Genomic DNA, 49,084 nt, shown 5'->3' with positions numbered 1-49,084 from the left:
GGGCTATAGTGTAATTGGCAACACGAGAGTTTCTGGTTCTCTTATTCTAGGTTCGAGTCCTGGTAGCCCAGCGCAGTACCGCAGTAACAGCTAGCCCCCGTTGTGTAGCGGCCTAGCACGCCGCCCTCTCAAGGCGGTAGCGCCGGTTCGAATCCGGTCGGGGGTACGCACAGAAGAGGCCCTCCGCGTTCATCGCGGAGGGCCTCTTCGCCGTTTCCGGACCGATCCGGACGTAGTACGGGCCCGGCGGCGCGTGTGTGGACGTGTGCGGCGTCTCACGCGCCCCCGGGCCCGGGGGTAGTGGTGGTGGGGGTCTGCGACCGGGGAGGTGCTCAGCTGGAGCGGCGCAGGGCCTCGGTCAGTCGGGCGGCCGCGTCGATGACGGCCTGGGCGTGCATGCGTCCCGGGTGGCGGGTCAGGCGCTCGATCGGCCCGGAGACCGATACGGAGGCCACCACGCGGTTCGACGGCCCGCGCACGGGCGCCGAGACGGAGGCCACGCCGGGCTCGCGCTCGCCGATCGACTGCGCCCAGCCGCGACGCCGTACGCCCGAGAGCGCCGTCGCCGTGAAGCGCGCGCCCTGCAGGCCGCGGTGGAGCCGCTCGGGCTCCTCCCAGGCCATCAGGATCTGCGCGGCCGAGCCGGCCTTCATCGGGAGCGTGGAGCCCACCGGGACGGTGTCCCGCAGGCCCGACAGCCGCTCGGCGGCCGCTACGCAGATGCGCATGTCGCCCTGACGCCGGTAGAGCTGCGCGCTCTCTCCCGTAACGTCCCGGAGGTGGGTGAGCACCGGTCCGGCCGTGGCCAGCAGGCGGTCCTCGCCGGCCGCGGCGGCGAGCTCCGCCAGCCGCGGTCCGAGGATGAACCGGCCCTGCATGTCCCTCGCCACCATCCGGTGGTGTTCCAGTGCCACGGCAAGGCGATGTGCCGTGGGTCGTGCGAGCCCTGTCGCCGCGACCAGCCCGGCGAGGGTGGCCGGACCGGACTCCAGTGCGCTCAATACCAGAGCTGCCTTGTCGAGAACGCCGACGCCGCTAGAGTTGTCCATGAAACGATATTCGCGTCTCACACTGTGAAACGCAAGTTCAATTTTTCCAAGAACGAGCGAGTCTGTATGTGCGGGTCCACGAACCACTGGGTCCGAGCCGTCGTCCGGGACGTGGGGTACGGGCGATCAGGCGCACAAGATCTCTATCAAGCGCCGGCACAACCGGCCGGCCGGAGGGAAAGCGATGGGTAGGACACTCGCGGAGAAGGTCTGGGACGACCATGTCGTCCGGCGCGCCGAGGGCGAGCCCGATCTCCTCTTCATCGATCTTCACCTGCTGCACGAGGTGACCAGCCCCCAGGCCTTCGAGGGCCTGCGGCAGGCCGGCCGCAAGGTCCGGCGCCTGGACCTCACCATCGCGACCGAGGACCACAACACCCCCACGATCGACATCGACAAGCCGATCGCGGACCCGGTCTCCCGGGCCCAGCTGGAGACGCTGCGGTCGAACTGCGCCGAGTTCGGAGTGCGCCTGCACTCCCTGGGTGACGTCGAGCAGGGTGTCGTCCACGTCGTGGGACCGCAGCTGGGTCTGACCCAGCCGGGCACCACCGTGGTCTGTGGCGACTCGCACACCTCCACGCACGGCGCCTTCGGTGCGCTGGCGTTCGGCATCGGCACCAGCCAGGTCGAGCACGTGCTGGCGACCCAGACGCTGCCGCTGGCCCGCCCCAAGACGATGGCGATCACCGTCACCGGCGCGCTGGCCGAGGGCGTCACCGCCAAGGACCTGATCCTGGCGATCATCGCCAAGATCGGCACCGGCGGCGGCCAGGGCTACATCCTGGAGTACCGCGGCGAGGCCATCGAGCAGCTCTCGATGGAAGCCCGCATGACCATCTGCAACATGTCGATCGAGGCCGGCGCCCGCGCGGGCATGATCGCCCCCGACCAGACCACCTTCGACTACCTCCAGGGCCGCGACCACGCCCCCGTGGGCGAGGACTGGGACGCGGCGGTCGCGTACTGGAAGACCCTGCGCACCGACGACGACGCCGTCTTCGACGCCGAGGTGGTCATCGACGGCACCACGCTGTCGCCGTTCGTCACCTGGGGCACCAACCCCGGCCAGGGCGCGCCCCTGTCGGCGAACGTCCCCGACCCGGCTTCGTACGAGGACGCTTCGGAGCGCCACGCCGCCGAAAAGGCCCTGGAGTACATGGGGTTGACCGCCGGGCAGCCGCTGCGCGACATCAAGGTCGACACCGTCTTCGTAGGTTCCTGCACCAACGGCCGCATCGAGGACCTGCGCGCCGTCGCCGGGATCATCGAGGGCCGCAAAGTCGCCGAGGGCGTACGCATGCTGGTCGTCCCGGGCTCGGTCCGCGTCGCCCTGCAGGCCGTGGAAGAGGGCCTGGACAAGGTCTTCAAGGAGGCCGGCGCCGAATGGCGGCACGCGGGCTGCTCGATGTGTCTGGGCATGAACCCCGACCAACTGGCCCCCGGTGAGCGCTCCGCGTCCACCTCCAACCGCAACTTCGAGGGCCGGCAGGGCAAGGGCGGGCGCACCCACCTGGTGTCCCCGCAGGTGGCCGCCGCCACCGCGGTGCTGGGCCACCTGGCCTCGCCCGCCGACCTGGCTGGGTCGTCCGTCGCTACCGCGCCCGCAGGAGTCTGAGAACGATGGAAGCCTTCACCACCCACACCGGCCGGGCCGTCCCGCTGCGCCGCAGCAACGTCGACACCGACCAGATCATCCCGGCCCACTGGCTGAAGAAGATCACCCGCGACGGTTTCGAGGACGGGCTCTTCGAGGCCTGGCGCAAGGACCCGGAGTTCATCACCAACCGCCCCGAGCGCGCCGGCGCGACCGTCCTGGTCGCCGGTCCCGACTTCGGTACCGGTTCCTCGCGCGAGCACGCCGTCTGGGCCCTGCAGAACTTCGGCTTCAAGACGGTCATCTCCTCCCGCTTCGCCGACATCTTCCGCGGCAACTCGCTGAAGAACGGCCTGCTGACCGTGGTCCTGCCGCAGGAGACCGTCGAGCAGCTGTGGAAGCTGACCGAGGCCGACCCCACCGCCGAGATCACGGTCGACCTGGTCGACCGCCAGGTCCGAGCCGAAGGCGTCGTCGCGGAGTTCGAACTCGACGACAACGCCCGCTGGCGGCTCCTGGAGGGGCTGGACGACATCTCGCTCACCCTTCAGAACGAAGCGGACATCGCCACCTACGAAAGCGTCCGGCCGGCCTTCAAGCCGCGCACGATTCAGGCGTGATTCCAGCCTGATCAGCGCTTATTCGCCTTAGGGTGATCACATAGGCAACACTGTGCCCCCTGCCATCCGGCAGGGGGCACAGTCGTGTGTTGAGGCCCCGTGAGGCGACAACTCGCCCCAGATGGCACAATCTGTGCATGGAACGCGACAGTCAACTTGAGCTCTACGGACTTGTCGCCGACCGATTGAAAGAAGCACACACAAGGGTGCGCACACTGCAAGTCCCGGAGGGCGTAAGGATGGCGCTGTCCCGGAAGCTGTTGGTCGTCACGGCCGTGGCGAAGCATGATCTCGCCGACGCGGCAAGGCGCCTGGACAGGTTGATGAAGGACCTCGACGAGGGTCGATTCCCTGAAGGCGACTGATGCGAAGGAACTCCGTAACGGCCTACAACGTTGCGGCACTAGGGTGATAAGCCCGTTTCGTGTTTGATTTGCGGTATATATCCGCCTAACGTGCGAAATAAGCTTGAACACATTCGTTCTGGCGAAGTCTCCGAAGGGGAAGACGTTGAACAAGGCGCAGCTCGTAGAAGCGATTGCCGACAAGCTGGGCGGCCGTCAGCAGGCCGCGGACGCCGTCGACGCGGTACTGGACGCCATCGTCCGCGCGACCGTCGGGGGCGACCGGGTCTCGGTCACGGGCTTCGGCTCGTTCGAGAAGGTCGACCGCCCGGCCCGCTACGCCCGCAACCCCCAGACGGGTGAGCGCGTCCGGGTCAAGAAGACCTCTGTTCCCCGCTTCCGAGCGGGCCAGGGCTTCAAGGACCTGGTCAGCGGCACCAAGAAGCTGCCCAAGGGCGGCGAGGTATCGGTGAAGAAGGCGCCCAAGGGCAGCCTCACCGGTGGCGCTTCGGCGACGGTCAAGAAGGCCGCCGCGAAGAAGGCCGCACCCGCCAAGAAGGCGGCTGCCGCGGCCAAGACCACGGTCGCGAAGAAGACCACGGCCAAGAAGGTCACCGCCACCGCCAAGAAGACGGCTCCCAAGACCGCCGTGGCGAAGAAGGCCGCCCCCGCGGCCAAGAAGGCCACGGTCAAGAAGGCCGCGGCGACGGCGAAGAAGACCACCGCCACCGCGAAGAAGACCGCCCCGGCGGCCAAGAAGGCCACCGCCGCGACGAAGGCGCCCGCCAAGAAGACGGCGACGCGCAAGGCCACCGCGAAGAAGACCACCGCCCGCAAGACCAAGTAGGGCAACGAGTCACACACGCCGGGCCGGTTTCCCCACGGCGGGGAAGCCGGCCCGCGGTGCGCCGGAGGTCAGAAGGTCTGCAGGGTGACCAGGGTGATCCGCAGGCCCGCGCCCTCGCCGTCCGTCTCGATCCGGACCCGCTGCCCGGGACGCAGCAGCCGCAGGCCGCCCGCGTCGAACGCCGGGGCCTCGAAGGGCACCGGGGTGCCGTCGTCCAGCAGCACACTGCCGCTGCGGGTCTGGGAGTCGTACGTGTACGCGGTCGCCTGCATACGGGCACTGTATCGGGCCGTATGGCGCCCCACGCCGAGGGCCAGGGCCGTACGCAGATCCGCCCCCGTGTCCACGTCCCGCCGGATGCTCTCGACGTCGGAGAGGGCCAATTCCACCGCGCCCGAGGCCGAATGCCGGGCCCGTGAGGGGCCGCCGAACGAGGGCGCCAATTCCACGTCCGGAGCAGCGGAAAGCAGGGTCGTCCCGATTCCCGCCGCATCCGCCAGAAATGCCCGGGGAAATACCGAAGCGGCATCGAGCACGCGTAGCAATTCGGGTGGCCGCAGCGCCGGCAGGTCCGCGTTCATGGCGGCCACCGCCGCCCCGGGCCTGCCCGCCCGTATCTCCCGCGCCCCGTGGGCCAGTGCCGCGTTGAGGCCGGCCGCCGGGGAGTCCGGCACGATCCGGGCCCCCAGCCGCGCCAGTTCCGCACCGGCCGCCGGATCGTCCGTGACGACCACCACATCCGCGACCGCGGTGCAGGCCAGCGCCCCCGCGACGGTGTCCAGCGCGAACGCCAGGGCGAGCCCCGGCCGGGAGGCTCCCACGGCCACCGCGAGGCGGCTCTTGGCCACGGCGAGCGGCTTCAGCGGGACCACCAGACTCCAGACGGCGTTCGTGACGGACCCCTTCCCTCCGGCACGCTCGCGCGCCGCTCAGACCATGTGCGGGTCATGGCCAGGTCATGCGGAGCCCCATTGTCACCTCATGCCGGGCGACCCGGGGTCTGGTCCGGGTGTCCGGGGCGTACGGTGTTCTCGACAGAGACCGGACGCGGGGCCACACTTGTCCGGCCCCGAGGCGCCCAAGCCGCGCACCGGTCCTAGAGGAAGGTGTCCGAGTGTCCCGCCGCAGAATCGGCTTCTGGTACCGCCTTGCGGCGGCCATCGCGAAACCGCCGCTGGTAGTGCTCTTCAGGCGGGACTGGCGGGGAATGGAACACATTCCGACCGAGGGCGGATTTATCACCGCCGTCAATCACAACTCGTATCTGGACCCGCTGTCCTACGCGCACTTCCAGTACAACACCGGCCGGGTGCCCCGATTGCTCGGCAAGGCGGCCCTCTTCGAGGTCCCCATTGTCGGAGCGATCCTGCGCGGCTCCGGCCAGATCCCCGTCTACCGGGAGTCCACCAACGCCCTGGACGCATTCCGGGCCGCCGTGGACGCCATCGAGCGCGGCGAATGCGTGGCCTTTTACCCGGAAGGCACCCTCACCCGGGACCCGGACATGTGGCCCATGGCCGGCAAGACCGGCGCCGCGCGCGTGGCGCTGATGACCAGGGCCCCCGTCATTCCGGTGGCCCAGTGGGGCGCGAATCTCGCGATGCCGCCCTACGCCAAGGAGAACAAGGTCAGCTTGTTCCCGCGCAAAACCCTCCAGGTCCTCGCCGGGCCGCCCGTGGACCTCTCCGCGTACTACGACCGGGAACCCACCCCGGAGGTACTCAGGGAGGTCACCGAAGTCATCATGGCGGCCGTCACCGGGCTGCTGGAGGAACTGCGGGGCGAGAGTGCGCCCGCGCAGCCGTACGACCATCGCAACGCCAGGGCGCAGCAGCGGCGCAAGGCCGCAGGGGAGGGCAACAAGTGACACGTCCCGTGAAGGCAGCCGTATTCGGAACCGGCTCCTGGGGCACGGCCTTCGCCATGGTCCTCGCCGACGCCGGCTGCGAGGTGGTCCTGTGGGGCCGCAGGCGCGAGCTCGTCGACGCCATCAACAGCGGCCGGACCAACCCGGACTATTTCCCCGACATCGAACTCCCCGCGAACATCCGCGCCACCAACGACCCCGCCGAGGCCGCGGCCGGCGCCGACTTCACGGTCCTCGCCGTCCCCTCGCAGACCCTGCGCGGCAACCTCGCCGCCTGGGCCCCGCTGCTGGCCCCCGAGACCGTGCTCGTCTCCCTGATGAAGGGCGTCGAACTCGGCACCGCCAAGCGGATGAGCGAGGTCATCGAAGAGGTGGCCAAGGTCCCCGCCGACCGCGTCGCCGTCGTCACCGGCCCCAACCTGGCCCGTGAGATCGCCGCCCGGCAGCCCGCCGCCTCCGTGGTCGCCTGCACCGACGAAGCCGTCGCCCGCCGCCTCCAGGCCGCCTGCCACACCCCGTACTTCCGTCCGTACACGAGCACCGACGTCATCGGCTGCGAGCTCGGCGGCGCCGTCAAGAACGTCATCGGCCTCGCCGTCGGCATCGCGGACGGCATGGGCCTCGGCGACAACACCAAGGGCTCGCTCATCACCCGCGGCCTCGCCGAAGCCACCCGCCTGGGCCTGGCGATGGGCGCCGATCCGCTCACCTTCTCCGGCCTCGCGGGCCTCGGCGACCTCGTCGCCACCTGCTCCTCGCCGCTCTCCCGGAACCACACCTTCGGCACCAACCTCGGCCGCGGGATGACCCTGGAGGAGACCATCGCGGTCACCAAGCAGACCGCCGAGGGCGTCAAGTCCTGCCAGTCCGTGGCCGATCTGGCCCGCCGCCACGGAGTGGACATGCCGATCACCGACACGGTCGTCGACATCGTCCACCACGGCAAGCCCACCCTGGTCGCGCTCAAGGAACTCATGGGGCGCAGCGCCAAACCGGAACGGCGCTGACTGCTTTCCGGACGCATGAGCGGGTACCCTCGTGGCGATATGAGCAGCGAGAACCTCCCCCAGACCCCTGAGCAGCAGGGCCGCAAGCCCCGCGTGGCCGTCGTGTTCGGCGGCCGCAGCTCGGAACACGCCATCTCGGTCGTCACCGCGGGCGCCGTCCTGCGCTCCATCGACCGCTCCAAGTACGAGGTGCTGCCCATCGGCATCACCACGGACGGCCGGTGGGCACTGACCGCCGACGAGCCCGCCCGGATGGCCATCTCCGGCGGCGAGCTCCCCAACGTGGGGCAGCTCGCCGAATCCGAGGACGGCGCCGTCGTGCTCTCCGTCGACCCGGCCAGCCGCGAGGTCCTCTACACCGAGCCGGGAGCCGTCCCCAAGGCGCTGGGCGAGGTCGACGTGGTCTTCCCCGTCCTGCACGGCCCGTACGGCGAGGACGGCACGCTCCAGGGCCTCCTGGAGCTCTCCGGCATCCCGTACGTCGGCTCCGGCGTCCTCGCCTCGGCCGTCGGCCAGGACAAGGACTACATGAAGCGGGTCTTTACGTCCTTCGGGCTGCGCGTCGGCCCGTACGTGACGATCCGCCCCCGCGAGTGGGAGAACGACCGCGAGGGCGCCCTCGCCCGCATCGCGGAGTTCGCCGGCGAGCACGGCTGGCCGCTGTTCATCAAGCCCGCCCGCGCCGGATCCTCGATCGGCATCACCAAGGTCGACGAGCCCGCCGGACTGGACGCCGCGATCCGCGAGGCCCGCCGCCACGACCCGAAGATCATCGTGGAGGCGCTGCTGCGCGGCCGCGAGATCGAGTGCGGGGTCCTGGAGTTCGAGGACGGTCCGCGCGCGAGCGTGCCCGCCGAGATCCCGCCGGTCTCCAGCCACGACTTCTACGACTTCGAGGCCAAGTACATCGACTCCGCCTCCGGACTCGTGCCCGCCCCGCTCACCCCGGAGCAGACCGCCGAGGTCCAGAAGCTCGCGATCGAGGCCTTCGACGCCGCGTCCTGCGAGGGCCTGGTGCGCGCCGACTTCTTCCTCACCGAAGACGGCACGTTCGTCATCAACGAGATCAACACCATGCCGGGCTTCACGCCGATCTCCATGTACCCGCGCATGTGGCAGGAGTCGGGCATCGAGTACCCGGAGCTGGTGGACCGCCTGATCCAAGCTGCCCTGCGCCGCTCCACCGGACTGCGCTAACCCCGTATCGAGCCCCGCCACGAAGCTCCGTACGCGGACGAGGACCGCCCGCCGCCCCTCGCAGGAGGAGGGCGGCGGGCGGTCCTCGTCCGCACGGGCGGGGCCGGGAGGGGCCGAGAGGGGCCGGGCGGGTCAGGAAGACGAGATGCCCACCGGAACGGTCTCGGCGATCGCGGCGGACAGGCCCACCAGCATCCCCGCATCCGTGGCATGCTCCTTGTCGACCAGGACCTCCGTGTACGCCACCCGCAGCCCGGTGGTGAACCGGACCCCGCCGTCGTCCAGCCGCTCCACGAGCCAGCCGACACCGTTCACCTCGATGCCGTCCTGCTTCGGATCCAGCATCTTCACGGGCCTGCCGACACCGCACCGCAGTACGATCGCCGAGCCGCCCCACGCGGCGGTCAGGTCGGACTCCGGTACGGCCTGGGCACGGTCCAGCCGCGCCACCGTCTGGGGGAGCTTCTTGTGCAGCGCCGCACAGGGACCCGCGACATCGGCGGGCGGAGCGGACGGCGGTTCCACCCGCGCCTCGGACTCACCCGGGGAACACCCCGCGAGGGCCGCCGAGGCGGCCAGCGCGGTCAGTGCGGCGAGCAGAGAGAAGGGCCGGCGGTGTCGTGACATCACCGGCCAAGAGTAGACGGGGGCTACAGATGGACGACCGGGCAGGTCAAGGTGCGGGTGATCCCCTCCACCTGCTGGACCTTGGCCACGACCATGCGGCCGAGATCGTCCACGGTGTCGGCCTGGGCGCGCACGATCACGTCGTACGGGCCGGTCACGTCCTCGGCCTGGATCACCCCCGCGATCTGCGCGATGGACTCGGCGACGAACGACGCCTTGCCCACCTCGGTCTGGATGAGGATGTACGCCTGTACCACGGAACCTCCAGGGCGGCCACGAGGATCATTTCCCCTACCCTTCGGGTGGGCCCGGGGATGACGGGTGGGCCCGGGGAAGAAGGGACGCCACGGTACCGCGTCGCCGAGCGCCGCGGGGAGACCCGCGGGTCCGGCCGCGCGCAGGGCGGGGCGTACGGAGAGCAGAAGTTGACGTATCTGTTGACGGTACCCAGAGCTGTGACGGCTCGCGACCGCAAGCGGACTGGGCAAGAAGGGGCACAGCGATGAAGGGCACTGTGGGCGAGCTGGGGGAGTTCGGGCTCATTCGGGAGCTCACCTCACGGCTCACCACCACCCCGGCGGTCCGGGTCGGACCGGGCGACGACGCCGCGGTGGTGTCGGCCCCCGACCGGCGGGTCGTGGCGAGCACGGACATCCTGCTGGAGGGCAGGCACTTCCGGCGCGACTGGTCCACGGCCTACGACGTCGGCCGCAAGGCCGCCGCGCAGAACCTCGCCGACATCGCCGCCATGGGCGCGGTGCCGACCGCGCTGCTCCTCGGCCTGGTCGTCCCGGCCGAGCTGCCGGCCACCTGGCCCACCGAGCTGATGGACGGCATCCGCGACGAATGCCAGGTCGCCGGCGCGGCCGTGGTCGGCGGCGACGTGGTCCGCGGCGATGTCATCACCGTGGCCATCACCGCGCTGGGCGACCTGCGCAACCACGAACCCGTGCTGCGCTCCGGCGCCCAGCCCGGCGACGTCGTGGCCGTGACCGGCTGGCTCGGCTGGTCCGCGGCCGGCTTCGCGGTGCTCTCGCGCGGCTTCCGCTCGCCGCGGGCCTTCGTCGAAGCCCACCGCCGCCCCGAGCCGCCGTACCACGCGGGCCCCGCGGCCGCCGGTCTCGGCGCCACCGCCATGACCGACGTCAGCGACGGCCTGATCGCGGACCTCGGACACATCGCCGAGGCCAGCAAGGTACGGATCGACCTGCGCTCGGCGGCCGTCGACATCCCGACTCAGATGCACGACATCGGGCAGGCCGTCGGCGTGGACCCGCTCCAGTGGGTCCTCACCGGGGGAGAGGACCACGCGATCGTCGCCACCTTCCCGCCGGACGTGAAGCTCCCGGCCCGCTGGAAGGTCATCGGCGAGGTCCAGAACCGCTCCGCGCTGCCCCAGGTGACCGTCGACGGCGCACCCTGGGCCTCCACCGGCGGCTGGGACCACTTCGGCGGCGACACGGCCGCGGAGGACACCCCGCGATGAGCGGATCCCCCATGGCCGCTCGCCCGCGCATGGCCCGCCCGCACCCGCCGCTGTGTCTGACCGTCGCCGGATCCGATTCCGGCGGCGGCGCGGGCATCCAGGCCGACCTGAAGACGATGCTGGCGCTCGGGGTCCACGGGATGAGCGTGGTGACCGCTGTGACCGCGCAGAACTCGCTGGGCGTCAAAGGCGTCTGGGAACTGCCCGCGGAGGCCGTCAAGGGCCAGTACAGGGCCGTGGTGGACGACATCGGCGTCCAGGCCGTGAAGACGGGGATGCTGTCGTCCGCCGCCCTCGTGGAGGCCGTGGCCGAGTTGCTCGCCGCGACCGCCGCCCCGGCCGTCGTGGACCCGGTCGGCGTCTCCAAGCACGGGGACGCGCTCCTCGCCGCCACCGCGCTGGACGCCGTACGGCACGAACTGCTGCCCCGGGCCACCGTGGCCACGCCGAACCTGGACGAGGTGACCCAGCTCACCGGAGTCGTCGTGGAGACCGAGGACGACATGCGCCGGGCCGCCGACGCGGTCCTCGCGTACGGGCCCGCATGGGCGCTGATCAAGGGCGGCCACCTCGCCGCCCACGGGAACGAGGCGGTGGACCTCCTGACGGACGGCTCAGACGAACTCTGGCTGCGGGCCCCGCGCCACGACAACCGGCACACCCACGGCACCGGCTGCACGCTCGCCAGCGCGATCGCCGCGGGCCTGGCCAAAGGCCGGACCGTCCCGGAGGCCGTCACCGGGGCCAAGGAGTACGTCACCGGCGCCATCGCCGCCGGGTTCGCGCTGGGCGGGGGCATCGGACCGGTGGACCACGCGTGGCAGTGGCGCTGCTGAACCGTCTGCACTGAAATGCCTGTAGGGCCTGCTCCACCCCGAGGTTTCACGGGGTGGAGCAGGCCCTACAGGTTTGATCATGTTCGATCAGGCAAAGCAAGAGGCCGGTCCACCAGGTGGACCGGCCTTCTCAGCAACCGGAAAGGGCTGCGCTACGACGGAAGGCGTCAGCGCGAGACCTTGCCGGCCTTGATGCACGAGGTGCAGGCGTTGAGGCGCTTCGGCGTCCCATTGACCACGGCACGGACACGCTGGATGTTCGGGTTCCAGCGACGCGAGGTGCGGCGGTGCGAGTGGGAAATGCTGTTGCCGAAGCTCGGCCCCTTGGCGCAAACGTCGCAGTTGGCAGCCACAGGTCACTCCAAAGACTTCAGATGCACTTACAGTGAATCCCGGCGCACCGGTATCAGGGATCTGAAGTGGTTTGCCGGGGGGAATGGCCCGACTCTCATCGGGCAACCGGAGCAGCATACAACGACTGCCTCGGTCCAAGAAAACTACCATGTCCACGGCCGCCCCCGCCCCGGGGTCCCGCCGGCCCGGCAGTCCTTCGTTACCCTGCGGTGAACCCTGGCCCGCACAAGGAGGAACGCCCGGTGGCGCACCAGCCTCAGCCGTACCCCCTGAACGCCGAAGCGGTACGCACCTGGAGCTCGCTGGCCCTGGCCGCACTGGGCCGGGCCCGCGAGGACATCGACGCGATCAACGTCTTTCCCGTCGCCGACGCGGACACCGGCACCAACCTCTACCTGACCGCCGAATCGGCCGACCGCGAGCTCGCGGACCTCCTCGCCGCAGTGACGGACGGCACAGCCGCGCCCTCCCTCCCCGAGGCCGTACGGGCCTTCGCGCACGGCGCCCTGATAGGCGCCCGGGGCAACTCCGGGACGATCCTCGCGCAGCTGCTGCGCGGAGTGGCCGACGTACTCGGCGACGAGCCCGCCGACCGTGATCCCGCCGACCGTGATCCCGCGCGGCTGCTCGCGCAGGCGCTGACCCGGGCCGCCGAGGAGGCGTACCGGGCCGTCGCGCACCCGGTGGAGGGCACCATGCTCACCGTCGCCGCCGCCGCCGCCCGGGCCGCCGAGGCCGCGGCCAGGGCCGCCGGGACCGCTGGCGACGTGGCCGGGGCCGCCTACGACGGAGCCCGCGCGGCCCTCGCCGAAACCCCGGGGCAACTGGCCGTGCTGGGGCGGGCCGGGGTGGTCGACGCCGGGGGCTGCGGACTCGTCGCCGTACTCGGGGCCCTGTGGCAGACGCTGTCCGGGAGGGAGCCGGCCCCCGAACCGGTACGCGGCCGGGCCGTGCCCGTAACGGGACCGCAGGAGCCCTGCGCCGAGGAGCACGGCGGACCCGCCTACGAGGTGATCTACCTGCTGGAGGCCGCCGAGACCGAGGTCGACCGGCTGCGCACCCGGCTCGACGCCCTCGGCGACTCCCTGGTGGTGGTCGGCGGCGACGGGCTGTGGAACGTCCACGTCCACGTCGACGACCCCGGCGCGGCCGTGGAGGCCGGGGTGGTCGCCGGGCGGCCGTACCGGATCCGCATCACGCACTTCGGCGACGAACGCCGCCGGGCCCGCGGCGAGCGCTCCCAGCGCGCGGTCGTCGCCGTGGTCCAGGGCGAGGGGCTGGCCGGACTGTGCGGAGAGGCGGGCGCCACCACCGTCCTCGCCCGGCCCGGGGAGCCGCCGGCCGTCGCCGAACTGGCCGACGCCATCCGCGAGGCGCACGCCCGCGAGGTCGTCCTGCTCCCCAACGGCGCCGAACTGCGGGCGGTCGCGGCGGCCGCCGCCCAGCAGGCGCGCGCCGAAGGCGTACGGGTCGCCGTGATCCCCACCCGCTCCGAGGTCCAGGGCCTGGCCGCGCTCGCCGTGCACGACCCGGACGGCACCTTCGACGAGGACGTGGTCGCCATGACGGCGGCCGCCGGAGCCACCCGCTACGGCGAACTCGCCGTCGCCGAACGCCAGTCCTTCACCTCGGCCGGCATCTGCCAGGCCGGCGACGTGCTCGGGCTCATCGACGGCGACGTGGCCGTCATCGGCACCGGCCTGGCCGAAACCGCCGAGGCCGTCCTGGCCCGCATGCTCGGATCCGGCGGCGAACTCGTCACCCTGGTCCTGGGCCCCGAGGTGCCGGACGCGCTGGCCGAGCGCCTGGAGGCGTACGTCCAGCACGGCCACCTCGCCGTCGACACCGTCACCTACCAGGGCGGCCGCTGGTCCGCGCCGCTGCTCATCGGGGTGGAATAGCCGGGTTGTCGGCGTCATGGTGTGCAATGAACACGTGCCCGCGCTCGACGAAGACCTCAAGAAGACCCTCGGCCCCGCCACCGCCAAGGTGCTGGCCGAGCAGCTCGGCCTGCACACGGCCCTGGACCTGCTCCACCACTACCCCCGGCGGTACGCGGAGCGCGGCGAGCTGACCTCGCTGGCCGAACTCGCCGACCAGATCGACGAACACGTCACGGTGGTCGCGCAGGTCGCCGACGCACGCCTGCTGACGTACCAGGGCAGCCGGGGCGGCGGAAAGCGCCTCGAAGTCACCATCACCGACGGCAGCGGACGCCTCCAGCTCGTCTTCTTCGGGTCGGGCGTCCACAAACCACACAAGGAACTGCTGCCCGGCAGCCGCGCGATGTTCGCGGGCAAGGTCGGGATGTTCAACCACAAGCTCCAGCTCGCCCACCCCGCCTACGAGCCGCTCGGCGCGGACGCCTCCGACCGGGACGCGGCCACCGCCTTCGCGAGCCAGCTCATCCCGATCTACCCGGCCTGCGCGAAGCTGGAGTCCTGGAAGATCGCCAAGTGCGTGGACGCGGTGCTCCCCAGGGCCCAGGAGGTCGTCGACCCGCTGCCCGGCGCCCTGCGCGAGGACCGCGGGCTGGTCCCGCTCACCGAAGCCCTGCTGAAGATCCACCGCCCGGTCACCAAGGCAGACATCGAGGACGCCCGCGGGCGCCTGAAGTGGGACGAGGCCTTCGTCCTCCAGGTCGCCCTGGCCCGCCGCCGGCACGCCGACTCCCAGCTCCCGGCCGTACCCCGCCGCCCCACCCCCGGCGGCCTCCTCGAATCCTTCGACGCCAAGCTGCCCTTCACCCTGACCGAAGGCCAGCGAGGCGTCTCGAAGGAGATCTTCGACGACCTCGCCACCGAGCACCCCATGCACCGCCTCCTCCAGGGCGAAGTGGGCTCGGGCAAGGCTCAGCCGCTCGACGCCCAAGTCCTGACACCCACGGGGTTCCGGCCGATGGGCCGGATCGAGGTCGGGGACGAGGTGGTGGTGCCGACCGGCGAGATCGCCGTCGTCGGAGGCGTCTTCCCGCAGGGGGAGCGCGAGGTGTGGCGGGTGGTGCTCTCGGACGGCAGCGCGGTCGAGTGCGACGACGAACACTTGTGGATCGTCGGCACCAGCTGTGGATGGGACCGGGGCCAGGAACCCAAGGTGATGACCACGCGGGAGATCCGTTCGGACCTGCACGAGGCCAATGGATCTTCCAAGTGGTACCTGCCGGTAGCCGTACCCGTGGACCTCACGAGCGGCGACGTCCCACCACTTGATCCGTACCTGATGGGTGTACTCCTCGGTGACGGGTCGTTCCGGCATGACCTGCGGCTGTCCACCGCGGACGCGGAGATCCTGGACGCGGTCGCGGCGGAGGTGGCGCCGGACTGCGAGATGGCCGTCGTTCCCGGATCCCGGTGCGACTACACGATCCGGATGAGCGGGCCGAAGGGCGGCGCCCGACGCAATCCCGTCATCCAGGCGCTTCGAGACCTCGGACTGTGGGGTCTGACCTCCCACCACACGTTCGTCCCGGACGTCTACAAGAACGCACCGGTCAAGGAACGCCTGGCGGTCCTTCAAGGCCTCATGGACACGGACGGGACGCTTCACGCGGACGGCATGAGCATGTCGTTCTGCTCTGCCTCGCGCCGACTGGCGCAGGACGTGGCCTGGCTCGTGCGGTCTCTCGGCGGACGTGCCCGGGTGCTGCCCGAAGAGGCGGCCTTCAACGTCTCAGTCGCCCTGCCCGAGGAGTTCGAGCCGTTCAGGCTGTCGCGCAAGGCGGCACGCATGCGACCGAGGCCGGAGTACAACACTTTCCGGCGCGGTATCCGGGCGGTGGAGCACGTTGGCGCCAAGCCTGTCCAGTGCATCAGCGTCGAGCATCCGAGCCATGCCTACGTGACCGACAACTTCACCGTCACGCACAACACGATGGTCGCGCTGCGGGCCATGCTCGCCGTCGTCGACTCCGGCGGGCAGGCCGCCATGCTCGCCCCGACCGAGGTGCTCGCGCAGCAGCACCACCGGTCCATCACCGAGATGATGGGCGAGCTCGCCGAGGGCGGCATGCTCGGCGGCTCCGACCGGGGCACCAAAGTGGTGCTGCTCACCGGCTCGATGGGGATGCCCGCGCGGCGCCAGGCGCTGCTCGACCTGATCACCGGCGAGGCCGGGCTCGTGATCGGCACGCACGCCCTGATCGAGGACAAGGTGCAGTTCCACGACCTCGGTCTGGTCGTCGTCGACGAGCAGCACCGATTCGGCGTGGAACAGCGCGACGCCCTGCGCTCGAAGGGCAAGCAGCCCCCGCACCTGCTCGTCATGACCGCCACCCCGATCCCGCGCACGGTCGCCATGACCGTCTTCGGTGATCTGGAGACCTCCGTACTGGACCAGCTCCCCGCCGGCCGCTCCCCGATCGCCACCCACGTGGTGCCCGCCAAGGACAAGCCGCACTTCCTCGCCCGGGCCTGGGAACGGGTCCGCGAGGAAGTGGAGAACGGCCACCAAGCGTACGTGGTCTGCCCGCGCATCGGCGACGGGGAGGACGAGAACGGCAAGAGTGCCAAGGGGGCCAAGGGCGCCAAGAAGAAGGCGGCGGCCGAGGAGGACGGCGACAAGCGGCCCCCGCTCGCGGTGCTGGAGATCGCCGAGCAGCTCACCCGGGGGCCCCTCGCCGGCTTGTCCGTCGAGGTGCTGCACGGGCGGATGGACCCCGCCGACAAGGACGACGTGATGCGCCGCTTCACCGCGGGCGAGGTCAAGGTGCTCGTCGCCACCACCGTCATCGAGGTCGGCGTGAACGTCCCGAACTCCACCGTCATGGTGATCATGGACGCGGACCGCTTCGGCGTCTCCCAGCTCCACCAGCTCCGCGGCCGCGTCGGCCGCGGCTCCGCCCCGGGCCTCTGCCTGCTGGTCAGCGAGATGCACGAGGCCAGCCCCGCCCGCGCCCGGCTCGCGGCCGTCGCCGCCACCCTGGACGGCTTCGAGCTCTCCCGCATCGACCTGGAGCAGCGCCGCGAGGGCGACGTGCTCGGCCAGGCCCAGTCCGGCGTGCGCTCCTCGCTGCGGATGCTCGCCGTCATCGAGGACGAGGAGGTCATCACCCAGGCCCGGGAGGAGGCCACCCGCGTGGTCGCCGCCGACCCCGAGCTCACGGAGCTGCCGGGCCTGCGGACCGCCCTGGACGCCCTGCTGGACACCGAGCGCGAGCAGTACCTGGAGAAGGGGTGACGGGCACGACCTATCGTTGAAGGCCTGCACCACCCTCCGCCCCGCTCACCGAAGGACCCCAGATGACCCGCGTGATCGCCGGAAGCGCCGGCGGGCGACGCCTCGCCGTACCGCCCGGCACCGGCACCCGCCCCACCTCGGACCGGATGCGCGAGGGCCTCTTCTCCACCTGGGAGTCGCTGCACGGAGTCGAGGGAGCCCGCGTCCTCGACCTCTACGCCGGTTCCGGCGCAGTCGGCCTGGAGGCGCTCTCCCGCGGCGCGGGCCACGCGCTGCTGGTCGAGCCCGACGCCAAGGCCGCCAAGGCGATCCGGGACAACATCACGTCGGTGGGCCTGCCCGGCGCCGAATTCCGGGTCGGCCGGGCCGAGCAGATCGCGGCCGGCGCCGCGCACGGGGACCCGTACGACGTGGTCTTCCTGGACCCGCCGTACGAGGTCGAGCACTCCGACCTGTGCGAGATCCTCCTCACACTCCGGTCCAATGGCTGGCTCACCGACGACGCGCTCGTCACCGTGGAGCGCAGGACCCGCAGCGGGGCCTTCCCGTGGCCGGAGGGCTTCGAGCCGCTGCGCTCCAGGAAGTACGGCGAGGGCACCCTTTGGTACGGTCGCGCCGCCTCCATCAGCGAAGAGTCATGAAGCCCGCACCCGGGAACGAGGGAATGCAGTTGCGCCGCGCCGTCTGTCCGGGGTCGTTCGACCCCATCACCAACGGACACCTCGACATCATCGGCAGGGCCTCGCGGCTCTACGACGTGGTCCACGTCGCCGTGATGATCAACCAGTCCAAGCAGGGGCTCTTCACCGTCGAGGAGCGGATCGAGCTGATCCGCGAGGCGACCGCCGGCTACGGCAACATCGTGGTCGAGTCCTTCCACGGGCTCCTCGTCGACTTCTGCAAGCAGCGGGAGATCCCGGCCATCGTCAAGGGCCTGCGCGCCGTCAGCGACTTCGACTACGAGCTGCAGATGGCCCAGATGAACATGGGCCTGTCGGGCGTCGAGACGCTCTTCGTCCCGACCAACCCCACCTACAGCTTCCTGTCCTCCTCCCTGGTCAAGGAAGTGGCGGCCTGGGGCGGCGACGTGGCCCACCTGCTGCCCGCACACGTGCACGCCGCCCTGCTGGAGCGCCTGCCCAGGCGCTGACCCCGGCCGCCGGCACCCCCTGACCCGGCATCAGCCGGTGTCGGCTCCCGGGCCGGTGGCCTTACAGTCGTCCCGTCCGTCTCGGGAACCGCCCGGGGCCGAGAGAGTGCGAGCACCCATGGACGTGCAGAAGAAGCTCGACGAGATCGTCGCGGCCGTCGGCAGCGCCCGGTCCATGCCCATGTCGGCCTCGTGCGTGATCAACCGCGCCGAGCTGCTCGCCCTGCTCGAAGAGGTGCGGGGCGCCCTGCCGGGCTCGCTCGCACAGGCCCAGGAGCTCATCGGCGGCCGGGAGCAGATGGTGGAGGAGGCCCGCCGCGAGGCCGACCGGATCATCGAGTCGGCGCACGCCCAGCGCGGTTCTCTGATCTCCGACACCGAGGTCGCGCGGCGCTCCCAGGACGAGGCGGACCGGATCCTGGCGGAGGCCCGCCGGGAGGCGGACGAGGTCAAGGCCGAGGCCGACGACTACGTCGACAGCAAGCTCGCGAACTTCGAGGTCGTGCTCACCAAGACCATCGGCTCGGTGGACCGGGGCCGCGAGAAGCTGCTGGGCCGGGGGGCCGGGCTCGACGAGCAGGGCTACCCCGACGCCGAGGCGCCCGAGCGCAGCCACGACCCCGAGACGCAGCGGCAGCAGGCCGACGCGTACGTGGACACCAAGCTGGCCACCTTCGAAGCGGTGCTCTCCAAGACCCTGGAGGCCGTCGGCCGGGGCCGGCAGAAGCTCCTCGGCCGCGTGGCCACCGACGACCTCGGCGCGCACATGGCCGCCCAGGACGCGGCGGGGCACCAGCAGTCGCGCTCCTCGAGCGACGCGGACTTCCTGGCGGGCCTGGCCGAGCCGCAGGCGCCGCTGATCCCCGCGCAGGCGCAGGCCCAGCCCGAGCCGCAGCCGGCGTACGACGCCTATGCCTACCAGCAGCCGGTCCAGCAGGACGCCTACGCGTACCAGGACCCGTACGGCGGCTACCAGCAGGTCCAGCAGCAGCCCGACCCCTACGCGGTCTCGTATGAGCAGCAGCAGCCCGACCCGTACGGCGGCTACCAGCAGCAGCAGCCCGTACAGGACCAGCAGGTGGCGCTCGACGAGACCAGCTTCTTCGACACGAGCATGATCAATCTGGACCAGCTGCGCCAGTACGAACAGGGCCGCTGAGCTCGCCGCGAACCTGGATTGGGCTCAGAGCGAAGCGGCGGGTATCCTGGCTCTTCGGTCGCGCGTATGCACCGCGATCCATGCTGCCCTTGAGTGGCGGAAATCTTGATCTTCAGCAGTCTCCAGTGATTTTGTGAAAGCGGGAACAGCCCTGAACACCCACCTCGACCACCGCAACCCCCTCGTGTTCGACACGCACGAGCTGGGTCGGCGTCCTGGTGCCATGCTGCGGCTGTCCCGCGAGATCGCGGCGCCGGCGGACCTCGGTCTCGCCGGTGTCATCGGAGTGCCGGAAGGCAGCCGGCTGAACCTCAAGCTCCGCCTGGAGTCGGTCATGGAAGGGGTGCTTGTCACAGGCACCGCCCGTGGCTCGGCAACCGGGGAATGCGTAAGGTGTCTGGAGGCCGTCGAGTGTGAGCTCAAGGCGGACTTCCAGGAGATGTTCTCGTACCCTGACGCCGACGACCGGATCCGCTCCAAGGCGGAGCCGGCCGACGACGCCGAGGACGACGAGGACACGCTCTTTCTCGAGGACGGTTTGTTCGACCTCGAATCCGTGCTGCGCGATGTGGTGGTGCTCGCACTGCCGCTGCAGCCGGTGTGCCGGGAGGACTGTCTCGGACTGTGCCCCGATTGCGGGCTCAGCCTGAACGACGACCCGGACCACCACCATGACGCCGTCGACATCCGTTGGGCGGCATTGCAGGGACTCGTCACCGATCAGGGCGTCGAGAAGGACAATATGAGCGGCACTGCCTCCGACGGAGTTCAGAGCGCCGCCGAGAAGCAGGAGAAGTAGCCGTGGCTGTTCCGAAGCGGAAGATGTCGCGCAGCAACACGCGCCACCGCCGGTCGCAGTGGAAGGCTGCGGTCCCCACCCTGGTTTCGTGTGAGCGTTGCCAGGAGCCGAAGCTCCAGCACATTGCGTGCCCGAGCTGCGGCACCTACAACAAGCGCCAGGTCCTCGAGGTCTGAGCGGCTGGTGAGAGGCGCAATGTCTGAGCTGTCCAACGCTGAGAAGCAGGCAGTCAGTAACAACGCGGCCTCGTCCCACGTGCTTCTGGAAGGGCGGCTCGGGTATCGACTCGAGTCCGCCCTTCTGGTGCGTGCGCTGACCCACCGCTCGTACGCGTACGAGAACGGCGGTCTGCCCACCAACGAACGGCTGGAGTTCCTCGGGGACTCCGTGCTGGGCCTGGTGGTCACGGACACGCTGTACACGACCCACCCCGACCTGCCGGAAGGCCAACTGGCCAAACTGCGGGCCGCGGTAGTCAACTCGCGTGCACTGGCGGAGGTCAGCCGCGGCCTCCAACTCGGCTCCTTCATCCGGCTCGGCCGGGGCGAAGAGGGCACGGGTGGCCGGGACAAGGCCTCCATCCTCGCCGACACCCTTGAAGCGGTGATCGGCGCGGTCTACCTCGATCAGGGCCTCGACGCGGCCTCGGAGCTGGTTCACCGGCTCTTCGACCCGCTCATCGAGAAGTCCTCGAACCTCGGTGCCGGCCTGGACTGGAAGACCAGTCTCCAGGAGCTCACGGCCGCCAAGGGTCTGGGCGTGCCGGAATACCTGGTCACCGAGACCGGCCCGGACCACGAGAAGACCTTCACCGCCGCCGCGCGCGTCGGTGGAATCTCTTACGGCTCCGGCGTCGGACGCAGCAAGAAGGAAGCGGAACAGCAGGCGGCCGAGTCTGCGTGGCGCGGTATCAGTACCGCGGCGACTTCCGTGGACGGCGCGGCTCAGGCCGAGGTCCAGGCTCCGGCCGTGACCGGGGCCCCGGCTCCGGCCGAGGACGACGGGGCGACGACCCCCGCCGATCCGACGTCGAACGCCTGACCCGTTCTTCCGGGAACTCCCCGCCCCGCCACCTGCTCCGGCAGGCGGCGGGGCGGACCCGTTGTATCCAGCCTCGCCGGCGATCGAGGCGCGGGGGTCTGGGGGCGGAGCCCCCGGTTTCGGGAAGGGGCGGGGAGGGGAAAGGCCCCGCAGGGCAGGCCGGTAGGCTCACCATAAGAGCCGATCCGCACCCTTCCGGAGGAACCCGTGCCCGAGCTGCCCGAAGTAGAAGTGGTGCGGCGCGGGCTGGAACGCTGGGTGGCCGGGCGGACCGTCACGGCCGTCGAGGTCCTGCACCCGCGCGCCGTACGCCGGCACGAGGGCGGCGGCGCCGATTTCGCGGCGCGGCTCACGGGGGCGACCTTCGGGGTGCCCAGGCGGCGCGGCAAGTACCTGTGGCTGCCGCTGGAGGAGCGTGAGCACTCCGTGCTCGGGCACCTCGGGATGAGCGGGCAGCTCCTCGTACAGCCCGAAGGGGCCCCCGACGAGAAGCACCTGCGCATCCGGGTGCGCTTCGGGGACGGTGCCGGGACCGAGCTGCGCTTCGTCGACCAGCGGACCTTCGGCGGACTGTCGCTCCACCCCTGCGTCCCCGACAGTGCGGAGGGCCTGCCCGACGTCATCGCGCACATCGCGAGGGACCCCCTGGACCCGCTCTTCGACGAGGGGGCCTACCACCTGGCGCTGCGCGCCAAGCGCACCACGGTGAAGCGGGCGCTGCTCGACCAGTCGCTGATCAGCGGGGTCGGCAACATCTACGCGGACGAATCGCTCTGGCGCGCCAAGCTGCACTACGAGCGCCCCACGGCCACGCTCACGCGCCCCCGGAGCGCGGAACTCCTCGGCCATGTCCGGGACGTCATGAACGAGGCCCTGGCCGTCGGCGGCACCAGCTTCGACAGCCTCTACGTCAACGTCAACGGCGAGTCCGGCTACTTCGACCGCTCCCTCGACGCCTACGGGCGGGAGGACGAGCCCTGCCGGCGCTGCGGCACTCCGATGCGGCGCCGTCCCTGGATGAACCGGTCGAGCTACTTCTGCCCGCGCTGTCAGCGGCCTTCGCGCGTGGCATCGTAGGCGGACCTGGAGGAGAGTACGGCGGGCATGCTGTCCTCCAGGAGTCCTATGAGCGCGTCCACGCGCTCCGCGACCGCCGCGCCGAACGGGGTCAGCTCGTAGTCGACCCGGGGCGGGTTGGTCGGCTGGGCCTCCCGGTTGACGATGCCGTCGCGCTCCAGTGCGTGCAGGGTCTGGGAGAGCATTTTCTCGCTGATGCCGTCCACGCGGCGGCGGAGCTCGTTGAAACGGCACGGCCCCTTGGACAGGGCACCGACCGTGAGGCTGCCCCAGCGGCCCGTGACGTGTTCCAGCGTCTCGCGGGACGGGCACGCACGAGCGAACACATCGAAGGCACCGATGGCACCGGAGGTATCGGAGCCCTGTTCGGGCGCGCCGTCGTCCCCGGCCTCGCCACACCCTGGAGTCTGCATGGATTTAGCGTACTACTACGCAGCGCAGTCCACTCGGCTTGCGCTTTCGAAAAGTTAGTGCTTTCCTCGGGGTAGTTACCGCGCCGCACAGCACCGTGACCCACCGCGGTGTTTTCCGAGGGAGATCCGTCTTGTCCGCAATCACCTACACCCCCGTCGTCTCGATCGCCTACCACTCCGGCTTCGGCCACACCGCCGTGATCGCCGAGGCCGTCAAGGCCGGCGCCCTCGACGCCGGTGCGATCGTGCACCTGATCAAGGTCGACGAGATCGACGACGCGCAGTGGGAGCTCCTGACCGCGTCCGACGCGATCGTCTTCGGCGCTCCGACCTACATGGGCACCGCCTCCGGCGCCTTCCACGTCTTCGCCGAGGCCACCTCGAAGATCTGGTTCGCGGGCGGCTGGCAGGACAAGGTCGCCGCGGGCTTCACCAACTCCGGCTCCAAGTCCGGCGACAAGGGAAACACCCTCGACTACTTCCAGACGCTGGCCTCGCAGCACGGCATGAGCTGGGTCAACCTGGGCCTGAAGCCGGGCTGGAACTCCAGCACCGGCTCCGAGAACGACCTCAACCGCCTCGGCTTCTTCGACGGCGCCGCCGCGCAGTCCAACAGTGACCAGGGTGCCGAGTTCGTCCACAAGGCCGACATCGCCACCGCCGAGCACCTCGGCGGCCGCGTCACCGAGCAGACCCGTGTCCTGCTCGCCGGGCGCGCCGCCCTGGCGTCGGTCTGACGGGCTGACGTACGGCCCCGGTGCCGGGCGCTGCCCGCCCGGCCGGGGCGCCTGCGGGGTACGGAGAAACGGGCGGGGGCACGGTCACGCGCGGCGATATCCGCCGCGCGTGACCGTGCCCCCGCCCGTTTCGCTGTTAGAAGCCGAAGTCCTGGGTCCACCAGGGGCCGCCGGCGGCGTTGTGCACGCCGACGCCCAGGGTGCGGAACTCGCAGTTGAGGATGTTCGCCTTGTGGCCCGGGCTGTTCATCCAGGCCTTCATCACGGCCCCCGCGTCACCCTGCCCGCGGGCGATGTTCTCGCCGCCCATCCCCGATATGCCGGCCTTGGTGGCGCGGTCCCAGGGGGTGTTGCCGTCGGGGTCGGTGTGGTCGAAGAAGCCCCGGACGGCCATGTCCTTGCTGAAGGCTCCGGCCAGCCCCGCCAGCGGCGGGTTCGCCCGGACCGGACCGCAGCCCGCCTGTGCGCGCTCCTGGTTCACCAGGGTGAGTACGGCACTCTCCTCGGCGGAGTGCCCGGCCGAGGTGGGCGGGGCCGCCGGGGCCGCGGGGGCGGAAGGCTTCGGCGCGGAGGGCTTCGGCTTCACCGGGGTCGGGGTGGGGCTCGCCTCCGGGGTCTTCGCCGGCTTCGTGGAGGTGGAGGGGGACGGGGAAGGGCTGGCCGACGGGGTCGGCGAGGCGGAGGGAGTGGGAGTGGGGGAGGAGGAAGGGGTGCTCGCTCCCGCGGAAGCCCGGCCGGAGAGGTTGGCGAGGCCGCCCTGCTGCGCCAGCGCGCTCTCGGGGCTCGGCGAGGCCTGGGTCTTGGCGTCCGCGGTCTTCGCGTCGGAGCCCGCGGCCGTGACCCCTACGTAGGGGAAGGAGGAGCCGACCGGGACGACGCCCGTGGTGACGGCAGCCGTGCCGAGGACCACGGCCACGGATGCGCCGAGCAGACCGCCTCGCAGGGCGGCGCGGCGCTTGGCACCGGGGCGCGGCGCGGCGTGGAGTCGGTGGCGTCCCATCGCGGCTCACCTTCCTGGGGTTTGAGATCAGCACTGCGGGATCAGCACTGCAAGATCAACCTTTACTCACCCAAATGGGTGAGCTCGTTGCTGCGCGACTGTACGCCATGGCGATAGGGGGTGAGGTGACCCGGAATTGTTTGCCCGGTTAGCGTTCAGGCATGAATGAAGACGTGCGGATGACCGCCTGGGTGCGCGGCCGTGTACAGGGAGTGGGCTTCCGCTGGTTCACCAGGGCCAACGCCATGGAGATCGGCGGACTGACCGGCTTCGCGCTCAACCTGGACGACGGGCGAGTACAGGTGGTGGCCGAAGGTCAACGTGAGAATTGCCACCGGCTCCTGGAGTGGCTGCACGGCGCCGACACGCCCGGGAAGGTGGACGGGGTGACGGAGATCTGGGGCACACCGCGCGGCGGCTACGACGGGTTCGCGATCCGGTGAGCGATCGACTGATCATGTACTGAACACATCGCCGGATGGTCCGCATGCGGTCGGAACTGCGCATTCATCGCCGACGCGTTGCCGCCGCGGCGGATTCGTGGAAGGCTCGGAGACGAGGATGATCTCCACGCCCCTTGCGGGGCCCGGGATGCCCGCCGATACGGGGCGTGATCGTGTTGACCGTCAAACTTTTTGGTGAGACGCTGGAAGCCCCGCGCACCTGAGCTGTTTGGCAGTGCTGGCAGTACACAGTGTCAGCCAAAGATCGATGCAGTGACTGACAGTCGCTGCCGGACATCCGCGGGTGCGATTCCCTCACGACCCACACCGCTTCGGTCGGTCACTCAGTGTGGAGGACCATCCATCATGGCAAAGGCGCTTCTCGGTTACGTCGGCGGTTCCGACCCGCGACTCCTCGCCGAGATGCGACGGCTTCAGCAGCGCGTCCAGGACCTCGAGTCCGAGCTCGGACGAATCCAGTCCGAAAACGACGCTCTGAACGCGGCCGCCGCACAGCACGGAGACTCGTTGCTTGACAGCATCGACCTCGACGTACCCCAGGCGGAGCCTGCGCTCACCTGATCCGCGCTCCCTCGTCGCTCGATCAACGGAACCGCATGATCTGCAAGGGACGCTTCGGCGTCCCTTCTTTCTTTCCGCTCTTCCCTTCTCTGCTTTCCTTCCGCCTTTCCCACCTCGGACAAGGCCGCCGGGCGGCGTTGCGCCAGGTGGGGGGCCCATTCCTTTAACGTCTGATGTGCCCTGCACCTTCATGGGCGAAACCGAACGTGAAAGGTAGAGTCCGGCGGCGTGCACCTCAAGTCCCTGACCCTGCGTGGCTTCAAATCCTTCGCCTCCGCGACCACCCTGCGCTTCGAGCCGGGCATCACCTGTGTCGTGGGCCCCAACGGCTCCGGCAAGTCCAATGTGGTGGACGCGCTCTCCTGGGTCATGGGCGAACAAGGGGCGAAGTCCCTGCGCGGCGGGAAGATGGAAGACGTCATCTTCGCCGGCACCACCGGCCGCCCGCCGCTGGGCCGCGCCGAGGTCTCGCTCACCATCGACAACTCCGACGGCGCGCTGCCCATCGAGTACGCCGAGGTCACCATCACGCGGATCATGTTCCGCGGCGGCAGCAGCGAGTACCAGATCAACGGCGACACCTGCCGCCTCCTCGACATCCAGGAACTGCTCTCCGACTCCGGCATCGGCCGCGAGATGCACGTCATCGTCGGACAGGGCCAGCTGGACTCCGTACTGCACGCCGATCCGATGGGCCGCCGCGCCTTCATCGAGGAGGCGGCCGGGGTGCTCAAGCACCGCAAGCGCAAGGAGAAGGCGCTGCGGAAGCTGGACGCGATGCAGGCCAATCTCGCGCGCGTGCAGGACCTGGGCAACGAGCTGCAGCGGCAGCTGAAGCCCCTGGGACGGCAGGCGGCCGTGGCCCGGCGGGCAGCCGTGATCCAGGCTGACCTGCGGGACGCACGGCTGCGGCTGCTCGCCGACGACCTCGTGACGCTGAAGGGTGCGCTCGACGCGGAGATCGCGGACGAGGCGGCGCTGAAGGAACGCAAGGACGCGGCCGAGGCGCAGCTCGCGGCGGCCGTGCGGCGGGAGTCCGAACTCGAGGAGGCCGTACGCGAACTCGCGCCACGGCTCCAGCGGGCGCAGCAGACCTGGTACGAGCTGTCCCAGCTCGCCGAGCGGGTGCGCGGGACGGTGTCGCTGGCGGACGCCCGGGTCACCTCCGCTTCGGCGCCGGCCGAGGACGAGCGGCGGGGCCGCGACCCGGAGGAGATGGAGAAGGAGGCCGCACGGATCCGCGAGCAGGAGGCGGAGCTGACGGCCGCACAGGAAGCGGCCGCGCGGGCACTGGAGGACACCGTCGCCCACCGGGCCGACCTGGAGCGTTCGCTGGCCGACGAGGAACGGCGGCTACGGGACGTGGCGCGGGCCATCGCCGACCGGCGCGAGGCGCTGGCGCGGCTGACGGGCCGGCTCGGCGCGGCCCGCTCCCGCGCGGGCGCGGCCCAGGCGGAGATCGACCGGCTGGTCGTGGCGCGGGACGGGGCGCGGGCGCGGGCGGAGGAGGCGCGCGAGGAGTACGAGGCGCTGGCGGAGGAAGTCGGGGAGGAGTCCCCGGGGGCGGGTGAGGGCGCTGCCGGCTCCGGACCGGGGGAGTACGAGGAGGCTCGGGCCGAGCTGGCGGCGGCGGAGGCCGGACTCGGGGAGACCCGGGACGCGCTGGCGGCGGCGGAGCGTTCGCGGGCGGCGGTGTCGGCGCGACGGGACGCCCTGGCGATGGGGCTGCGCCGCAAGGACGGCACGGCGGAGCTGCTCGCGGCGCGGCTGGAGGGGTTGCTCGGGCCTGCGGCGCAGCGGCTGTCCGTGACCCCGGGGTACGAGGTCGCGGTGGCGGCGGCGCTGGGTGCGGCGGCGGACGCGGTGGCCGTCACGTCGACGGCGGCGGCGGCCGGAGCGATCCGGTACTTGCGGGAGGGCGATGCGGGCAGGGCCGCGTTCCTGATCACTCCGGGGGCGGTGGCCTCCGCCTCCGCCTCCGGCGGTGTGGTGGCGGGGGCCGGGGTCCCGGGCCAGGCGGTGGCCTCCGGCGGGTTGGTGGCTGGGACCGGAGTCCCGGGCCAGGCCCAGGTGCCCGCAGCGGGTCCGGCCCCGGCTGCTCCGGATTTGGATTCGGATTCGACTCCGGGAAGCGGTGTTGGCCTCGCGGGCCTGGAGCAGGTTTCCGGGGCCGGGGCTGCCGACGGGGTCGCGGCGGGGGCGGTTTTCCCCCACCCCGCCCCTTCCCGAAACTGGGGCTCCGCCCCAGACCCCGCGCCTCAAACGCCGGCGGGGCTGAGTGTGCCTGGGCCGGCGGTTTCCGGGGCGGGGCTGAGTGCGCCGGGTCCGGCGGTTTCCGCGGCGGGGCCGAGTGTGCCTGGGGCGGCGGGTTCTGGGGCGGGGCTGAGTGCGCCGGGTCCGGTGGCTTCTTCGGTGGGGCTGAGTGCGCCTGCGCCGGCGGTTTCTGCGGTGGGGCTGAGTGCGCCTGCGCCGGCGGTTTCTGCGGTGGGGCTGAGTGCGCCTGCGCCGGTGGTTTCTGGGGTGGGGCCGAGTGTGCCTGGGGTGGCGGTTTTTGCGGGTGGCGTGGTCGGTGGGGCTCGGGAGGTGGCGGTTGCCGCCGGGGGGCTCGTGCGGGGGGACGCCGAGGTGGTGCGGGCCGTGGCGTGGGTGTTGCGGGACTTCGTGGTGGTCGGGGGGCTCGATGAGGCCGAGGCGCTGGTGGCCGCGCGGCCCGAGCTGGTGGCCGTGACCGCCGACGGGGACGTGCTCGGGGCGCACCTCGCGCACGGCGGGTCCGCCGGGGTGCCGAGCCTGATCGAGGTGCAGGCCGCCGTCGACGAGGCCGCGGCGGAGCTGGCCCGGCTGGACGGCCGGTGTCTGGTGCTGGCGGGCGAGAAGGCGGCCGCGGATGCGCGCCGGGTGGTGGCCGGGGCCCGGGTCGAGGAGCTCGGGGAGCTCCGGCGGGCCGTCGAGCGGGCCCGGGCCGGGGTCGCGCAGCAGCTCGGGCGGCTCGCCGGGCAGGCGAAGGGGGCACTGGGCGAAGCCGAGCGCGCCGCCGCGGCCGCAGCCACGGCGCAGGACGCGCTGGAGCAGGCGCTGGCCGACGTAGAGGAGTGCGCGGAACGGCTCGCCGTTGCCGAGGAGATGCCTGCGGAAGAGGAGCCGGACACCTCGCGCAGGGACCGGCTCGCGGCCGACGGGGCGAACGCGCGGCAGACCGAGATGGAGGCCCGGCTGCAGCTCAGGACCCATGAGGAGCGGGTCAAGGGGCTCGCGGGCCGCGCCGATTCCCTCGACCGCGGGGCCAGGGCCGAGCGGGAGGCCCGTGCCCGGGCCGAGCGCCGCCGGGAACGGCTGCGGTACGAGGCGCAGGTGGCCGCGGCCGTCGCCGCCGGAGCCCGCCAGCTGCTCGCACACATCGAGGTGTCGCTGACCCGCGCCGTCGGGGAGCGCACCTCGGCCGAGTACGCGAAGGGCGTGCGGGAGCGCGAGCTCGACGAGGCCCGGGGCCTGGGCCGCGGCCTGAAGGGCGAGCTCGACAAGCTCACGGACTCCGTGCACCGCGGCGAGGTGCTCGGCGCCGAGAAGCGCATGCGGATCGAGCAGGTGGAGAGCCGTGCGCTGGAGGAGTTCGGGATGGCGGCCCAGGGGCTCGTCGCCGAGTACGGGCCGGACCAGCCGGTGCCGCCGAGCCCGTCGACGGACGGGGAGGCCCGGGACGCTGCGGCGGGGGATGCCGGTCCGGAGCCCTTCGTGCGCGCCCGGCAGGAGAAGCGGCTGAAGGCGGCCGAGCGGGCCTACCAGCAGCTCGGCAAGGTCAACCCGCTGGCGCTGGAGGAGTTCGCGGCGTTGGAGGAGCGGCACAAGTTCCTGAGCGAGCAGCTGGAGGACCTGCGTAAGACCAGAGCCGACCTCCTTCAGGTCGTGAAGGAGGTCGACGAGCGGGTCGAGCAGGTCTTCACGGAGGCCTACCGGGATACGGCCCGTCAGTTCGAGGGTGTCTTCTCGCGGCTGTTCCCCGGCGGCGAGGGCCGGCTGATCCTGACGGATCCGGACAACATGCTCACCACCGGCGTCGACGTCGAGGCCCGGCCGCCGGGCAAGAAGGTCAAGCGGCTGTCGCTGCTCTCGGGCGGCGAGCGCTCGCTGACCGCCGTGGCCCTGCTGGTGTCCATCTTCAAGGCGCGGCCCAGCCCGTTCTACGTGATGGACGAGGTGGAGGCCGCGCTCGACGACACCAACCTCCAGCGGCTGATCCGGATCATGGAGGAGCTGCAGGAGAGCTCACAGCTGATCGTGATCACGCACCAGAAGCGGACGATGGAGGTCGCCGACGCGCTCTACGGGGTCTCGATGCAGGGCGACGGGGTATCGAAGGTCATCAGCCAGCGGCTCCGGTGAAATCCCCGATGGTGTCCCGGTGGCGTCCAGGGTGACACGCGTCAGCCGCGATTCTTTCAAGAAATGAACCTCAAGTCCCGCTCAGTTCCCGTCGATGGCGGCGAGATACCCACCCACCCCTCCTCTTGACTTCAAGAAATGAACACATAGGCTCGCTCCCGCCGTATCCCTTCGGGTGGTGCCCGATCTTGACCTGTGCGCCACTGGAAGGAATTACGCCCACCCGCCCGTCCCCGCAGCCGGGCAGCACGCAGGAGCAGACCTTGACGAGCAGCAGCACAGCGCGGGGCTCGGCCTCGGGCGGCGCCCCGGCATCGCGGCCCGACCACCTCGGGCACGTCATCTTCATCACCGCGGCCGCCGCCATGGGTGGATTCCTCTTCGGCTACGACAGCTCCGTCATCAACGGCGCGGTCGTCGCGATCCGGGACCGCTTCGACGTAGGGCCCGCCACCCTCGCCCAGGTGATCGCCGCCGCTCTGATCGGCTGCGCGCTGGGCGCCGCCACCGCCGGCCGCATCGCCGACCGGATCGGCCGCATCCGCTGCATGCAGATCGCGGCCGTGCTCTTCACCGCCAGCGCCATCGGCTCGGCCCTGCCCTTCGCGCTCTGGGACCTGGCGGTGTGGCGGATCATCGGCGGCTTCGGCATCGGCATGGCCTCGGTCATCGGCCCGGCCTACATCGCCGAGGTCTCCCCGCCCGCGTACCGCGGCCGGCTCGCCTCCTTCCAGCAGGCCGCGATCGTCATCGGCATCGCCATCTCCCAGCTCGTCAACTGGGGGATCCTCAACCTCGCGGGCGGCGACCAGCGCGGCGAGATCGGCGGCCTGGAAGCCTGGCAGTGGATGCTCGGCGTGATGGTGGTCCCGGCCGTGCTCTACGGGCTGATGTCCTTCGTGATCCCGGAATCCCCGCGCTTCCTGATCTCCGTCGGCCGCAACGCCGAGGCGCGCAAGGTGCTCGCCGAGGTCGAGGGCGAGCACATCGACCTCGACGGCCGCGTCGCGGACATCGAGCACGCCATGCGCTCCGAGCACAAGTCCACCTTCAAGGACCTGCTCGGCGGGAAGAGGGGCTTCCTGCCCATCGTCTGGATCGGCATCGGCCTGTCGGTCTTCCAGCAGCTCGTCGGCATCAACGTGATCTTCTACTACAGCTCCTCGCTGTGGCAGTCGGTCGGCATCGACCCGAGCGCCTCGTTCCTGTACTCCTTCGAGACCTCGGTCGTGAACATCATCGGCACGGTGATCGCGATGATCTTCGTGGACCGGATCGGCCGCAAGCCGCTCGCCCTCATCGGCTCCGTCGGCATGGCGATCTCGCTGGGCCTCGCCGCCTGGGCCTTCTCGTACAAGTCCGGCGCGGGCGACGACATCGCGCTGCCGCACGCCCAGGGCATCGTGGCCCTGGTCGCGGCCAACTGCTTCGTCCTCTTCTTCGCGCTGTCCTGGGGCGTGGTCGTCTGGGTGCTGCTCGGGGAGATGTTCCCCGGCCGCATCCGCGCCGCCGCCCTCGGCGTGGCCGCCGCCGCCCAGTGGATCGCCAACTGGGTCATCACGGTGTCGTTCCCGTCCCTGTCGGACTGGAACCTGTCCGGCGCCTACGTCATCTACACGGTCTTCGCCGTGCTCTCGATCCCGTTCATCCTCAAATGGGTGCCGGAGACCAAGGGCAAGGCGTTGGAGGAGATGGGCTGACCAACCCCGCCAACAGCCCCTCTCCTCTCACAGCAGGTACTGCCCCGTCTCAGTCCTTGAGGCGGGGCAGTACCTGCTCGCACAGGAGTTGCAGGCTCCGCCATCCCTCGTCGATGGGCATCCCGCCGCACAGCGGGTGCAGCACCAGGTTCCCCGCCTCGCCGGCGCCGCGGGCGTACGCGACCGCCTCGTCCGGGGTGAGGATGCGGTACACGCCCTCGGCGCGCAGCTCCGCCACCGTGTGCGCGCCCGACCGTACGGCGCTGCGGATGTCCTTGGACTGCCAGGACGCGTACATCCCGGCCTCGTGCAGGAACCGCTCGCCGTACTGGTCCCACGCCCGGTCCGGGTCCTCCGCGATGTGCAGCAGTGGGGTCTCGGCCGCCGGCATCATGCAGAAGCCCTCCGTGCCGTACTCCGCGAGCTGCGCGTGGTAGTACGCCTCCAGCTCGGGCAGGTGCGCGCTCGGGAAGAACGGCAGTCCCAGGCGGGCCGCCCGGCGGGCCGCCGCCTGGGAGCTGCCGCCGACCAGGAGCAGCGGGTGCGGCTGGGTGAAGGGCCGCGGGGTGACCCGTACGGTACGGCCGCGGAACTCGAACGGCTCGCCGGTCCACGCCTTCAGCAGGGTCTCCAGCAGCTCGTCCTGGAGCTTGCCGCGCCGGCCCCACTCCACGCCGTGCTGTTCGTACTCCTCGGGCCGGTAGCCGATGCCGGCCACCGTGACGAGGCGGCCGCCGCTGAGCAGGTCGAGTACGGCGATGTCCTCGGCGACCTTCAGGGGGTCGTACAGCGGGCCGATGATCGCCGAGACGGTGACCGCGATCCGGCGGGTGGCGCCGAAGACCGCGCCCGCGAAGGCGAAGGGGGAGGGCAGCCAGTTGTTGTCGGTGCCGTGGTGCTCTTCGGTCTGGATGGTGTCGATCCCGCGGTCGTCCGCGTACTTCGCCATCTCCAGTGCGGCCTTGTAGCGGGCGGAGAGGGTTTCCGGGGTGCCGTTCGGGTCGATGAGGTTGAACCGGGCCACGGTGATGGGCATGGAGAAGTCCCCCTTCGCCGGAGGTGGGTGGGCGGGCGAAGGGGGACGTTAGCTGACGTGGCGTCAGTTGGACAGGGATCCGGCGGGGACCCGCTCCTGCGCGGCGGCCGCCGCGGCCTCCGGGGCCACCGGAACGGCCTCCGGGGCATTCGGAGCCGCCGGGGTGCGCGGCAGGACCGCGTACAGCGCGGCCGAGGTGACGATGCCCGCCGCCCAGCCCAGGCCGTTCTGCCCGATCCAGGTGCTGGCGAGCGGGCCGCTGAACCAGTCGACCTTCGTGAACAGCAGGCCCACCACCAGGGCCAGGCCCCAGGCGGTCATGGCCTGCCAGGCGAAACCGCCCCGGTACCAGTAGGCGCTGCTCCGCGTGGTGTCCAGCAGCGCGGCCCCGTCGTAGGAGGTGCGGCGCAGCATGTCCACGCCGAAGACGCCGATCCAGGCGGAGAAGGCCACGGCCAGCAAGGTCAGGAAGGAGATGAACGAGCCGAAGAAGCTGGTCGCGACCACCATCAGCAGGAAGCCGAAGACCAGGCTGATGACGGCGTTGACGCTGACCGCCGCCGCGCGCGGGACCTTGATGCCGAGGGTCTGGGCGGTGAAGCCCGCCGAGTACATGGACATCGAGTTGATGAGGAGCATGCCGACGAGCGCGATCAGCAGGTACGGGACCGCGATCCAGGTCGGCAGCAGTTCGCCGATGAAGGACACCGGGTCCTGCGCGGTGGCCAGGTCGGGAGTGGCGACGGCCATCACCGCGCCCATGAGCACCATCGGGATCACGACGACGGCCGCGCCGCCGATGGTCGCGCCGACCATGCCCTTGGCGGAGGCGGTACGGGGCAGGTAGCGGGTGAAGTCCGGGCCCGAGGGGACCCAGCTGATGCCGCCGGCCGCGATGGTGCCGATGCCCGCGATCATCATCGCGGTGGAGCCGGCGGGCTTGGCGAAGACGGCCGACCAGTCGGTCTCGGCGATCAGGTAGCCCAGCACGAGCACGCTGAAGGCGCCGAAGAAGTACGTGGACCACTTGGAGCAGACGCGCAGCGCGTTGATGCCGAGGCCGGAGACCAGGAAGGTGCAGCCGACGAAGAAGAGCAGGGTGACGACGATCAGCGCGGTGTTCTTCTTGATGCCGAAGACCAGGTCGAGGACGGTCAGGACGGCGTAGGCGCCGCTGACCGCGTTGATGGTCTCCCAGCCCCAGCGGGCGACCCAGATCAGGGCTCCGGGGAAGAGGTTGCCGCGCTGGCCGAAGACGGCCCGGGAGAGCGCCATGCCGGGGGCGCCGCCGCGCTTGCCCGCGATGGATATGAGTCCGACGATCCCGTAGGAGACGACGGGCGCGGCGATCGCGACGACGAGCACCTGCCAGATGTTCAGCTTGTTGAAGATGACGAGACCGGCGCCCATGGTCAGCAGCAGCACGCTGATGTTGGCGGCGACCCAGGTCGGGACGAGCTCGCGGACCCGGCCGCGGCGCTCGGAGTCCGGGACGGGCTCCAGGCCGCGCGACTCGACGGCGGTCTCGGCAGACATAGGTGTACTCCGTGGGGGAGGTGGGGGCGTGATGGGGGTTGCTCATCATCGTAGATTTGCCGCAAAAACCACAAATAGAGGCTTACTGCCCTGTGTGATACCCCAGGAGTCATGGGTTGTCGCGGTCCACGGCATGGGCCGCGACAACCCATGGGCGCTCAGCGCCGACCGCGCCCGTATCCGATACTGGGCCCGTTGTGACTCCGCCCCGAAGGGCTTCTCGCCGACACGCGGCCGAGCGACGGACCAGCCCGGCCCGCGGGGTGCAAAGCCCCGCCTGGAGAACGAGGTGCCGTCGGCCAGGTCACGCATACTGGACAGGTTATGGAAATCCTCATCCTTGCCGTAGTCATCGCCCTGGTCGCGGTCGGTGCGATCAGCGGGCTCGTGGTCAGCAGCCGCAAGAAGAAGCAGCTGCCCCCCACGGCCCCGCCCAGCACGCCGACCATCACTGCCCCGCCCGCCGAACCGCAGGTGGGGGAGGACGCCGCACCGACGGCGGAAGAGCCGCGCCGCACGATCGAAGAGGTCGTGCTGCCCGAGGCCGAGGCCGAGGCCCCGGTCGCGGAGCCCGAAGCCCCCGTCGCCGAGGTTCCGGCCGCGCCCGAGATCGAGGTGCCCGAGCCCACCGCCGGCCGCCTGGTCCGGCTGCGCGCCCGCCTCGCCCGGTCGCAGAACACGCTCGGCAAGGGGCTGCTCACGCTGCTCTCCCGCGAGCACCTCGACGAGGACACCTGGGAGGAGATCGAGGAGACCCTCCTCATCGCCGACGTGGGTGTCGCGCCGACCCAGGAGCTGGTGGACCGGCTCCGCGAGCGGGTCAAGGTGCTCGGCACCCGCACCCCCGCCGATCTGCGCGCCCTGCTGAAGGAGGAGCTGGTCGCGCTCCTCGGCACCGACTTCGACCGCGCGGTGAAGACCGAGAGCGGCGTGGACACCCCCGCCGTCGTGATGGTCGTCGGCGTGAACGGCACCGGCAAGACCACCACCACCGGCAAGCTCGCCCGGGTGCTCGTCGCCGACGGCCGCAGCGTCGTGCTCGGCGCGGCGGACACCTTCCGCGCCGCCGCCGCCGACCAGCTCCAGACCTGGGGCGAGCGGGTCGGGGCGCGCACCGTACGCGGCCCCGAGGGCGGCGACCCGGCCTCGATCGCCTACGACGCGGTCAAGGAGGGCATCGCCGAGGGCGCCGACGTGGTGCTCATCGACACGGCGGGCCGGCTGCACACCAAGACCGGTCTGATGGACGAGCTCGGCAAGGTCAAGCGCGTCGTGGAGAAGCACGGCCCGCTCGACGAGATCCTGCTGGTCCTGGACGCCACCACCGGGCAGAACGGCCTGACCCAGGCGCGTGTCTTCGCGGAGGTCGTGGACATCACCGGCATCGTGCTGACCAAGCTCGACGGCACCGCCAAGGGCGGCATCGTCATCGCGGTGCAGCGCGAGCTCGGCGTCCCGGTCAAGCTCATCGGCCTCGGTGAGGGCGCGGACGACCTGGCGCCCTTCGAGCCGGAGGCCTTCGTCGACGCCCTGATCGGCGACTGAACGCTCCCACGCTCCCGACGCTCTTACGCCGGCCAGTGCCCCCGAGGTCCCCAGGACCCGGGGGCACTGCCATGCCCCTAGTGCCTAGGACCGGCGCAGCCGGTGGCAGAGGTAGGCGAGGGTGCCCAGCAGGAGGCGGGCCTGCGGGGGATCCCCGGCCGAGTCCAGAGCCGGCGGGCGCATCCAGCTCACGGGGCCGAGGCCCGCGAAGTCCGAGGGCGGGGCGGTGACGTAGGACCCCTGGCCCAGCGCGCGCAGATCGAGACCGGCGTCGTCCCAGCCCATCCGGTACAGCAGCTGCGGCAGCCCGGCGGCCGCCCCCGGGGCGACGAAGAACTGGGCCCGACCGTCCGGGGTCGCGGTCACCGGGCCGAGCGGCAGGCCCATCCGCTCCAGCCGGACCAGCGCCCGCCGCCCGGCCTCCTCGGCGACCTCGATGACGTCGAAGGAGCGGCCGACGGGGAGCAGCACGGCGGCTCCCGGGTACCCGCTCCAGGTCTCGGTGACCTCGTCGAGGGTGGCGCCGGCCGGGACCGTCGGAGCGAGGCCCAGCGGATGCGCCCCCGGCGCACCACAACTCGTATGACCGCAGGAGCAGTCGCGTGCGGGCCCCGCGGCCCGGGCGCCGGGGATCACGTCCCAGCCCCAGAGTCCGGTGTACTCCGCCACCGTCGTGCACTCCGACGTCCGGCCGCGGCGCCGAGCGCCGGAACGGAACTCCTTGGTGCCGCGGCTGCCGCCGATCGTGAAGCCCATGCCCATGCCCCCTCCAACGGGTCGGACGTGCCGGTGGTTACGACATCGGCTGGTGACGACGTCGGCTGGTTACGGCGCTGGGCGCCCGGATGCCCGGCGCACTCCTCGCCGCGCGCGCCCCGGCGCACTCCTGTCCAACCGATCGGTCCCGCCTTCGTGTCAAGTGAATCGCGCCTGGCGGGTGGCGAGTTCATTCGAAGGGGTGGCGAATGGTGGCGTTTCCGGGATCGACCTCGCCGAAGGGGTGATCGTAGGATTACTTTCGGTGCATGAAGCGCGGAGGGAGACGTGTTCGCGGGTATGCCGGAGGCAAGGCGTGAAGGACCTGTGAAGACCGTTTCCCGACTGGGTTTCGTGTTGAAGAGGCTGACGGATGGGGGCGTTCCAGTGAGCGGCAACGGCGCAAGCGGAACGAGTGCGGAGTCCGACGTGTCGCAGGACGCCACCGTCCGCAACGAACAGCTGACGTCCTGGTTCGTCCGCAGCGGCTGGTCCAAGGGCGAGCTCGCCCGCCAGGTCAACCGCCGCGCCCGCCAGATGGGCGCCCACCACATCAGCACCGACACCTCGCGGGTCCGCCGCTGGCTCGACGGCGAACAGCCCCGCGAGCCCGTCCCGCGGATCCTGTCCGAGCTGTTCTCCGAGCGCTTCGGCTCCGTCGTCGCCATCGAGCACCTCGGCCTGCGCACCGCCCACCAGACCCCCTCCGTCTCCGGCGTCGACCTGCCCTGGGCCGGAGCGCAGACCATCGAGCTGCTCGGCGAGTTCTCCCGCAGCGACCTGATGCTGGCCCGCCGCGGCTTCCTCGGGACCTCGCTCGCCCTGTCCGCCGGCCCCGCCCTCATCGAGCCCATGCAGCGCTGGCTCGTACCGGTTCCGGCCGCCGACCCGGGACCCCGGGAGGCGGGGCCGGCGGGCGCCCTGAGCGGCCACCGGCCGCCCCGGCTCTCCGAACCCGAGGTGGACCTCCTCGAAGCCACCACCGTGATGTTCCGCCAGTGGGACGCCCAGTGCGGCGGCGGACTGCGCCGCAAGGCCGTCGTGGGCCAGCTCCACGAGGTCACCGACCTGCTCCAGGAGAACCACCCGGCGCCGGTCATGAAGCGGCTCTTCAAGGTCGCCGCCGAACTCGCCGAACTCGCCGGCTGGATGAGCTACGACATCGGCCTGCACCCCACCGCGCAGAAGTACTTCGTCCTCGCGCTGCACGCCGCCAAGGAGGGCGGGGACAAGCCCCTGGGCTCGTACATCCTCTCCAGCATGAGCCGCCAGATGATCCACCTGGGCCGCCCCGAGGACGCCCTGGAGCTCATCCACCTGGCCCAGTACGGCAGCCGCGACTGCGCGGGGCCCCGTACCCAGGCCATGCTGTATGCGATGGAGGCCCGCGCCTACGCCAACATGGGCCAGCCCAGCCGCTGCAAGCGGGCCGTGCGGATGGCCGAGGACACCTTCTCCGACGTCGGCTTCGACTCCGAGCCCGAGCCCGACTGGATCCGCTTCTTCTCCGAGGCCGAGCTCAACGGCGAGAACTCCCACTCCTACCGGGACCTGGCCTACGTGGCGGGCCGCAGCCCCATGTACGCCTCCCTCGCCGAGCCGGTCATGGAGCGCGCCGTCGAGCTCTTCGAGAAGGACGAGGAGCACCAGCGCTCCTACGCCCTCAACCTCATCGGCATGGCCACCGTGCACCTGCTCCAGCGCGAGCCCGAGCAGGCCACGGTCCTCGTCGGCCGCGCCCTCGACGTGGCGGGAAAGGTGCGGTCCGAACGGGTGAACACCCGGCTGCGCAAGACCGTCGACGCCGCCGCGCGTGAGTACGGCGACGTCGCCGACGTGGTGCGGCTGACCGACCACCTCGCCTCCCGCCTCCCCGAGGCAGCGGAGGCCGTCTGACGGCCACCCGGCCGATCCCAAGGCCCCCGGCCGCGGCAGTCACCCCGTGAAGCCCGATCAGGCTCCCCCAGCCAGGTTCCCCGGGTCATCGCCGCGGCCGGGTTTCTGTTTTTTGCGCCTGAACCGGCGCCGCTCTCGCGGAGGTGGTTGCTCGCCGTCGTGGTTGCTCAATTGATGGTTGCCGTGTTCATCGGGCTGTAACAGCCCGGACGCCTTCGTCATCGGGGCGAAACACCTGGCGGCGCCGCCGGAAACCGGCCTGCGCGAATCTCAGGGCCAATAACCGGCCAGCCCCCCGGGCCGGAACACCCCTCAGGCCTGATTCACGAACCAGCGCCGCTCAGGTTTTCACGATCGCCCGCACGCGAACGTACCGACGACGAGGAGACGCCGATGGCATCAGCCATCACGACCCTCGCGGCAGACGCCCCCACGCTGTCTTCCGCGAACACCGGGTTCATGCTCATCTGCTCCGCCCTGGTCATGCTGATGACCCCGGGACTCGCCTTCTTCTACGGAGGCATGGTCCGCGTCAAGAGCAGCCTCAACATGCTGATGATGAGCTTCATCAGCCTCGGGATCGTCACGATCCTCTGGGTCCTCTACGGATTCAGCCTCGCCTTCGGCGCCGACTCCGGCTCGCTCATCGGCTGGACCTCCGACTACGTGGGACTCAGCGGCATCGGCATCACCGAGCTGTGGGACGGTTACACCATCCCGGTCTACGTCTTCGCCGTCTTCCAGCTGATGTTCGCGATCATCACCCCGGCGCTGATAAGCGGTGCGCTGGCCGACCGCGTCAAGTTCAGCGCGTGGGCCCTCTTCATCACCCTCTGGGTCACCATCGTCTACTTCCCCGTCGCCCACTGGGTGTGGGGCGCCGGCGGCTGGCTCTTCGAGCTCGGGGTCATCGACTTCGCCGGCGGTACCGCCGTCCACATCAACGCGGGCGCCGCGGCCCTCGGCGTGATCCTGGTCATCGGCAAGCGCGTCGGGTTCAAGAAGGACCCGATGCGCCCGCACAGCCTCCCGCTCGTGATGCTCGGCGCCGGCCTGCTGTGGTTCGGCTGGTTCGGCTTCAACGCGGGCTCCTGGCTCGGCAACGACGACGGCGTCGGCGCGGTCATGTTCGTCAACACGCAGGTCGCCACCGCCGCCGCCATGCTCGCCTGGCTCGGGTACGAGAAGCTGCGCCACGGCTCCTTCACCACCCTGGGCGCCGCCTCCGGCGCGGTCGCGGGCCTCGTCGCCATCACCCCCTCCGGCGGCGCCGTCTCCCCGCTCGGCGCGATCGCCATCGGCGTCATCGCCGGTGTCGTGTGCGCCATGGCCGTCGGCCTGAAGTACAAGTTCGGCTACGACGACTCCCTCGACGTCATCGGAGTCCACCTCGTCGGCGGTGTCCTCGGCTCCCTCCTCGTCGGCCTCTTCGCCACCGGCGGGGTCCAGTCCGACGTGGCGGGCCTCTTCTACGGCGGCGGCCTGGAGCAGCTCGGCAAGCAGGCGATCGGAGTCTTCGCCGTCCTCGCCTACTCTCTCGTGGCATCCGCGGTACTCGCCTTCCTGCTCGACAAGACGATCGGGATGCGGGTCACCGAGGACGACGAGGTCTCCGGCATCGACCAGGTCGAGCACGCCGAGACCGCCTACGACTTCAGCGGAGCCGGCGGCGGCTCCTCCTCCCGGAGCACCGCCGCCCCCGCCCCCGTTGCCGCCGCGAGCAAGAAGGTTGACGCATGAAGCTCATCACCGCGATCGTGAAGCCGCACCGGCTGGACGAGATCAAGGAAGCCCTGCACCGCTTCGGAGTCCAGGGACTCACCGTCTCCGAGGCCAGCGGCTACGGCCGCCAGCGCGGACACACCGAGGTCTACCGGGGCGCCGAGTACACGGTGGACCTCGTACCGAAGATCCGCATAGAGGTGCTCGTCGAGGACGGCGACGCGGAAGACGTGATGCGGATCGTCGTCGACGCCGCCCAGACCGGCAAGATCGGCGACGGCAAGGTGTGGAGCATCCCCGTGGACTCGGTCATCCGGGTCCGCACCGGCGAACGTGGCGCTGACGCGCTTTAGGTGATGGGAACCCCTGGGTGACGAGCGTCGAAGAGACAACGGACAGCACGCCCGACTCGGGACCCAGCGGGTACGCCGCGGCCCGGCTGCGACTCCTCCAGGAGGAGTCGCGGTCCGGGCCTTCCCGGCGTTCCGCCCTGGCGGCCCTGACCGACGACTGGCTGAAGGCGCTGTTCGCCACCGCCGTACGGGAGACGGGCGTGCGGGGCGCCGCGCTCGTGGCCGTCGGCGGCTACGGCCGCGCCGAACTCTCCCCCCGCAGCGACCTGGACCTGGTCCTGCTCCACGACGGCAAAGCCGAACCGCGGGCGCTGGCCGCCCTGGCCGACCGGCTCTGGTACCCCGTCTGGGACCTCGGCCTCGCCCTCGACCACTCGGTGCGCACCCCCGGCGAAGCCCGCAAAACAGCCGCCGAAGACCTCAAGGTGCACCTCGGACTGCTCGACGCCCGGCCCGTCGCGGGCGACGCCGGGCTCCTCGCGGGACTGCGCACCTCCGTCCTGGCGGACTGGCGCAACCACGCCGCGAAGCGGCTGCCGCAGCTGCACTCCCTGTGCCGCGAGCGGGCCGAGCGGGCCGGTGAGCTCCGCTTCCTGCTGGAACCCGACCTCAAGGAGGCCCGCGGGGGACTGCGCGACGTCACCGCGCTGCGGGCCGTCGCCGCGTCCTGGCTGGCCGACGCCCCGCGCGAGGGCCTCGCCGAAGCCCGGCGCCGGCTGCTCGACGCCCGGGACGCGCTGCACCTGGTGACCGGCCGCGCCACCGAGCGGCTCTCCCTCCAGGAACAGACCCCGGTTGCGGCGCAGCTCGGTCTGCTCGACGCCGACGCCCTGCTCAGGGAGGTGTACGAGGCCGCGCGGGTGGTCTCGTACGCCGGTGACGTGACCTGGCGCGAGGTCGGGCGCGTGCTCCGGGCGCGGTCCGCCCGGCCCCGGCTGCGCGGTCTGCTCGGCACCCGCAGCCCCGTACCGGAGCGGGCGCCGCTCGCCGAAGGCGTCGTCGAGTCCGACGGCGAGGCCGTACTGGCCCTGGCCGCGCGGCCCGACCGGGACCACGTGCTGCCCCTGCGCTTCGGCGCGGCCGCCGCCCAGGCCGGACTGCCCGTCTCGCTGCACGCCGTACGCAGGCTCGCGGCGCAGGCGAAGCCGCTGCCGGTGCCCTGGCCGGCCGAGGCCCGCGAGCAGCTGCTGACCCTGCTGGGCGCGGGGGAGCCGACGGTGGCCGTGTGGGAGGCGCTGGAGGCCGAGGGGATCATCACGAAGCTGCTGCCCGACTGGGAGCGGGTGCGGTGCCGGCCGCAGCGCAACCCGGTGCACACCTGGACCGTGGACCGCCACCTGGTGGAGACGGCCGTACGGGCCTCCGAGCTGACCCGCCGGGTGGGCCGCCCCGACCTCCTCCTGATGGCGGCGCTGCTGCACGACATCGGCAAGGGCTGGCCCGGCGACCACTCGGTGGCCGGCGAGACGATCGCGCGCGACATGGCGCTGCGAGTGGGCTTCGACGCGGAGGACGTCGCCGTCCTGGGCGTGCTCGTACGCCACCACCTGCTGCTGATCGACACCGCCACGCGGCGGGACCTGGACGACCCGGCGACGGTCAAGGCGGTCGCCGAGGCGGTCGGTTCGCCCGGCACGCTGGAGATCCTGCACGCCCTGACGGAGGCCGACGCGCTGGCCACCGGCCCGGCGGCGTGGAGCGCGTGGCGCGGCTCGCTCGTGGCCGACCTGGTCGCCCGGGTCGCCGCAGTGCTGCGCGGGGCCGCCCCGGCCGTGACGGAGCTGGAGATCCCGACCACGGAGCAGGAGCGCCTGGCGGTGGAGGCGCTGCGCACCGGAGAGCCGGTCCTGGCCCTGCACGCCCGGCAGGAGGAGGACGCGGTCGGCGTGGAACTGGTGGTGGCCGTTCCCGACCAGCCGGGAGTACTGCCCGCGGTGGCCGGCGTACTGGCCCTGCACCGGCTCACCGTGCGGGCGGCCGACCTGCGCTCGATGGAGCTCCCGGACCGGCTGGGCGAGGTACTGGTGCTGCGCTGGCGGGTGGCGGCGGAGTACGGCTCCCTGCCGGAGGCAGCGCGGCTGCGCACCGATCTGGTGCGGGCCCTGGACGGCTCGCTGGACGTCCCGTCGAAGCTGGCGGACCGCGAGGCGGCGTACCCGCGCCGGCGCGGGGTGGTCCCGCCGCCGCCCCGGGTCACGGTGGTGCCCGAGGTCTCCTCCCTCGCCACGGTCCTGGAGGTGCGGGCGCCGGACGCGGTCGGGCTGCTGCACCGGATCGGGCGCGCGCTGGAGTCCTCCGGGGTCAGGGTCCGCAGCGCGCACGTCTCCACGCTGGGCGCGAACGCGGTGGACACGGTGTACGTGGTCGACGCGGACGGCAAACCCCTGACTGCGTCCGCGGCGACGGTCCTGGCCGACTCGGTCCAGGCGGCCCTGGCGTAGGGGGCCCTGCGGGGGCTGTCCCCTACCCGCCCCTCGCCCGTTCCCCGGGCTCCGCCCGGACCCGGTCCTCAAACGCCGGACGGGCTGAAATGGCGCTACGCGCCATCCAGCCCCCGCCGGGGAAATTCCAGCCTCGCCGGCGTTTGAGGCGCGGGGTCTGGGGCGGAGCCCCAGGGAACGGGCGAAGGGCGGGTAGGGGATTGCCGCCCGCAGGGCCAGGGGGGTGGCGCGGCCCGATACCCTGGGGACGACCACACGCCCCCTGACCCGAGGAATCGCGACCACCGTGTTCGATACGCTTTCCGACCGCCTCAGCGCGACCTTCAAGTCCCTCCGGGGCAAAGGCCGCCTCTCCGAGCAGGACATCGACGCTGCGGCGCGGGAAATCCGTATCGCCCTCCTCGAGGCCGACGTCGCCCTCCCCGTCGTCCGCTCCTTCATCGCGAACGTCAAGGAGCGCGCCCGCGGCGAAGAGGTCTCCAAGGCCCTGAACCCGGGTCAGCAGGTCCTCAAGATCGTCAACGACGAGCTGGTCTCCATCCTCGGCGGCGAGACCCGGCGGCTGCGCTTCGCCAAGACCGCGCCCACCGTGATCATGCTCGCCGGCCTCCAGGGTGCCGGTAAGACCACCCTCGCCGGAAAGCTCGGCCTGTGGCTGAAGGGGCAGGGCCACACCCCGCTCCTCGTCGCCTGCGACCTCCAGCGCCCCAACGCCGTCAACCAGCTCTCGGTCGTGGCCGAGCGGGCCGGCGTGGCCGTCTACGCGCCCGCGCCGGGCAACGGCGTCGGCGACCCGGTCCAGGTCGCCAAGGACTCCATCGAGTACGCGCGCACCAAGCAGTACGACGTCGTGATCGTCGACACCGCCGGCCGCCTCGGCATCGACCAGGAGCTGATGCAGCAGGCCGCGGACATCCGCGACGCCGTCAGCCCGGACGAGATCCTCTTCGTCGTCGACGCCATGATCGGCCAGGACGCGGTCAACACCGCCGAGGCCTTCCGCGACGGCGTCGGCTTCGACGGCGTCGTGCTCTCCAAGCTCGACGGCGACGCGCGAGGCGGTGCCGCGCTCTCCATCGCGCACGTCACCGGCAAGCAGATCATCTTCGCCTCGAACGGCGAGAAGCTCGACGAGTTCGACGCCTTCCACCCGGACCGCATGGCGGGCCGGATCCTCGACATGGGTGACATGCTCACCCTGATCGAGCAGGCCGAGAAGACCTTCAGCCAGGCCGAAGCCGAGAAGATGGCGGCCAAGCTGCAGAAGGGCCCCAAGGAGTTCACGCTCGACGACTTCCTGGCCCAGATGGAGCAGGTCCGCAAGATGGGCTCCATCTCCAAGCTGCTCGGCATGCTCCCCGGCATGGGGCAGATCAAGGACCAGATCAACAACATCGACGAGCGCGACGTGGACCGCACCGCCGCGATCATCAAGTCGATGACCCCGGCCGAGCGCCAGGACCCGCACCTCATCAACGGCTCGCGCCGCGCCCGCATCGCCAAGGGCTCCGGCACCGAGGTCAGCGCCGTCAAGTCGCTGGTCGAGCGGTTCTTCGAGGCCCGCAAGATGATGTCCCGCATGGCCCAGGGCGGCGGCATGCCGGGCATGCCCGGCATCCCCGGGATGGGCGGCGGCCCCGGCCGGCAGAAGAAGCAGGTCAAGCAGGCCAAGGGCAAGCGCAAGAGCGGCAACCCGATGAAGCGCAAGGAAGAAGAGGCCGCGGCCGCGGCGCGCCGCGAGGCGGGTCCGGAGGCGATCGAGCCCGCCGCCGGAGGCAATCCGTTCGGCCTGCCCACGGGGGGCGCCCAGCCGGGTCAGGACTTCGACCTGCCGGACGAGTTCAAGAAGTTCATGAAGTAGCAGTACGGAGCCACGCGAGCCCCGGCCGGACCACTCCGGCCGGGGCTTCGCCGTGTGGCCCGCCGCCAGGGGCGACGGCCCGGTTTGTCGCTTATGGTCGGCCGGGAGGACGGCAGAAGGAGGCCACGTGCCCAGCCCCACCCCCGTACCGCCCCGCGACCGGGCCGACACGCCCTGGCGCTCCGAAGGCGCACCCCCCGCCCCGCCGCCGAAGAAGCGGATGCCCGGAGGCTGGCGCGGCCTGATCCTCACCGCCCTGATCGTCTACCTGATCACCAACCTGGTGCTGTCCTTCTTCAACGAGGGCGACGAGCCGACCATCTCGTACACCGAGTTCAGCAAGCAGGTCGCGAACGGCAACGTCTCGAAGATCTACGCCAAGGGCGACGCCATCCAGGGCGAGCTGAAGACCGAACAGCCCAAGCCGGACGGGGACGAGGGCGACTACAAGAAGTTCGTCTCCCAGCGCCCCGCCTTCGCCGACGACGACCTGTGGGCCAACCTCACCAAGCAGAACGTCGTCGTCACGGCCTCCCCGGTCGTCGAACAGCGCAGCTTCCTGGCCAATCTGCTGATCTCCCTGGCCCCGATGCTGCTGCTGGTCCTCCTGTGGGTGATCATCGCCCGCCGGATGGGATCGGCGATGGGCGGCGGCATGGGCGGGCTCGGGCGCAAGACGCCGCCCAAGCCGGTCGAGCTGGAGGGCGCCAAGCGCACGACCTTCGAGGACGTGGCCGGCATCGACGAGGTCGAGGGCGAGCTCAACGACGTCGTGGACTTCCTCAAGAACCCGGACGAGTACCGCAAGATGGGCGCCCGCATGCCCGGCGGCGTCCTGCTCGCCGGCCCGCCCGGCACCGGCAAGACCCTGCTCGCCCGCGCCCTCGCGGGCGAGGCCGGGGTGCCGTTCTTCTCGGCCTCGGCCTCCGAGTTCATCGAGATGATCGTCGGCGTCGGCGCGTCCCGGGTACGGGAACTCTTCTCCGAGGCGCGCAAGGTGGCCCCCGCCATCGTCTTCATCGACGAGATCGACACCATCGGGCGGGTGCGCGGCGGCGGCGCGGCCATGGGCGGCCACGACGAGCGCGAGCAGACCCTGAACCAGATCCTCACCGAGATGGACGGCTTCTCCGGCTCCGAAGGCGTGGTCGTCCTCGCCGCGACCAACCGGGCCGACGTCCTGGACCCGGCGCTGACCCGGCCGGGCCGCTTCGACCGCACCGTCGTGGTCTCCCCGCCAGACAAGAGCGGCCGGGAAGCCATCCTGCGCATCCACACCCGGGACATCCCGCTCGCCGACGGCGTGGACCTCGCGCAAGTGGCCCGTACGACGCCGGGCATGACCGGAGCCGAGTTGGCCAACCTCGCCAACGAGGCGGCCCTGCTCGCCGTGAAGCGCCAGCAGCAGGAGGTCACCCAGTCGGACCTCTCCGACGCGCTGGAAAAGGTCCAGCTCGGCGCGGAACGGCCGCTGGTCATGTCGGACGAGGACCGCCGCCGCACCGCGTACCACGAGGGCGGGCACGCCCTGCTGGGCATGCTCCAGCCGGGCGCCGACCCGGTCCGCAAGATCACGATCGTGCCGCGCGGGCGGGCGCTCGGCGTCACCCTCTCCACCCCGGACGCGGACCGGTACGCCTACACCGAGGAGTATCTGCGCGGCCGCATCATCGGGGCCCTCGGCGGCATGGCCGCCGAGCACGTGGTCTACGACGTCATCACCACGGGCGCGGAGAACGACCTGGAGCAGGTCACCAACATCGTCCGGGGCATGGTCGGCCGCTGGGGCATGAGCGAGCGCATCGGCCGGCTCACCGCCATCCCCTCGGACGGACAGAGCCCCTACGGCCTCTCCGCGGCCCCCGCCACCCTCGACGCGGTGGACCACGAGATGCGCCGGATCGTCGACGAGTGCTACGAGAAGGCCTGCCTCCTGCTGCGCGAGAACCGCGACAAGCTGGACGCCCTCGCGGAGGCCCTGATGGCCAACGAAACGCTGGACGAAGCGGCCGCCTACGCCGCCGCGGGCATCACCCGGCTCCACAAGTGAGCGCCGTGCGGGGCCGGTCGGCGGCCCCGCACGGCGACGGTCACGCCGGTTACGCCGTACGGGCGATGACGTACCGGAAGATGTTCGGCAGCCAGACGGCCCCGTCACCCCGCTCGTACGGGTGAAGCGCCTCCGCGAGTTCCTTCTCCACCTGCACCGGGTCCGAGCACTCGTACAGCCCGGTCGACAGCAGCCCGCGCACCGCGCTGTCCACGTCGGCGTACCCGAACGGGCAGAACACCCGCCCCGACCCGTCCGGTACCAGCCCGGCCGCGGCCGCCATCGCGTCCAGGTCCCGCGCCGCCGGCCCGCCGCCCAGGACGGAGGGCACCGTGCACCGCTCCGCCGGACCCCAGTCGGCCAGCACCACCGCGCCGCCGGGCCTGCGCAGCGCCGGCAGGGCCGCGGCCAGGGCGCCCGGGGTGGGCGAGAAGGCCAGCAGGACGTCGTAGGGCACCGCGGGCGCGGGCGGGGCCGCGAGCACCTCCAGGAGGCGCTCCCGGGCCAGTGTCCGGCGTGCCGGATCCGTCTCCACACCCGTGGCCAGGGCTCCCCGGCCCGAGGCCAGCAGAAGGGCCAGCCCGGCCCCGCAGTCGAGGCCCAGCAGCCGGTCGCCCGGCCCGACCTCCAGCCGGTCGTAGACCGCCTCGTACAGCGGTACCAGCATCCGTTCCTGGATCTCCGCCCAGTCCCGCGCGACCAGCGTCGCCGTCGGCGTCGGTGTCATCGAAAGAGCGCTCCTGATTCCGTGTCGCCCCCATGCCCCCGTTGCCAGAGAACTCCCGATTCGCCCGCGCGTCCAGAGGAGCGCGCCACCCGATTCGCACCCGATTCACGTTCGCCGCTCCGGGCGCCGTACCATTCGCGCCATGGCAAAGGCACCCGTTCTCACCCCTCAGGCGGAGGATTTCCCCCGCTGGTACCAGGATCTGATCAACAAGGCCGAGCTGGCCGACAACGGTCCGGTACGCGGCACCATGGTCATCCGACCGTACGGCTACGGGCTGTGGGAGCGGATGCAGCAGGAGATGGACGCGCGCATCAAGGACGCGGGCGCCCAGAACGCGTACTTCCCGCTGTTCATCCCGCAGTCCTACCTGACGCGGGAAGCGGAGCACGTCGAGGGCTTCGCCCCCGAGCTCGCGGTCGTCACGCACGGCGGCGGCAAGGAGCTCGACGAGCCGGTCGTCGTCCGCCCCACCTCCGAGACGATCGTCAACGAGTACTTCTCCAAGTGGGTCCAGAGCTACCGCGACCTGCCCCTGCTGATCAACCAGTGGGCGAACGTGGTCCGCTGGGAGATGCGCCCGCGCGTGTTCCTCCGTACGAGCGAGTTCCTCTGGCAGGAGGGCCACACGGCCCACGTCACGTACGAGGACGCCCGCGACTACGCCGCCCGCATCCACACGGACGTGTACGGCGACTTCATGACCAACGTGCTCGGCATCGACGTCGTGCTCGGCCGCAAGACCGCCAAGGAGCGCTTCGCCGGCGCCATCAACACCCTCACCCTCGAGGGCATGATGGGCGACGGCAAGGCCCTGCAGCTCGGCACCAGCCACGAGCTCGGCACCAACTTCGCCAAGGCCTTCAACACGCAGTACCTGTCGAAGGAGGGCAAGCAGGAGCTCGTCTGGCAGACCTCGTGGGGCGTCTCCACCCGCATGGTCGGCGGCCTGATCATGTCGCACGGCGACGACAACGGCCTGCGGGTCCCGCCGCGCCTCGCGCACGTCCAGGTCGTCGTCATGGCGATCAAGGGCGACGAGGCCGTCGGAGCGGTCCGCGAGCTGGGCGCCCAGCTCAAGGCCGCGGGCCTGCGGGTGTTCGTCGACGACCGCGTCGACACCCCCTTCGGCCGCCGCGCCGTGGACTGGGAGCTCAAGGGCGTACCGGTCCGCGTCGAGATCGGCCCCCGCGACCTGGAGGCCGGCACCGCGATGCTGGCCCGCCGGATCCCGGGCGGCAAGGAGGCCGTGCAGATCTCCGACCTCGCCGCCCTGCTGCCCAAGGTGCTGGAGGAGGACCAGGAACAGCTGCTGCGCGAGTCCCGCGAGCGCCGCATCTCCCGTACGTCCGACGTCTCGACCATCGAGGAGGCCGCCGAGGCCGCCATCGCCGGTGGCTGGGCGCGGATCCCGTGGGCCGACCTCGGCCCCGAGGGCGAGGCGAAGCTCGCCGAGCAGGCCGTCTCCGTACGCTGCCTGATCGCCGAGGACGGATCGGTGCCGCAGGCGGACGACGCCCCCGGCAACCTCGCGATCGTCGCGCGCTCGTACTAGCCGGTCCGGCTGACGGCTCTCACGCCCCGGCGTGCGGCACCCGCCGCACGCCGGGGCAGTGTCAGCCGGTAGCCCTCACTACGTACCGACTCATCCTGAGATATGCGCACCCGTCCTCG

Annotated in this window: 42 protein-coding genes and 2 tRNA genes; 33 read left to right on the top strand and 11 right to left on the bottom strand. The window is 71.2% G+C overall.

Annotated elements, in window-relative coordinates; all coding sequences use genetic code 11:
* Both MTF69_RS24520 and MTF69_RS24515 read left to right on the top strand, forming a co-directional pair.
* Positions 1-71 (top strand) — tRNA-Gln (locus MTF69_RS24520).
* Positions 72-93: 22 nt separating this feature from the next.
* Positions 94-166: transfer RNA gene (locus MTF69_RS24515), tRNA-Glu, on the top strand.
* 166 nt (positions 167-332) lie between these two features.
* Here MTF69_RS24515 and ndgR read toward each other — a convergent pair.
* Positions 333-1,049 carry an IclR family transcriptional regulator NdgR gene (ndgR, locus tag MTF69_RS24510; protein ID WP_112450208.1) on the bottom strand — a complete coding sequence of 239 codons (717 nt, stop codon included), beginning with the start codon at positions 1,047-1,049 and terminating at the stop codon, positions 333-335.
* 184 nt (positions 1,050-1,233) lie between these two features.
* Between ndgR and leuC the strand changes: the two genes are divergently transcribed.
* From leuC to MTF69_RS24490, 4 genes are all read left to right on the top strand, one after another.
* Positions 1,234-2,667 carry a 3-isopropylmalate dehydratase large subunit gene (leuC, locus tag MTF69_RS24505; protein WP_243337740.1) on the top strand — a complete coding sequence of 478 codons (1,434 nt, stop codon included), beginning with the start codon at positions 1,234-1,236 and terminating at the stop codon, positions 2,665-2,667.
* A gap of 5 nt (positions 2,668-2,672) precedes the next feature.
* On the top strand, positions 2,673-3,266 hold the full coding sequence (gene leuD, locus MTF69_RS24500; RefSeq protein WP_243337738.1) for a 3-isopropylmalate dehydratase small subunit: 594 nt from the start codon (positions 2,673-2,675) through the stop codon (positions 3,264-3,266).
* Positions 3,267-3,403: 137 nt separating this feature from the next.
* Positions 3,404-3,631, top strand: coding sequence for a hypothetical protein (locus MTF69_RS24495; protein ID WP_243337737.1), 228 nt, complete (start codon positions 3,404-3,406; stop codon positions 3,629-3,631).
* 145 nt (positions 3,632-3,776) lie between these two features.
* Positions 3,777-4,457 carry an HU family DNA-binding protein gene (locus tag MTF69_RS24490; protein ID WP_243337734.1) on the top strand — a complete coding sequence of 227 codons (681 nt, stop codon included), beginning with the start codon at positions 3,777-3,779 and terminating at the stop codon, positions 4,455-4,457.
* A gap of 68 nt (positions 4,458-4,525) precedes the next feature.
* Here MTF69_RS24490 and cofC read toward each other — a convergent pair whose 3' ends face one another.
* Positions 4,526-5,329 carry a 2-phospho-L-lactate guanylyltransferase gene (gene cofC, locus MTF69_RS24485; RefSeq protein ID WP_243337732.1) on the bottom strand — a complete coding sequence of 268 codons (804 nt, stop codon included), beginning with the start codon at positions 5,327-5,329 and terminating at the stop codon, positions 4,526-4,528.
* 242 nt (positions 5,330-5,571) lie between these two features.
* Between cofC and MTF69_RS24480 the strand changes: the two genes are divergently transcribed.
* Genes MTF69_RS24480 through MTF69_RS24470 form a run of 3 tightly spaced genes read left to right on the top strand, consistent with a single transcriptional unit; the run spans position 5,572 to position 8,528 of the window.
* On the top strand, positions 5,572-6,324 hold the full coding sequence (locus MTF69_RS24480) for a 1-acyl-sn-glycerol-3-phosphate acyltransferase (protein ID WP_243337730.1): 753 nt from the start codon (positions 5,572-5,574) through the stop codon (positions 6,322-6,324).
* On the top strand, positions 6,321-7,331 hold the full coding sequence (locus MTF69_RS24475) for an NAD(P)H-dependent glycerol-3-phosphate dehydrogenase (protein ID WP_243337728.1): 1,011 nt from the start codon (positions 6,321-6,323) through the stop codon (positions 7,329-7,331). The genes MTF69_RS24480 and MTF69_RS24475 overlap by 4 nt, the downstream gene beginning before the upstream one ends.
* Positions 7,332-7,370: 39 nt before the next feature.
* Positions 7,371-8,528, top strand: coding sequence for a D-alanine--D-alanine ligase family protein (locus MTF69_RS24470; protein ID WP_243337727.1), 1,158 nt, complete (start codon positions 7,371-7,373; stop codon positions 8,526-8,528).
* A 132-nt stretch (positions 8,529-8,660) separates the two neighbouring features.
* On the opposite strand, the gene MTF69_RS24465 is transcribed toward MTF69_RS24470, so the two are convergent.
* Together MTF69_RS24465 and MTF69_RS24460 are read right to left on the bottom strand one after the other, a co-directional pair.
* Positions 8,661-9,155 carry a DUF3515 domain-containing protein gene (locus MTF69_RS24465; protein WP_243337847.1) on the bottom strand — a complete coding sequence of 165 codons (495 nt, stop codon included), beginning with the start codon at positions 9,153-9,155 and terminating at the stop codon, positions 8,661-8,663.
* Positions 9,156-9,178: 23 nt separating this feature from the next.
* Entirely contained in the window at positions 9,179-9,412 is a 234-nt protein-coding gene (locus MTF69_RS24460) for an Lrp/AsnC ligand binding domain-containing protein (protein WP_112450218.1), read from the bottom strand.
* A gap of 245 nt (positions 9,413-9,657) precedes the next feature.
* On the opposite strand from MTF69_RS24460, the gene MTF69_RS24455 reads away from it, so the two are divergent.
* Both MTF69_RS24455 and thiD read left to right on the top strand, forming a co-directional pair.
* On the top strand, positions 9,658-10,641 hold the full coding sequence (locus tag MTF69_RS24455; protein ID WP_243337724.1) for a thiamine-phosphate kinase: 984 nt from the start codon (positions 9,658-9,660) through the stop codon (positions 10,639-10,641).
* A complete protein-coding gene (gene thiD, locus MTF69_RS24450) occupies positions 10,638-11,477 on the top strand; it encodes a bifunctional hydroxymethylpyrimidine kinase/phosphomethylpyrimidine kinase (RefSeq protein ID WP_243337722.1) in 840 nt (279 codons plus the stop codon). The genes MTF69_RS24455 and thiD overlap by 4 nt, the downstream gene beginning before the upstream one ends.
* A 167-nt stretch (positions 11,478-11,644) precedes the next feature.
* Here the strand turns inward: thiD and rpmB are convergent, their stop codons facing one another.
* Positions 11,645-11,830: a 50S ribosomal protein L28 gene (rpmB, locus tag MTF69_RS24445; RefSeq protein ID WP_073911113.1), complete on the bottom strand. Its 186-nt coding sequence runs from the start codon at positions 11,828-11,830 to the stop codon at positions 11,645-11,647.
* Between the two features lie 243 nt (positions 11,831-12,073).
* Here rpmB and MTF69_RS24440 point away from each other — a divergent pair, with 243 nt between their 5' ends.
* The 9 genes from MTF69_RS24440 to mutM all read left to right on the top strand — a co-directional run bounded on the left by MTF69_RS24440 (position 12,074) and on the right by mutM (position 22,232).
* The gene (locus MTF69_RS24440) at positions 12,074-13,732 is read left to right on the top strand and encodes a DAK2 domain-containing protein (protein ID WP_243337721.1); all 1,659 of its coding nucleotides are present in this window, start codon (positions 12,074-12,076) and stop codon (positions 13,730-13,732) included.
* Between the two features lie 16 nt (positions 13,733-13,748).
* Positions 13,749-17,006, top strand: coding sequence for a helicase-related protein (locus MTF69_RS24435; protein ID WP_243337718.1), 3,258 nt, complete (start codon positions 13,749-13,751; stop codon positions 17,004-17,006).
* A gap of 62 nt (positions 17,007-17,068) precedes the next feature.
* Positions 17,069-17,647 (top strand): 16S rRNA (guanine(966)-N(2))-methyltransferase RsmD, encoded by a 579-nt coding sequence (rsmD, locus tag MTF69_RS24430; protein ID WP_243337717.1) that lies wholly within the window; start codon positions 17,069-17,071, stop codon positions 17,645-17,647.
* Positions 17,648-17,676: 29 nt separating this feature from the next.
* Positions 17,677-18,156, top strand: a complete 480-nt coding sequence (gene coaD, locus MTF69_RS24425; protein WP_243337845.1) for a pantetheine-phosphate adenylyltransferase — start codon at positions 17,677-17,679, stop codon at positions 18,154-18,156.
* Positions 18,157-18,274: 118 nt separating this feature from the next.
* Complete coding sequence (locus MTF69_RS24420) at positions 18,275-19,315, top strand: cell division initiation protein (protein ID WP_243337716.1); 1,041 nt, start codon at positions 18,275-18,277, stop codon at positions 19,313-19,315.
* 133 nt (positions 19,316-19,448) lie between these two features.
* A complete protein-coding gene (locus MTF69_RS24415; RefSeq protein ID WP_266904102.1) occupies positions 19,449-20,114 on the top strand; it encodes a DUF177 domain-containing protein in 666 nt (221 codons plus the stop codon).
* Positions 20,115-20,116: 2 nt separating this feature from the next.
* Positions 20,117-20,290 (top strand): 50S ribosomal protein L32, encoded by a 174-nt coding sequence (gene rpmF / locus MTF69_RS24410; RefSeq protein ID WP_003965982.1) that lies wholly within the window; start codon positions 20,117-20,119, stop codon positions 20,288-20,290.
* 19 nt (positions 20,291-20,309) lie between these two features.
* Complete coding sequence (gene rnc / locus MTF69_RS24405; RefSeq protein WP_243337714.1) at positions 20,310-21,155, top strand: ribonuclease III; 846 nt, start codon at positions 20,310-20,312, stop codon at positions 21,153-21,155.
* Positions 21,156-21,362: 207 nt separating this feature from the next.
* Positions 21,363-22,232 carry a bifunctional DNA-formamidopyrimidine glycosylase/DNA-(apurinic or apyrimidinic site) lyase gene (mutM, locus tag MTF69_RS24400; RefSeq protein ID WP_243337712.1) on the top strand — a complete coding sequence of 290 codons (870 nt, stop codon included), beginning with the start codon at positions 21,363-21,365 and terminating at the stop codon, positions 22,230-22,232.
* Here mutM and MTF69_RS24395 read toward each other — a convergent pair.
* Positions 22,205-22,645: a helix-turn-helix domain-containing protein gene (locus MTF69_RS24395; protein WP_243337710.1), complete on the bottom strand. Its 441-nt coding sequence runs from the start codon at positions 22,643-22,645 to the stop codon at positions 22,205-22,207. The two genes, mutM and MTF69_RS24395, sit on opposite strands and share 28 nt — an antisense overlap.
* Positions 22,646-22,776: 131 nt before the next feature.
* On the opposite strand from MTF69_RS24395, the gene MTF69_RS24390 reads away from it, so the two are divergent.
* Positions 22,777-23,382: a flavodoxin family protein gene (locus tag MTF69_RS24390; RefSeq protein ID WP_243337708.1), complete on the top strand. Its 606-nt coding sequence runs from the start codon at positions 22,777-22,779 to the stop codon at positions 23,380-23,382.
* A gap of 136 nt (positions 23,383-23,518) precedes the next feature.
* Here MTF69_RS24390 and MTF69_RS24385 read toward each other — a convergent pair whose 3' ends face one another.
* A complete protein-coding gene (locus tag MTF69_RS24385; protein ID WP_243337706.1) occupies positions 23,519-24,382 on the bottom strand; it encodes a CAP domain-containing protein in 864 nt (287 codons plus the stop codon).
* Positions 24,383-24,543: 161 nt separating this feature from the next.
* On the opposite strand from MTF69_RS24385, the gene MTF69_RS24380 reads away from it, so the two are divergent.
* The 4 genes from MTF69_RS24380 (at position 24,544) to MTF69_RS24365 (ending at position 31,487) form a co-directional block, all read left to right on the top strand.
* Positions 24,544-24,825: an acylphosphatase gene (locus MTF69_RS24380; RefSeq protein ID WP_243337703.1), complete on the top strand. Its 282-nt coding sequence runs from the start codon at positions 24,544-24,546 to the stop codon at positions 24,823-24,825.
* Positions 24,826-25,191: 366 nt separating this feature from the next.
* Complete coding sequence (locus MTF69_RS24375; protein ID WP_030227372.1) at positions 25,192-25,407, top strand: hypothetical protein; 216 nt, start codon at positions 25,192-25,194, stop codon at positions 25,405-25,407.
* A gap of 228 nt (positions 25,408-25,635) precedes the next feature.
* Positions 25,636-29,787 (top strand): AAA family ATPase, encoded by a 4,152-nt coding sequence (locus MTF69_RS24370; RefSeq protein ID WP_243337701.1) that lies wholly within the window; start codon positions 25,636-25,638, stop codon positions 29,785-29,787.
* A gap of 263 nt (positions 29,788-30,050) precedes the next feature.
* On the top strand, positions 30,051-31,487 hold the full coding sequence (locus MTF69_RS24365) for a sugar porter family MFS transporter (protein ID WP_243337699.1): 1,437 nt from the start codon (positions 30,051-30,053) through the stop codon (positions 31,485-31,487).
* A gap of 49 nt (positions 31,488-31,536) precedes the next feature.
* Here the strand turns inward: MTF69_RS24365 and MTF69_RS24360 are convergent, their stop codons facing one another.
* Entirely contained in the window at positions 31,537-32,523 is a 987-nt protein-coding gene (locus tag MTF69_RS24360) for an LLM class flavin-dependent oxidoreductase (RefSeq protein ID WP_243337697.1), read from the bottom strand.
* A 63-nt stretch (positions 32,524-32,586) separates the two neighbouring features.
* Positions 32,587-34,059, bottom strand: coding sequence for a cytosine permease (locus MTF69_RS24355; RefSeq protein WP_243337694.1), 1,473 nt, complete (start codon positions 34,057-34,059; stop codon positions 32,587-32,589).
* 324 nt (positions 34,060-34,383) lie between these two features.
* Here MTF69_RS24355 and ftsY point away from each other — a divergent pair, with 324 nt between their 5' ends.
* Entirely contained in the window at positions 34,384-35,604 is a 1,221-nt protein-coding gene (gene ftsY / locus MTF69_RS24350) for a signal recognition particle-docking protein FtsY (RefSeq protein ID WP_243337692.1), read from the top strand.
* Between the two features lie 84 nt (positions 35,605-35,688).
* Here ftsY and MTF69_RS24345 read toward each other — a convergent pair whose 3' ends face one another.
* Positions 35,689-36,360, bottom strand: coding sequence for a bifunctional DNA primase/polymerase (locus MTF69_RS24345; RefSeq protein WP_243337690.1), 672 nt, complete (start codon positions 36,358-36,360; stop codon positions 35,689-35,691).
* Positions 36,361-36,747: 387 nt separating this feature from the next.
* On the opposite strand from MTF69_RS24345, the gene MTF69_RS24340 reads away from it, so the two are divergent.
* The 6 genes from MTF69_RS24340 to ftsH all read left to right on the top strand — a co-directional run bounded on the left by MTF69_RS24340 (position 36,748) and on the right by ftsH (position 46,683).
* On the top strand, positions 36,748-38,256 hold the full coding sequence (locus tag MTF69_RS24340; RefSeq protein ID WP_308401446.1) for a hypothetical protein: 1,509 nt from the start codon (positions 36,748-36,750) through the stop codon (positions 38,254-38,256).
* Positions 38,257-38,649: 393 nt separating this feature from the next.
* Positions 38,650-39,996 (top strand): ammonium transporter, encoded by a 1,347-nt coding sequence (locus MTF69_RS24335; RefSeq protein WP_243337687.1) that lies wholly within the window; start codon positions 38,650-38,652, stop codon positions 39,994-39,996.
* Positions 39,993-40,331 carry a P-II family nitrogen regulator gene (locus tag MTF69_RS24330; RefSeq protein WP_112451060.1) on the top strand — a complete coding sequence of 113 codons (339 nt, stop codon included), beginning with the start codon at positions 39,993-39,995 and terminating at the stop codon, positions 40,329-40,331. Before MTF69_RS24335 ends, MTF69_RS24330 begins: the two co-directional genes overlap by 4 nt.
* Before the next feature lie 17 nt (positions 40,332-40,348).
* Positions 40,349-42,772, top strand: a complete 2,424-nt coding sequence (locus tag MTF69_RS24325; RefSeq protein ID WP_243337685.1) for a [protein-PII] uridylyltransferase — start codon at positions 40,349-40,351, stop codon at positions 42,770-42,772.
* Between the two features lie 286 nt (positions 42,773-43,058).
* A complete protein-coding gene (ffh, locus tag MTF69_RS24320) occupies positions 43,059-44,633 on the top strand; it encodes a signal recognition particle protein (RefSeq protein WP_243337683.1) in 1,575 nt (524 codons plus the stop codon).
* A 220-nt stretch (positions 44,634-44,853) separates the two neighbouring features.
* Entirely contained in the window at positions 44,854-46,683 is a 1,830-nt protein-coding gene (ftsH, locus tag MTF69_RS24315; RefSeq protein WP_243337841.1) for an ATP-dependent zinc metalloprotease FtsH, read from the top strand.
* A gap of 49 nt (positions 46,684-46,732) precedes the next feature.
* Here ftsH and MTF69_RS24310 read toward each other — a convergent pair whose 3' ends face one another.
* Entirely contained in the window at positions 46,733-47,410 is a 678-nt protein-coding gene (locus tag MTF69_RS24310; protein WP_243337681.1) for a methyltransferase type 11, read from the bottom strand.
* Between the two features lie 142 nt (positions 47,411-47,552).
* Here MTF69_RS24310 and proS point away from each other — a divergent pair, with 142 nt between their 5' ends.
* A complete protein-coding gene (gene proS / locus MTF69_RS24305) occupies positions 47,553-48,965 on the top strand; it encodes a proline--tRNA ligase (RefSeq protein WP_243337680.1) in 1,413 nt (470 codons plus the stop codon).
* The last annotated feature ends 119 nt before the right edge of the window (positions 48,966-49,084 follow it).

It is taken from the genome of Streptomyces sp. AP-93 (assembly GCF_022808175.1).
Lineage (GTDB): Bacteria > Actinomycetota > Actinomycetes > Streptomycetales > Streptomycetaceae > Streptomyces.
Note: the sequence above shows the minus strand (reverse complement) of the source record. Positions and strands in the feature narration are given on the sequence as shown.

Bases quoted from the DNA above. Each gene is read 5' to 3' on its own strand.
- ndgR (WP_112450208.1), bottom strand. From the start codon at position 1,049: ATGGACAACTCTAGCGGCGTCGGCGTTCTCGACAAGGCAGCTCTGGTA.
- leuC (WP_243337740.1), top strand. From the start codon at position 1,234: ATGGGTAGGACACTCGCGGAGAAGGTCTGGGACGACCATGTCGTCCGG.
- leuD (WP_243337738.1), top strand. From the start codon at position 2,673: ATGGAAGCCTTCACCACCCACACCGGCCGGGCCGTCCCGCTGCGCCGC.
- MTF69_RS24495 (WP_243337737.1), top strand. From the start codon at position 3,404: ATGGAACGCGACAGTCAACTTGAGCTCTACGGACTTGTCGCCGACCGA.
- MTF69_RS24470 (WP_243337727.1), top strand. From the start codon at position 7,371: ATGAGCAGCGAGAACCTCCCCCAGACCCCTGAGCAGCAGGGCCGCAAG.
- MTF69_RS24465 (WP_243337847.1), bottom strand. From the start codon at position 9,155: ATGTCACGACACCGCCGGCCCTTCTCTCTGCTCGCCGCACTGACCGCG.
- MTF69_RS24455 (WP_243337724.1), top strand. From the start codon at position 9,658: ATGAAGGGCACTGTGGGCGAGCTGGGGGAGTTCGGGCTCATTCGGGAG.
- thiD (WP_243337722.1), top strand. From the start codon at position 10,638: ATGAGCGGATCCCCCATGGCCGCTCGCCCGCGCATGGCCCGCCCGCAC.
- MTF69_RS24435 (WP_243337718.1), top strand. From the start codon at position 13,749: ATGGTGTGCAATGAACACGTGCCCGCGCTCGACGAAGACCTCAAGAAG.
- rsmD (WP_243337717.1), top strand. From the start codon at position 17,069: ATGACCCGCGTGATCGCCGGAAGCGCCGGCGGGCGACGCCTCGCCGTA.
- MTF69_RS24420 (WP_243337716.1), top strand. From the start codon at position 18,275: ATGGACGTGCAGAAGAAGCTCGACGAGATCGTCGCGGCCGTCGGCAGC.
- rnc (WP_243337714.1), top strand. From the start codon at position 20,310: ATGTCTGAGCTGTCCAACGCTGAGAAGCAGGCAGTCAGTAACAACGCG.
- MTF69_RS24395 (WP_243337710.1), bottom strand. From the start codon at position 22,645: ATGCAGACTCCAGGGTGTGGCGAGGCCGGGGACGACGGCGCGCCCGAA.
- MTF69_RS24385 (WP_243337706.1), bottom strand. From the start codon at position 24,382: ATGGGACGCCACCGACTCCACGCCGCGCCGCGCCCCGGTGCCAAGCGC.
- MTF69_RS24380 (WP_243337703.1), top strand. From the start codon at position 24,544: ATGAATGAAGACGTGCGGATGACCGCCTGGGTGCGCGGCCGTGTACAG.
- MTF69_RS24375 (WP_030227372.1), top strand. From the start codon at position 25,192: ATGGCAAAGGCGCTTCTCGGTTACGTCGGCGGTTCCGACCCGCGACTC.
- MTF69_RS24360 (WP_243337697.1), bottom strand. From the start codon at position 32,523: ATGCCCATCACCGTGGCCCGGTTCAACCTCATCGACCCGAACGGCACC.
- MTF69_RS24355 (WP_243337694.1), bottom strand. From the start codon at position 34,059: ATGTCTGCCGAGACCGCCGTCGAGTCGCGCGGCCTGGAGCCCGTCCCG.
- ftsY (WP_243337692.1), top strand. From the start codon at position 34,384: ATGGAAATCCTCATCCTTGCCGTAGTCATCGCCCTGGTCGCGGTCGGT.
- MTF69_RS24345 (WP_243337690.1), bottom strand. From the start codon at position 36,360: ATGGGCTTCACGATCGGCGGCAGCCGCGGCACCAAGGAGTTCCGTTCC.
- MTF69_RS24335 (WP_243337687.1), top strand. From the start codon at position 38,650: ATGGCATCAGCCATCACGACCCTCGCGGCAGACGCCCCCACGCTGTCT.
- MTF69_RS24330 (WP_112451060.1), top strand. From the start codon at position 39,993: ATGAAGCTCATCACCGCGATCGTGAAGCCGCACCGGCTGGACGAGATC.
- ftsH (WP_243337841.1), top strand. From the start codon at position 44,854: ATGCCCGGAGGCTGGCGCGGCCTGATCCTCACCGCCCTGATCGTCTAC.
- MTF69_RS24310 (WP_243337681.1), bottom strand. From the start codon at position 47,410: ATGACACCGACGCCGACGGCGACGCTGGTCGCGCGGGACTGGGCGGAG.
- proS (WP_243337680.1), top strand. From the start codon at position 47,553: ATGGCAAAGGCACCCGTTCTCACCCCTCAGGCGGAGGATTTCCCCCGC.